Below are 57,246 nucleotides of genomic sequence, written 5' to 3'. Positions count from 1 at the left end.
CACGAAGGGCGCCAGCACCCAAAGGCTGGCGCCCAGCAGGCTCAACAGCAGAATCTGAATCAGCAGGCGGTCATTGCTCATCATCGGAGGTCAGCCGCTCCCGGCGGCACAAGGTGATCAGGGCTCGCGGGGCCCGGGTACGCAGGATCATCAGCGCAGCAGTTCGATACGCAGTCCGTCGCCACCATTCGCCGCCAGCTCCAGGCGACCGGCACGCACATTACGCGCCACCAGGGCGTCGCGCCAGGCCGCCGCCTGGGGGCCGGCCAGACTGACACGCAGGGTGCTGTCGAGGTTCAGGGCCCGCACCAGCACACTGACCCACTCCGGGTCCGGCTCCCCTGACAGGTCGCGCAACGCCAGCGAGCCGTGCTCGCGCAGCTGCCGCAGCAACGTGGCGGCGCTGGGCAGCACCCTGCCCAGTGGGGCGTCGGCGTCCAGGCGCTCGGCGTGCAGGTAGGCGCGGCGGTTGCCGCGGGTGATCATGTACAGCGCCAGCAGGCTGTCGGCACGGGGCTCATCCAGACGCAGCAGCATGTAGCCCTGCTGGTTGTCCGGGCCGTACAGGCGGGCGTTGCCGAAGATGCTGTTGGCCCACAGGCTGCTGGAGCCGCAGTCACGCCCTTCGCACCAGTAGAGCAGTTGCGCGCCCTGCTCGAGCAGCGCCAGACGGGCCTGGGCGAATGCCTCGCCCAGATGACGCTCATCCGGCAGTTCCCAGGTGAGTGCAGTGAGCCGCCCCCGGGTTTCGATGGACTGGTCGATACGCAGACGTCCGCTGATGCGGCTGATCGATGCCTGCGGATAGACGCGCTGAACGCCCTCGCTTTCGCGTGCCTCACTCAACTGCGCTTGCTGCGGCACCGGCAACTCGGGCAACCGCACCTCCTCGGCGTAAGTAACCGGCAGGGCGATGAGATTCAGGAACAGGGAACCGATCAGGAACTGACGCATCCGCACCCCTCACCGGACCAGGATCGACTGGGCGGCTTTCACCTGTTCGGCCTCGGCCTTGGTGCTGGGCGGCACCTGCAGCCCGCGTTGCACTGCAGGCCGGGCCTCCAGCGCGGTCATCCAGCGCTGCAGATGCTCCAGACCGTCCACGCTCACCCCCGCCCAGTCATGGATACGCACCCACGGGAAGGTGGCGATGTCGGCGATGCTGTAGTCGCCGGCCAGGTACTCCACTTGGCCAAGGCGGCTATCGAGCACCTCGTACAGCCGACGGGTTTCGTTCTGGTAGCGCTCGATGGCGGCGGGAATCTTTTCCGGGAAGTAGCGATAGAAGACGTTGGCCTGACCCTGCATGGGGCCGACACCGCCCATCTGGAACATCAGCCACTGGATCACCGTGGAGCGGCCCTTGAAATCGCTTGGCATCAGGCGCCCGGTCTTCTCGGCCAGATAGATCAGAATGGCACCGGATTCGAACACGGCGAAATGGTCATTGTCGCGATCGACAATGGCGGGAATGCGTCCGTTGGGGTTGATCTTCAGATACTCGGGCGCCTTCTGCTCCCGGTTGGCGAAACTGAGCGCATGCACCTCGTAGGGCAGGCCCAGCTCCTCGAGGGCGATGGACACCTTGAAGCCGTTGGGGGTATCGGCCGTATACAGATCAATCATGGCTGCTCTCCACTCACAGTGGCTTGCAGCCTCGCCAGTTGGCCGGCGCAAGTCAAGGCACGGCAAAGGCTCGATTGAAACAGTCTGCGACGGCCTGTGCGCCCGCCTCGTCATCCAGATGCAGGTGATGGCCCCCGGGCAGGCGATGCACAGTGATCGGCAGCAGGGTGAGCCACGTCATCAGCAGCTGTTCACTCGCCAGCATGCCCTGCTCAGCCACCACCAGATCGACCGGACAGCGCAGCGCTTCGACAAAGGCCCGGGCATGCGCGCGGGTCAGGCGCAGCGGGCTGGGCAGGGTCAACCGCGCATCGGTGCGCCAGGTGTAACCGCCCGGCACCGGCATCAGCCCGCGGACGGCCAGCAGTTCCGCCGCCTCGCGGGAAACATCTCCCACCCCTTTCATACGCGCCTCGACGGCCTGCTCGAGGGTGGCATACACCGGCTTGCGCTTGGTGCGCAGGTCCAGCTGCGCCTGCAGGGCCTCGCCAAGCTTCTGCGGCGCCTGCTCGGCCTCGCCGACATAGGGCACCAGGCCGTCGATCAGCGCCAGCCGCTCGACCCGATCGGGCATCGACGAGGCCAGCATCATGGAAATGATGCCGCCCAGGGAATGGCCGAGCAGCGAGAAGCGCTGCCAGCCCAGCTCTTCGGCTACCAGCAGCACGTCCATGACGTAGTCCCACAACTGGTAGCCAGCGCCGGCGCCCCGGTGAGCAGAGTGGCCGTGACCGGCGAAGTCCAGCGCGACGATGCGCAGCCCCTCCAGCTTCGGCGCAAGCCGGGCGAACGTGGCGGCGTTGTCCAGCCAGCCGTGCAAGGCCAGTACCGGCCGGCCATCCTCGGGGCCATACAAGTGCGCAGCCAGTTCGACATGGGGCAGGTTGAGACGGATTTCTTCGACCCGGGCGGTCATGGGGCTTGCTCCTCCCAGCGATGCAACAGGCCGCGCAGCAATTCGGCGGTGTGTTGCGGGCGTTCCAGCGGAAACATGTGGCTACCCGGCACCGAAAGGCACTCGCCACGCGGCAGTCGCCGGGCCAGGCGTACATGATGGGGCAGCACGGTGCGGCTGTCGCGCCCGCGCACCATGGCCAGGGGGACGGCCAGGCGCTGCGGCCTGCCTGGAACCCGGTGCGGCACGCTGCGGTAGATGTCGATTTCGGTAGCCGGATCGAACCTCAGGCGCAGACCATCCTCGGCCGGCGCCAGGCCATGGCGGACATAATCGTCCAGACAGTCGGGGTCGAAACGGCGAAACAGCGCCTTGCCGGCGAAATACGCGCGGGCTTGCGCGTGGTCGGCGAAACGGTCGCGACGGCCCAGGCTACGGCCGGCCGGGGTGAGCCGGTCGATGAAACCGAAGCGTTTGGCGGCGCGAATGGCCAGCCGGTCGACCACCGTCAGCAGCGGCGAATCCAACATCACCACGCCCCGGTACAGTTCCGGTCGACGCAGGGCCGCATGGAAATGCAGGATGCCGCCCAACGAATGACCAACACCCCAGACCGGCCCGTCGAGGCGCTCCAGCGACTCGATCAGCTCGACGACCAGATTGCCCCAGTTGTCATCCACCGGAAAACGCGGGTCATGGCCGTGCTGTGCCAGGCGATGGATACGGTAGTCGGGCTCCAGCCCGGCAAAGAGCTTGCGGTAGGTTTCCGACGGAAATCCGTTGGCGTGGGCGAAGAACAGGACACGGGACATCGGCGGGTCTGGCGGCGTGAAAAACAGGCCGGGATTGTTGCTTTCCCGCAGGCCACCGGCAACGGCCGGAAGCGCCGCACAGGACGGCACTCCGGCCAAGCCAACATCAGGTCGGTGGCTGCGCGACGTGGGGGACCACCGCCACGGTCAGCCGCGCGATACAGCTGGGCTTGCCGTCCTCTCCGTGCAGGCGGATATCCCAGACGTGGGTGGTGCGTCCCAGGTGCACCGGCCGGGCCACGGCGGTGACCCGACCGCTGCGCAGCGCCCGCAGGTGGTTGGCGTTGACCTCCAGTCCCACGCAATAGTGGGTCTGTGGGTCGAGGCACAGGTAGCTGGCCATCGAGCCCAGGGTCTCGGCGAGCACCACCGAGGCGCCGCCGTGCAGCAGGCCATAGGGCTGATGGGTTCGTCGGTCGACTACCATGCTGGCGGTCAGCGTGTCGTCATCGAATGCCTCGAAGCGGATGTCGAGCAGCTCGCCAATGGTGTCAGCCAGCTGGGCTGTGAGCCGCTCGAGATCCGGAGTCTGTCGCCAGATCGCCATGCCCGTTCTCCTTGCCGTCATGCCAGAGCACCGCCTGTGCGTGCTCGCCCCATGCCTCGAAACAGTGGCCGTAATGGCGCTCCACCATGGCCCGGCGGATCTTCAGCGTCGGGGTGAGAAAGCCGTTCTCCACCGCCCACAGGTCGCCAATGATCACCAGTCCCTTGAGCTGTTCATGCTTGTCGAGCCCGGCGTTGACGTCACCCAGCAGCCGATGGAGATGCCCTTCCAGGTGCTCGCGCGCCTGCGCCTTGCCGGTTTCCGACAGCACGCAGAGGGCCATTGGCCTGGGCAGCCCGTCGCCGACGACACAGACCAGCTCGATCTGCTCGTGTTCCGCCAGGCGGTTCTCGATGGGCGCCGGCGCCACGTACTTGCCCTTGCTGGTCTTGAAGATTTCCTTGATGCGCCCGGTCAAGCGCAGGAATCCGCTGCCGTCCAGCTCGCCCTTGTCGCCCGTGCGCAGGAAGCCGTCCTCGGTCAGGGTATCGGCGGTCATCAATGGCTCCTTGTAGTAGCCCTGCATGACCGCCTGGCTGCGCACCTGCACTTCGCCCTCGGTGCTGATACGTACCTCCACGCCCGGATTGCTGCGCCCGATCCAGCCTGGCTTGCGTTCACCCGGGCGGCCGACGTGCGAGTAGCCGCAGTTCTCGGTCATCCCGTAGACCTCGTTGATCTCCAGGCCGAGCCGCCGGTACCAATCCAGCAGCGACTCGGGCACCGGCGCACCACCGGAAAAGGCATAGCGCACGGCATCCAGGCCCAGGCCGGCGAGCACCTTGCACCGCAGCAGGCCGCCGAGAACGGGCAGCTTCATGAGGACATCCAGCCGGCGCGGCGACATGCGCGCGAATACGCCGTGCTGGAACTTGGTCCAGATGCGTGGCACGGCGAAGAACAGGGTGGGCCGGGCACGGCGGATATCGTGAATGAAGGTATCCAGGCTCTCGGCGAAATACACCGTCTGCCCCCCGTAGAACGACACCACCTCGACGAAGATACGCTCGGCCACGTGGCACAGCGGCAGGTAGGAAAGGCCCCGGTCCCCCTCCTGCACACCGAACAGCGCGACCGCTTGCCTGCCGGTGAAACCGAAGTTGCCAAAGCTGTGCATCACGCCCTTGGGTACGCCGGTGGTGCCGGAGGTGTAGATGATGGTGGCCAGCCGACAGGCCTGGGGAGCCGGGTTGTCGGTGATCGGCGTGCAGGCCTGCAGGTCGCTCCACAAATGATCGAAGCGGCCCGTGGGCCGCAGCGGCAAGCCGACGGTGCGTACCCCCTCGGGGACGCCAGGGGCCATGGCCGGCCAGTCGTCCAGCTTGCCGATGAACGCTACAGCGCTTTCCGAGTGCTCGAGGATCTGGCGTACCGACTCGGCGGTGAGGTTGGGATAGAGCGGCACGGAAACGTGTCCGGCCATCCAGATTGCCAGGTCGGCGACAATCCAGTGCGCGCAGTTCTTGGAAATGATTGCGATGCGACTGCCCGGTGCCAGCTCCAGCTGCCGCAGCCAGGCTGCCGCGCGACGGGCCTGCTCGCCCACTTGCCCCCAGGTCAGCTCTTCCACCTGTCCGCCTGCCTGGGGCTGGATCAGGTAGCGCCGATCGGGGTGTCGTTTCTCGCGCCAATAGAATTGCTCTAGCGGCAGCAACGGTTGCGTGATGGCCACCGGCGTCCCTCCATTTTCTTGTTGTTGTTTTTTAGACTACCAAGCACTTGCTTGGTTAATGTTTCACGGGTTCGCCGATTGCGCAAGCGACGACTGCCGCTGCGGCTGCAACCATCACCAAAAAGCTTAGCGGGAAGGCTGGACGAGCAGGTCCATGGCGCCAGCGAGCAGGTAATCCCCCTCCAGGCCGACCAGTGCGGCGGTCCGCATGGGCAGCGGGGACTGGCGGTGGCCGTGCAGCAATAGCCCGGCCAGCGCGCCGACGAAGGGCTGGTGAGTGACCACCAGCAACTCGCCTTCGGGCCGCCGGAACAGCTGACTCAACGCATCCGCGGGGTCACTGTCCGGCGTCAGCCAGGACTGGACTTCCACCACGCCGGGGTAGCCCAGCGTCTCGGCAACCAGCTCGGCCGTCTGGCGGGCCCGCACGTACGGGCTGGCCAGGATGGCTTCAAGGGGTCGCCCGCGCAGCTGGGCTGTGCTTTCCAGCACCTCCCGACGCCCCTGTTCGGTCAGCGCCCGCAAGGCATCCTGCGGGGCGAAGCGTTGCGCTTCGCCGTGGCGCAGCAACCAGAGCCTCATGGGCGGGGCGCGGTATCGTCTGCGGGCTTGACCGGCGCCGGCGCAACCGGCTCGACATCCCGCTCCGGAGCGCGTGCAGCCGGCCAGTCGGCGAATGGCCAGGGCTTGCGATCGCTGTGGAAGGCCTCGAAACGGCCGATCTGGGCCAGATAGCGGCTCAGGCTGTCGCCGAAATCCATCAGCGCCCGGTTCGGTTCGCCCTGCACCAGGCGCACCAGCAGCTGCACCACCACCAGGCAGAGCAGCACCAGCTCGGCAAGATGCCAGACGATGACGAATACCAGCATCCACAGTACGCGTAGCAACAAGGCTTCGCGGCGCAGTTCGGCTTTCGGGTCCTGCATGGTCTTACTCCTCGGTTAGTGATACCCGACCCGATCAGAAACCACTGGCCGGGATGAAATCCACGTCGGTCTTGGGATCGCCACGCATCAGCGCCTCGCTGACCTGGTCCACCGTGCGCCCCTCGAAGAGGATCGCATGTAGACCGGCCACGAGCGGCATGTAGACCTGCAATTCCTCGGCCTTGCCCTTGAGCACCTTAAGGGTGTTGACCCCCTCGGCCACCTCTCCCAGGCGACCCACCGCCTCCTCCAACGACAGCCCCTGCCCCAGGGCGTAGCCCACCTGGTAGTTGCGGCTCTTGGAAGAGAAGCAGGTGACGATCAGGTCTCCGACACCGGCCAGGCCCAGGAAGGTCATCGGGTTGGCGCCCAGACGCACGGCGAAGCGGGTCATTTCCGCCAGGGCGCGGGTCACCAGCATGCTCTTGGTGTTTTCCCCGGTGCCCATGGCGGCGGCCATACCGGACATGATGGCGTAGACGTTCTTGAGCGCACCGCCCAGTTCGACACCGAAACGGTCGCTGCTGGCGTAGACCCGGAAGGTACGGCCATGCAGGGCGTCCTGCACGCGACGGCAGAGTTCCTCATCGGTACTGGCGATGACCGTGGCGGTCAGTGCGTGCTCCGCCACCTCACGCGCCAGGTTCGGACCGGACAACACACCGATGCGGGCCTGCGGCGCGATCTCCTCGAGAATCTGGCTCATCAGCTTGAAGCTCTGCGCCTCGATCCCCTTGGTCGTGCTGACCAGCAGCTTGCCGCGCAGCGCCTCGGCCACTGGCTGCAGGGCCTGGCGCAGCGCGCTGGAGGGCAGCGCCACGAACACCAGTTCGCAAGCGGCCAGCACTTCGGCCAGATCGCTGCACGGCTCCACGCCGGGATGGATACGGATGCCCTTGAGGTAGCGGGGATTTTCCCGCTCGCGGCGCATCGTTTCCGCCTGCTCGGCATCGCGCATCCACAGGCGCGCGATCTGGCCATTCTCTGCCAACAGGTTGGCGATGGCCGTCCCGAAGCTTCCCCCACCCAGAACCGCAATGGGTTGTCGTTCAGTCATTCTTTTATCTCCAGCCACCCCCGTGGCGACGGCGCATTATACGGAGCGCGGCCGTTGCGGACAGTACCGCCTTGCCCGTGGCACCACCGTCTCGGTTAACATGCCGGCCTTTCCTGGCCTGAAACGAGTTGTCCTGTGCCATTCCCCGGATTAGCGAAATCGCTGCCGCCCCTGCTTCTGGGGCTGACCCTGTGCTCTGTGGGTCGCGCACATGCCTTCGAGCTTTTTCTCGGTACCACTGAGCTTCCAGAAATCCTCACCGCCACACGTTTGCAACAAGCCCCCGCTGCCGTGCCCGGCAGCATCACAGTGCTCGACCGCGAGCTGATCCGTACCAGCGGCGCGCGGGAAATTACTGAACTGCTACGACTCGTGCCGGGCATGCTGGTGATTCCCGAGGGTAGCGCCACCACGGTCAACTACCACGGCGGATTGGGTGCCGCAGCGAGGCGCCTGCAAGTCATGGTCGACGGTCGCTCGGTATACCGCCCCGCGCTCGCCCAGGTCGACTGGGTAGACATCCCGGTGGCAATCGAAGATATCGAGCGCATCGAGGTGTTCCGCGGTCCGAACACTGTGAGCTATGGAGCCAATGCACTGTTGGGTGTGATTAACATCATCACCCGCCAACCCAGTGATAGCCTGGGCACCCAACTGAGCTACACAACTGGCAAGCGAGGCATTGAAGACTGGTACGCCAGGCACGGTTTCGGCTGGGACGGTGGCGCCATGCGCATATCCTTGTCCGCATTCGATCATGACCGCTTTGACATGGATCGCCGGGGCAACGACTTTCCGGACAGCCAGCGACTGTCGCGCCTCAATCTGCGCAGCACTCATGAATTGGACAGCCGTCACTCGCTCGACTGGCAACTGGCATTGAAGTCGGGCACCAATCAGGACAAGAACTACGAGTATTCCAATGATTACCCGGCCAACCTGCAGGACCCACGTGCCGATGTCGACGCCCGGGACTACGCTGCCAGCCTGCGCTGGAATATAGACCTCTCCCCTACCCACAGGGTTTACGTGCAGGGGGCGGTGCAGCACTGGGAGCGCATCCAGGAATGGCGCGCCTGCGCGCCACAGATTTATTTCAGTCCCGCTCTATCGCAGCTCTATGGACAATCGCCCTCATACGTCAACGCCCTGATCGCCTATGCCTCCGGGCAAGGCGCGCAACCCGTACCTGCCACACCGCAACAGATGACGTTGACACAGCAGTTGATGCAGGACCTTAGCCTTCTGGGATTCGACGCCTATACCTGCGGCCTGCTCAATGCCAACAGCCGCGAAAACCGGTTCGATCTCGAGGTTCAAGACACGCTGAGTATCGGCGATCACCTGCGGCTAATCAGCGGTACGAGTTACAGGCACGATGCCGTCACCTCGGAAACCTACTTCGACGGCTCGCGCAGCAAGAACATCGCCCGAGTGTTTGGCCATCTCGAGTGGTACGCGACCTCCGAATGGCTCCTTCAAGGCGGCGCGATGTACGAGCATGACAGCATGATCGGCGAATCCCTGTCGCCCCGCGTAGCCGTCAACTATCTGTTTCACCCGGCCCATGGCATACGGGCAGTGTACGCCGAGGCGGTTCGCTCACCGGATATGTTCGAAGAGTCGGCCGACTGGCGAATGCGGGTGCGCAACCTGCAGCCTGCCGTGCTGGGCCAAGGGTCAGCCTATCTGTTCCTGAGCAGTCATGCGCAGGGCGGGCTGCGCCAGGAGCATATCGTTTCCCGTGAACTGGGCTACAACGGACACTTTGCCAACCTCGGCCTGCATTTGGATGTGCGCTTGTTTGACGAGGACATTACCGACCTGATTACCTTCTGGCCCTCGCTTGGCGATCCCAGCCCCACCAATGATGACCGTTTGAGCTTCCGTGGCTGGGAAAGCGATGCCAACTGGCAGCTCGGGCAGAGCGACCGACTGCGTCTGAGCTACGCCTATATCGAATTCCAGGCCACCCACCACTACGACAGTGAGTTGACGCCGCGCCACAGCGGCTCGTTGAGCTGGCTGCGCGAATGGGGCCGAGGCTGGAATAGCAACCTTACCTATCTCGGGGCCGACAGCCTCAACGAAAACCGCTTCGAACGGCTTGATCTGCATGTCACCAAACGGTTCCAGATGGGCAGCACCGGTATTGAACTGAGCGGCACCTGGCAACAGCGCCTGGACGACAACCCACTCGGCGGCCGGAACACCAATTACAAACAGCGCCACGTCTACTGGCTCTCCGCAGGAGTAGAACTCTGACTCCATGACCACTCTTTCAAGGATGAACGCACTGCGGGCGGCTGGCCTTGCGGCGCTATTGCTGGCCGGAGCGCCAGCCGTACAGGCACTGGAGATACTGGTCGGGGCTCAGGAGAGCAGTCCGGCCCTGCAGCGTTTCCTCGTGGGCCTACAGGCCAGCCGGCCGGATGATCGTGTGCAGTTTTCCCGTGCCGAGCAGCTGCCGGCGGTCGCGGACTTGCCACGGGATCTGCGCCTGATCCTCATCGGTCCAGAGCTGCTCGACTGGCGCCAGCGCTCGGTGGAAGGGCCGCCGACTCTGGTCATGCAGGTCAACCGGATCGAAGGACGACAGATCCTGGGGCGCCGACAGCCATTGGGCATCACCCTGCTGTGGGGTGACCCGCCGCTCGCGCGCCAGCTGAACCTGATCCGACTCCTGCTACCCCAGGCCCGCCATATTGGCGTGCTGTACAGCAACGACAGTGCCTTCCTCGTCCAGGAGCTGCGCCAGGTGACGCCCGCGGGCGAGCTGGAGATCAATGCGCACTTCTGGCCGAACACCCGCGACCCCCGGGTTCTCAGCCGCCTGCTCGACCAGAGCGACGTGCTGCTGGGTCTCGACGACCCGCACCTGTACAACCCGCACACCATCAAGACCCTGCTGTTGAGCAGTTATGGCCGGCGCCAGGCGCTGATCGGCCCAACTGCGGCCTTCGTGCATGCCGGCAGCCTGGTCAGCACCTACAGCGATCAGCAGGACTGGCTCGACACCCTCGGCACCCTGCTCGACCGAGATCCCGCCACCTGGCCCCACGAACTCTACCCAGCCCATTTCAAGGTAATGGGCAATACCCGGGTCGCCCTGTCGCTCGGCATCCCCATGACCGATCCGCACCAGCTGGAACAAGCGCTGCAACGCCTGGAGGCCTCCCCGTGAAACGCACCCCTTGGCATTTTTTCTCCTGGCACAGCCGCAACATCCACACCCGCACATTGATGGTGAGCCTGCTGCCGGCGCTTGCGCTCGGACTGCTGCTGATCGCCTACTTCACCCACACGCGCTTGCAGGACCTGCGTGCCGAGCGCGATCAGGTCGGCCAATTGATTGCCGACCAGCTTGCTCCAGCTACCGAGTTCGGCGTCATCACCGGTAACCCGCTGGTGCTGGAGAGTCTGCTGCAGGGCAGCCTGGATACCCCCTATCTGCGTGCCGTGGAGGTCTACGATCACAACGATCGCCTGCTTGCGGTGGGTGGCCAGCCGGCCGCGCCCAATGAGGCAAATGTGTCCCTTTATGTGGCGTCGATTCGCCGCCAGCCGATCCCCCTGAGCGATCCGTTCCTGCCCTTCGGCCGCGACGAGTCCTCGCTGACGGAGGAACGGCTCGGCTGGGTGCGCGTCAGCATGACCGACAACCCGTTCAGCGAGCGCCAGCGGCAGATACTGATCAGCGCAGGCCTGCTGCTGGCCTTCGCCTTGTCCTTCACACTGCTGCTCGCCCAGCGTCTGGCCCGCGGCCTGTCCCGCCCCATCGGCGACATGGACCGCGCGGTGCTGTCTATCGGGCGTGGCCAACAGGTTGCCCTGTTGCCCGAGCCGCGCATTCGTGAACTGGGTGATCTGGCCCGTCATATCAACCAGTTGGCCGTGGCGCTGGCCAACGCCAACCGCGAGCAGCAGATCAGCATTCGCCAGCTGACGCAGGCTCGCGAAGAAGCCGAGGCGGCCAACCGTGCCAAGTCGGATTTCCTGGCCATGATGAGCCATGAGCTGCGCACGCCCATGAACGGCGTGCTGGGCATGCTGCAGCTGCTGGAGACCACTCCCCTGGACCCTGAGCAGGCCGAGTATACGGCGCTGGCCAACGAATCTACCGAGCATCTGCTCAAGGTCATCAACGACATTCTCGACTTCTCGCGCATCGAGCGCGGATCACTGGACTTCGAGCACATCCCCTTCAACATCGCCGAGCTGTTGCAGAACACGCTGCAAGCCTTCCAGCCGGGCGCCCAGCAACGCGGCCTGAGCCTGGAGGCCGACACCCAGCCGGGCCTGGAGCGCTACACCGTGCGCGGCGACCCGACCCGCCTGCGACAGGTCCTGGTCAACCTGCTGGGCAATGCCCTGAAGTTCACCGAGCACGGCGGCGTCCGTTTGGAGGTCCGCTGGCAACCGCTGGATGAATCGCACCTGCGTGTCAGCTGCGCCGTGCACGATTCCGGCATCGGCATCGAGGCCGAGCGCCTGGCACGCATGTTCGACCCCTTCCAGCAGGCCGACAGCTCGATTTCCCGCCGCTATGGCGGCACCGGGCTGGGCCTGGCCATCGCCCGCACGCTGGCGGAGGGCATGGGTGGCCAGTTGTTCGCCCGCAGCCAGCCCGGCAACGGCTCCACCTTTACCCTGGAACTGACCTTCGACTGCACCCTGCAAGGTGCGGAGACGTCGGATCAGGATCTGCCGGACACGGCGCTCGGCGGCGGCCAGCACATCCTCATCGTCGAGGACAATGCGGTGAACCAGGCCGTCACCCAGGCCATGCTGCGCAGCCTCGGCTATCGCATCAGCCAGGCCTACACCGGTCGCGAAGCCTTGCAGCGCGCCGGCTCCGAGCAGTTCGATGCCATCCTCATGGACTGCCAGCTGCCCGAGCTCGACGGCCTCAGCGCGACCCGGGTACTGCGCACCCTGCCAGGCTACGCGCAGGTGCCGGTGATCGCGCTGACCGCCAACGCGCTGCCCGGGGACCGCGAAGCCTGCCTGGCGGCCGGCATGAACGACTACCTGGCAAAACCCTTCAAACGGGCCGATTTACAGCGCCTGCTGCTACGCTGGCTGACCGAACGCAAGGAGTCGCCTGACGGCGAGTGCTAAAGTTTCTGCACTTCGGATTCGCATTTGGCGAACACTTGTATCCCGTTGCCTGTGACTTTCTCGCCCAGGCGACTGTCTCTTAGGCTGATTTGCACCGTCACGCGCGTGCAGATGAACGATTTACCCAGAGCCATGACTGGGACTATTGAGGAACTCGCATGACACAACAGAACGCCTTCACCCGGGAAGACTTGCTGCGCTGCAGCCGCGGTGAGCTGTTTGGCCCGGGTAATGCGCAACTGCCCGCGCCGAACATGCTGATGGTCGACCGGATTACCCATATTTCCGACGTCGGCGGCAAGTACGGCAAGGGCGAGATCGTCGCCGAGCTCGATATCCACCCGGACCTGTGGTTCTTCGGCTGCCACTTCGAAGGCGATCCCGTCATGCCCGGCTGCCTGGGCCTGGACGCCATGTGGCAACTGGTCGGTTTCTTCCTGGCCTGGCAGGGCAACCCCGGCCGCGGTCGCGCCCTGGGATCGGGCGAGGTGAAGTTCTTCGGCCAGGTGCTGCCCACCGCCAAGAAGGTCACCTACAACCTGCACATCAAGCGCACCATCAACCGCTCGCTGATCCTGGCCATCGCCGATGGCAGCGTCAGCGTCGATGGCCGCGAAATCTACAGCGCCGAAGGCCTGCGTGTCGGCCTGTTCACTTCCACTGACAATTTCTAAGGGTCAATCCGTATGCGTCGCGTCGTGATTACCGGCCTGGGCATCGTGTCCTGCCTGGGCAATGACAAAGAAACCGTCTCCGCCAACCTGCGCGCCAGCCGCCCGGGCATCCGTTTCAATCCGTCCTATGCCGAAATGGGTCTGCGCAGCCAGGTCTCCGGCTCGATTGACCTGAATCTGGAAGAGCTGATCGATCGCAAGGTCTACCGGTTCATGGGCGACGCCGCAGCCTTTGCCTATCTGTCCATGCAGCAGGCCATTGCCGATGCCAACCTGAGCGAAGAGCAGATCTCCAACCCGCGCACCGGCCTGATCGCCGGCTCGGGCGGCGCCTCCACCTTCAACCAGATGGAAGCCCTGGACACCCTGCGCGAAAAAGGCGTCAAGCGCGTCGGCCCGTACCGCGTCCCGCGCACCATGGGCAGCACCGTGTCCGCGTGCCTGGCCACCCCGTTCAAGATCAAGGGCGTCAATTACTCGATCTCCTCGGCCTGCGCCACCAGCGCACATTGCATCGGCAACGCCGTCGAGCAGATCCAGATGGGCAAGCAGGACATCGTCTTCGCCGGCGGCGGTGAAGAGGAGCACTGGAGCCAGAGCTTCCTGTTCGATGCCATGGGCGCCCTGTCCACCCAGTACAACGACACCCCCGAGAAGGCCTCCCGCGCCTACGACGCCAAGCGTGACGGCTTCGTGATCGCCGGCGGCGGCGGCATGGTGGTGGTCGAGGAGCTGGAGCACGCCCTGGCCCGTGGCGCCAAGATCTACGCGGAGATCGTAGGTTACGGCGCCACCTCCGACGGCTACGACATGGTCGCCCCGAGCGGCGAAGGCGCAGTGCGCTGCATGCAGCAGGCACTGGCCACCGTCGACAGCCCGATCGACTACCTGAACACCCACGGCACTTCCACCCCGGTAGGTGACGTCGCGGAAGCCCGCGCCGTGCGCGAAGTGTTCGGCGACAAGGCCCCGGCCATCAGCTCCACCAAGAGCCTGTCCGGCCACTCCTTGGGCGCCGCCGGCGTGCAGGAAGCGATCTACTGCCTGCTGATGATGGAAGGCAACTTCATTGCCGGTTCGGCCAACATCGAAGAGCTGGACCCGGAAGTCGCCGACCTGCCGATCCAGCGCAGCACCGTCGAGAACGCCAAGATCGACACCGTGATGAGCAACAGCTTCGGCTTCGGCGGCACCAACGCCACCCTGATCCTGAAGCGCTGGCAGGGCAAGTAAGCCCGGTCGCGGAATTGCGAGAGGCGCCTTCGGGCGCCTTTTTCGTTTCAGTGCCCGTGGAGGGGCCGTAGCAGAACCGCAGGGTAGACAACGGCGCAGCCTTGTCTACCGCAGGGCACCCGCCTTCGGTGGGTAATCGCTGCGCGAGTTACCCACCCTACGGCAGACAATCGCGCCGCGAACGACGCCCTGCTCTCCGCTTGTCCAATCCACCGCAAATGGCCAAGCTTGAGCCTCCGCCCCTTCAGGAGACCCGCCCTTGGACTGGCATTCCCTGCTCAGCCGCGAACGCCTCGGCAAGCCCGTGCACGGCACCGAGGAGCTTGGCCGCTCGCCGTTCCACAAGGACCACGACCGGGTGATCTTCTCCGGCGCCTTCCGCCGCTTGGGGCGCAAGACCCAGGTGCACCCGGTGTCCAGCAACGACCACATCCACACGCGCCTGACCCACTCGCTGGAAGTCAGCTGCGTCGGCCGCTCATTGGCCATGCGCGTCGGCGAGATGCTGCGTGGCGAGCTGCCCGACTGGTGCGACCCCGGCGACCTGGGCATGATCGTGCAGTCCGCGTGTCTGGCCCATGACATCGGCAACCCGCCGTTCGGCCATTCCGGGGAGGATGCCATTCGCCACTGGTTCCAGCAGGCCGGGGAGCGCGGCTGGCTGGACGACCTGGAAGACGACCAGCGCAACGACTTCCTGCATTTCGAAGGCAACGCCCAGGGCCTGCGGGTGCTGACCCAGCTCGAGTACCACCAGTTCGACGGCGGCATGCGGCTGACCTACGCGACCCTCGGCACCTACCTGAAGTACCCCTGGACCTCGCGCCACGCCGACGCCCTGGGCTACAAGAAGCACAAGTTCAGCTGCTACCAGAGCGAATTGCCGGTGCTGGAGCAGATCGCCGGCAAGCTGGGCCTGCCGCAGTTGGAGGAACAGCGCTGGGCCCGGCATCCGCTGGTCTACCTGATGGAGGCGGCGGATGACATCTGCTATGGCCTGATCGATCTGGAAGACGGCCTGGAAATGGAGCTGCTCGACTACGGCGAGGTCGAAGCCCTGCTGCTCGGCCTGGTCGGCGACGACCTGCCGGAAACCTACCGCCAGCTCGGCCCCAAAGACTCGCGGCGGCGCAAGCTGGCAATCTTGCGCGGCAAGGCCATCGAGCACCTGACCAACGCCGCCGCCCGCGCCTTCGTGGACCAGCGCGATGCCCTGTTGGCCGGCACCCTTGAAGGCGACCTGGTGGAACACATGCAAGGACCGGCGCGCTACTGCGTACAGCAGGCCAAGGCCACCGCCCGGGAAAAGATCTTCCAGGACAAGCGCAAGACCCTGCACGAGATCGGCGCCTACACCACCCTGGAAATCCTGCTCAACGCCTTCTGCGGCGCGGCGCGCGAGCAGCATGGTGGCCGCACGCCATCCTTCAAGCATCGCCGAGTGCTCGACCTGCTGGGCAACAACGCGCCCGATCCGAACTGGCCGCTGTACCGGGGCTATCTGCGCATGCTGGATTTCATCGCCGGCATGACCGACAGCTACGCCAGCGAAATGGCCCTGGAGCTGACCGGGCGGGCCCGGCCGATGTGACTGAACGTTGCCGGCGCCTGTCAGTCTACTCAGCGCAGGCCTCCCGCTTCGCTACCCAATGCCGACAGGCCTTACACCAACCGTCACGACACCCGAACCATGCGTCTTCGTATTCCCCATGCCGTGCGCCACGGCTTCTCGGCACCGGTCTGGGGTGTCGCCACCGTCGCCACGCTCGGCTGCGCCCTGCCCCTTGTGCTCGGTCTGGTCAGCGGCCATAACGGCTTCCTCTGGGCGGCGCTGGGCGCGTTCCAGGCGGCCCTGGCCAATCCGCTGCACCGCTACGGCATGCTGCGCATGCTGCTCATCGGTACCCTAGGCGCCCTCGCCGCGGCGCTGGGCTACACCGCCGCCAGCCATCCGCTGTATAGCCTGCTGCTGTTCGCCGCCATGGGCCTACTGCTGGCCCGCCTGCAACGCTACGGCAACGAAGCCGGCAAGCTGGGGCTCGGCCTGGCGGTCTGCCTGTGTCTCGGCCAGGGCAGCCATGGCCAGAGCGACCTGAACAATGCCGGCGCGGTGGCGATGCTGTTCCTGCTCGGTGCCCTGTGGACCACACTGCTGGCGTTCATCCTGCGCGGCCTGCATGCCTTGCGCACCTGGCCTTACATGCCACGCCTGCTGGCGGTGCTGCGCGTGATGCGCCGCCAGGCCCGCAGCGTGCCGCGCCAGCCGTGGCTGCTGCATGCCCTGGCCTGCATCCTTGCCCTGGGGCTGGCCGGGCTGTTCATCGACCTGCTGGAGCTGGCCCACGGCTACTGGCTGAGCCTGACGGTGGTGATCATGCTGCAGCTCAACCTGGTGCGTGGCCTGCGGCCGCTGCTGTATATGGCGCTGGCCGTGCTGCTGGTCAGCGCGCTGATGACCGCCATCGGCCACAGCCTGCAGCGCCCGCTGCTGCTCAGCGCCCTGCTGCTGCCGGTGATCTTCTTCAACCGCGCCTTCCAGGCGAGCCACTACCTGCTGTTCGCCATCCAGACCACCCTGGGCTGCCTGCTGCTGCGCGAAGGCCTCGCCACGGACTGGCTACAGCCGCAGGGACGCCTGCTGAATGTGGTGTTGGGAATTGTGCTGGTGCTGATGATGGCCAGCCTGGTGCAAGCACTGCAGCGGGTGCTGGCGAGAGGGCGCTCGGCATAGCGCCGTCTAGGCGTGACCGCAGGGCCAATTGAAACCGAGCCCCGCCTGTTTTCCCCCGACACGGGTCAACTCGCACTGCCGGTCGGCGCGGCGCAGCAACATCCGGCGGGCACAAAAAACCCTGGAGCCGGTGTGAAGCCGGCCCCAGGGTTCAGTCAACAGCAGGCGCTTACTCAGCCGTAAAAGTGCGCGGCTTGAGCGCTTCGGGCTTGAGGAAGGGCTTGCTGCCGGTGTTGTCGTGGTCACCCAGCAGCTTGCCATTGACGGTCATGCCGTAGTTGGTGGCCTTGTGGAAGGTCGCGTCGTACTTGGCCCGGGTTTCCTTCACGTTACCGGTGTAGCGCGGGTCCTGCGGACGCTCCTGGGTGTCGATGTAGTAGGCCACGTCCCAGGCTTCCTGATCGCTCAGGGTGCCGCGCTGGCCCAGCGGCATGTTGTGCTTGACGAACGCTGCCAGGGTGAACGTGCGAGCGATACCGGCGCCCCAGTTGTAGGAGTTGTCGCCCCATACCGCCGGGAACACCACCTTGCCGTTCTGCACCAGACCACTGCCGTCGTTGCTGTGGCAGAGGCTGCACTTGGCCTCGTACACCTGCTTGCCACGCTTGTAGTCGGGCTTCTGCTGCGGGTCGTTCAGCTTCGGGTAGCCACGGCCATAGATTGGCGCGCTGGGATACATCTCGACACCCTTGGCCAGCCACTGGTGATAGGCGGACAGCGCCAGCATGTCGTCGCTGCCATAGGCCGGCGGCGTGCCGTTCATGGAATAGCTGAAGCAGCCAGCGATGCGCTCCTCCAGGTTGTTCACATGGTTGTTCTTCGGCCGGAAGTCCGGCAGGGTCACCGCCGCCGGCCATACCGGGCCGGCGAACGGCAGGCGGCCTTCGCCCATGTGGCAGCTGCTGCAGTTCATGTTGTTGAACACGTTCTTGCCACGCAGTTGCTGGGTGTTCATGAACAGGTCATGACCCCGGCGGATCACCCGCTTGAGCTCCGGATGGAGCTGGCTCTTCTCCAGGTCGTCCATGGTCGGCGGCACGTGCACCAGCTGGCCTTCCTTGGGTTTGGGCATGTCCACCGGGAAGCGCACGTCGGCGGCGGTCGCGTTCAGGCTCAGCAGGCCCACCGCAATGGCGGCGGACAGTTTCACGAAGGGGATATTCATCGACTCGCTCCTCACTTGGCCGGCTGCCGGGACAGCCACTGGGATACCGCGCGGATATCCTTCTCATCCATCCGCTCGGCAATCGCCAGCATCAGGTGCAGCGGGTCGTTGTCGCGGGTGCCGTTCTTCCAGGCGCGCAGCTGATCGGCGATGTAGCCGGCGTGCTGGCCGGCCAGCGCCGGGAACTGCCCGCCGACGCCCAGGTTGGCCGGGCCGTGGCAGCTCTGGCAGGGCACGATATAACGCTCCCAGTCGCCGACAGTGGCCAGCTTCTCGCCGTGGGCCAGGTCTTCGGCGCTGGCCTGCTCGCCCCCCTTGCCGGCGGTGGCAGGCAGCTGGCTGTAGTACACTGCCACGTCACGTATCTGCTGCTCGTTGAGCATGCTCACGAACGGCATCATGACCGGGCTCTGACGGCTACCGGCCTTGATATCGCGCAGCTGCTTGTACAGGTAGTCGGCATCGAGGCCGGCCAGGCGCGGCCAGGACTGGCCGCCGGCGATGTTCATGCCGCCGCCATCGGGCTGGTGGCAACTGGTGCAGACGGCGGCGGCCTGCTGGCCTGCCTTGGCGTCGCCTTCCAGCGCCTGGGCGGCGGATGCCGCACCCAGCGCCATGGCGAAGGCCAGCGGGGTCAGAAGCTTCTTCATTGTGCTCCCCTCATCGTTGGAGATGTACATCGGGCTGGTCCCGCCACCGCCTCCGAAGACACGGCGGGAAGACCTTATGGAATTACTGCGCCAAATTGCCGCACCTCGATTAAGCAGACATTAACTGGGGTGCCTGCGCTTACCCTCCGAAGGTAGCAAGCCGCGAGTGCTGATCCGGATCAGCACTCCAGGCGCACGCCAAGGCATAATGCCGGCAGGTTTCTGTTACCAGTGGTTGCCATGTTTGTGTTGCTCGTCGAAGACGACCCCCTGATCGCCAGCGGCATCGTCGCCGGACTCCTTGCCCAGGGCCTGACCATCGAGCATGCGGCAAGCGCCGTCGCTGCGGAATCCATGCTGCGCGCCGCCACCTTCGACGTGCTGATCCTGGACTTGGGCCTGCCCGACGAGGATGGGCTATCCCTGCTGCAACGCCTGCGCCGGCAGGGGTTGGCGATACCGGTGCTGGTGCTCAGCGCCCGCGACACCGTCAGCGACCGGGTCGCCGGCCTGCAGGCCGGCGCTGACGATTACCTGCTCAAGCCCTTCGACCTGCGCGAACTGAGCGCCCGCCTGCACAGCCTGCAGCGCCGCGCCGGTGGGCGCTGCGTGAATCCACTCGAACACGGCCCGCTGCGCTACGATCCCAGCACCCGCGAGGCCTTGCTCGACGGCCTGCCCGTGGAGCTGACTCGACGCGAACATGCCCTGCTGGAAACCCTGCTGCACAATCCCGGACGAATCCTCAGCGGCGAGCAGCTGAAGAACGCCCTCTACGGCTTCAGCGACGACGTGGAGAGCAACGCCCTCAACGTGCACATCCATCACCTGCGTCGCAAGCTGGGCAGCCGCATCATCGAAACCGTACGCGGACTCGGCTACCGGCTCGGCGAGCCAGAGCGCAGCGACCCATGAGCCTGCGCCTGCGCCTGACGCTGATCCTCGGCAGCGCCTTCCTGCTGCTCTGGACGCTGGCCGCCACCTGGCTGCTCTACGACCTGCGCAACCAGACCATGCTGGCGCTCGACCAGCGCCTGGCGGCGTCGGCACGCATGGTTGCCGGCCTGGTCGCGCAGTTGCCCCCGGAACTGCTCAACGGCCTGCACGAGCAGCGCCTGAGCGCCGAGCAGCTGGGCATCCCCAATGGCTTGCGCTGCCAGGTCAGTTCGCTGCGCGGCACCGTGCTGGCCCGCAGCCATGCCCTGCCGGGCGCCCCCCTGGAGGTGGACAAGGGCTTTCGCTCCCAGACCATCGACGGCCACCCCTGGCGCAGCTTCACGCTGGTCAGCGACCACGGCCTGCGCATCACCACCGCCGACCGCCTGGAGGAACGCTCGCAACTGGAACGCTCCATCTGGCTGAGCGCCACGGTACCCGCAGTGGTAGCGCTGTTCGGCAGCCTGGCGATTCTCTGGCTGGGCATCGGCCAGGGCCTGGCGCCGCTGACGCGCGTACGCGAAGCCCTGACCCGGCGCAGCGCCGACGATCTGAGCCCGTTGCCCGAGCAGGGTCTGCCCAGCGAGCTGCGCCCCTTGGTGACCTCCCAGAACCTGCTGCTCGAGCGCATCAGCCAGGCCATGGAACGCGAGCGCTGCCTGACCAACAACATGGCCCACGAGCTACGCAGCCCGTTGACGGTAATCAAGACCTGCCTGCAAGTGGCACGAATGACCGAGGGCGCCACCGCCGAACGGGCGCTGGCCAATGCCGAACAGGGCGCCAACCGCCTGCAGCGCACCCTCGAGCAGTTGCTGTTACTGGCGCGTCTGGAGGGCCAGCTGCCACTGGAAGACGACGAACCCCTGCTGGCGCGCGATGTGGCCGAACTGGCCATCCACGATGTCAGTCCCGCGCCTGTCGCGCTGCATCTGCTGGAGCCCCTGCCCGACGCCCCGCTGGCCATGCCCTCGGTGCTGGCCATTACCGCGCTGCGCAACCTGCTGGAGAATGCCGTGCGTCATACGCCAGCCGGCACGGGTGTGGAGCTGTGGGTGGAGCAGGAAGGCGGCCAGGTGCGCTTCACGGTGCGCGATCACGGCCCCGGCGTGCCCGAAACGCACCTGCCGCGGCTCACCCAGCGGTTCTGGAGCCAGGGCAAGGGCAACGGCCTGGGCCTGGCCATCGTCCAGGCCATTGTCGAGCGCTGCGCCGCTCGTCTCGCGTTCGACAACCGGTCCGATGGCCTGCGCGTCAGCCTGAGCGTGCCGCTGCGCGGCTGACACCACCGCGCCGGCTAGCCCCCCGACTAAGCTTGCAGGTACCCGTCGCGGGCCAGGGATGGTGGCTCGCCCTGGAGTACCACGATGCCCAAGGCTTTTCGCCGCTTGCCGCTGCATGTCCTGATCACCCTGCTGTTCGGCAGCCTGCTGCTGCTCAGCGGCTTCGTGCTGGGCGTGTTCCATTACCGCCAGGCCAGCCAGATCATCTATGACAGCAGCGCCCAGCTGTCAGTGCAGATTCAGGAGGCCGTCGAGCAGGACCTGCAGAACACCTTCACGCCGATCCGGCGGCTGCTGCACCTGCTGGCCCAGGCGCCGGCGACCCAGGGCCGCGATCTGGATCAGCGCCTGCCGCTGCTGCGCCCCTTCAGCCAGGCGCTGCGTGACAATCCCCAGCTGGACTCACTGTACGTCGGCTATCCGGACGGCGATTTCTTCATGGTCAGGCCGCTGCGCGATGAACGCTTGAGGTCGCTGTTCGATGCCCCGCCGAACGCGCGCTTCCAGGTCTGGTCGATCGAACGTAATGGCCGGCGCATCGTCTCCCAGCACCGTTTCTACGACGACACGCTGAGCGTCGTCAGCCGCGCACCCCAAACCGAGGAAGCCTACGACCCACGTACCCGCAACTGGTTTGTCGAAGCCCGCGACAGTGCGCGGCTTATCACCACCGAGCCCTACGTCTTCTATTCCAGCCGCCAGGTGGGCACCACCCTGGCCCTGGCCGTGCATGGCGAGGTCGTGCTGGCTGCCGACCTGACCCTGGCCGACCTGTCCGCCACCCTCGCCCGCCACAATGTCACCCCGGATACCCAACTGGTGCTCTACGACAGCCAGGGGCGTGCCGTGGCCTACCCCAGCAGCGCCCTGGTGATCGACGAAAGCGCCCAGGAGCTGATTCCCGCCCGGCGACTCAGTCCCGGCCTGGCCGCGCTGTTCGACATGCCCACCCTGCTGCAGGGCCGCCTGCGCCTGGCCGGACGCGACTGGCTGGTGACCCGTAGCCGCATCGCCGAGGGCGGACCACAGGGCCTCAACCTGGCGATCCTGGTGCCGGAGGACCAGTTGCTCGGCGACGCCTACCGCATCCGCTGGCAGAGCGCGTTGATCACCATCGGCGTCACCGCCCTCGGCATGCTGCTGGCCTGGCTGGCCTCGCGCCTGGTGGTGTTGCCGCTGCGCAGTCTGGCGCGCAACGCCGAGGCCATCGGCCGCTTCGACTTCAGTCAGACGGTGGACAACCGCTCGCCGGTGCTGGAAATCGACCAGTTGGCCGGCGTCATGCGGCACATGCGAAACAACCTGGCCAGCTTCCTGGAAATCAACGCCTCGCTCGCCGCCGAAACCCGCTATGAAGCCCTGCTCGAACGCGTGCTGCGCGAAACCCTGGGGATTGGCGGCGCCGACGCCGGCCTGTTGTACCTGCGCGATGCCGACAGCGGCCGTCTGGAGCCCCACGGCTGGCTGTTGCGCAACTCCCACGACGCGCCAGTGCGCGGCGGCCTGCTCGCCTACCGTAACAGCGCCAGCGCTCCCGTCTGGCTGCGCCAGCCGGCCGAGGGCGGCGAGAGCCTGCTGATCGCCCTCGGCTACGAGCAGGCCGGCGACCTGCGCGAGCTGATGGAGCGCCTGGACTGTCGCCAGCTGCAGCTGCTGTGCATCGGCCTGCACAACCGCCAGGGCGACACCCTGGGCGTGCTGTTGCTGCTCAACCGCATCACCGGTGCCCAGGGCGATCCCAGCCTGCTGCAGCCGGCACGCATCGCTTTCGTGGAGGCCATCTCCGGCGCCGCCGCGCTGAGCATCGAGAGCCAGCGCCTGCTGGATCGCCAGAAGCGCCTGCTGGAGGCCTTCATCCAGGTGATTGCCGGCGCCATCGATGCCAAGAGCCCCTACACCGGCGGCCATTGCCAGCGCGTGCCGGAACTCACCCTGATGCTGGCGCGCACCGCCGCGGCCAGTAGCGAACCGCCCTTCAGCGATTACCGCCCCAGCGCCGAGGACTGGGAAGCCCTGCATATCGCCGCCTGGTTGCATGACTGCGGCAAAGTCACCACGCCGGAATACGTGGTGGACAAATCCACCAAGCTGGAAACGCTCTACAACCGCATCCACGAGATCCGCACCCGCTTCGAGGTGCTCAAGCGCGACGCCTGGGTCGATTATTGGCGCGCCCTGGCCGAAGGGGGAGACGCGGCGCAGTTGGCGGAGCGCCGTGAGCGCCAACTGGCCGAACTGGACGACGATTTCGCCTTCGTCGCCCGCTGCAACCTGGGCAGCGAGAACATGGCCGAGGCGGACCTGCAGCGATTGCAGCGCATTGCCCGGCGCCGCTGGCTGCGCACCCTCGACGATCGCCTGGGCCTGTCCTGGGAAGAAGCCCAGCGCAAGGCCGGCCAGCCGCCTGCGGCGCTACCGGTGGAAGAACCCTTGCTGGCTGATCGCCCCGACCATCTGATCGAGCGACCGGAGCAAGAACGCATCGCACCGGACAATCCCTGGGGCTTCCGTATGCGCGTGCCCGAGTACAAGTTCAACCTGGGCGAGCTGTACAGCCTGTCGGTGCGTCACGGCACCCTCACCGAGGAAGAACGCTACCTGATCAAGCACCACATCGTGCAGACCCTGATCATGCTCGGCCATCTGCCCTTCCCGCCGCACCTCAAGGAGGTCCCCGACATGGCCGGCAGTCATCACGAGCGGATGGACGGCAACGGCTACCCGCGCCGGCTCAGCGCCGAACAGTTGAGCCTGCCGGCGCGCATGATGGCCATTGCCGACATCTTCGAGGCACTCACCGCCGTCGATCGCCCCTACAAGCGCGGCAAGACCCTAAGCGAATCCCTCATGCTGATGGCCAACATGTGCCGCAACGGCCACATCGATCCCGACCTGTTCCGCCTGTTCATTCGCCACGACCTGCCGCGCCAGTACGGCGAGCGTTTCCTGGCGCCGGAGCAGATCGACGCGGTGGATGAAGGCGCCATACTGGCGCACGCAGGCATCGCCTGACTAGCGTCCAGCGGAGCCGGCGAACCGCGCAGTCGCCTCCAGCGCCGCGCCGATATCCGGCCAGGGCACACCGTGACGCGCCGCGAAGGCGCGGGTCGCCGTGGTATCGAAACGGTGCGTCTGGATGAAATGCAGCGACTCCGGCTCGGTACGCAACAGCTGCGCCGTTCCCGGCACCCGCAGGAGGGCACGCAGCAGACCGAGCGGCAGGTGCCGATGTGGCGGCTCGAGGGCAAGCGCCTGCGCGAGCCGACGAACCAGCCCGGCCAGGCTCGGCGTGGCATCGTCCAGCACCAGCAACTCGCTACCTTCCATGGCCGGATCGAACCCCGCCAGGCGCGTCAGCTCGGTAAGAAAATCCACGCACACCAGCGGCAGCCAGTGCGCCGGGGTGCCGGGGATGGCCCGCAGTCGGCCACGGGCCAGGTTGTCGATCAACCCGGCCAGCGGCTGCGTTGGCAGTATATGGCCGGTGCGGCTGTGGCCGCAGAGCGTCGCCGGATGGATGCAGGTCAGCGCCCCGGACAGCTCGCGCATCCGCCGGGTCACCATGAAATGCGCTTCCAGCTTGCTGCCCTCGTAGCCCCCGCTGCGCCGGTAGACGGCCGGCCAATCGGTGCGCGACGGCCGCTCCAGGTCAATGCCCAGGCGTCGCAGGTGCATGGGGTTGCGCAGCATGAAGCCACCCACCATCAGCAACCGGCTCCCGGAGGCGGCGGCCAGCTCGGCGACCTGCCGGGTGCCCTCGACATTCACCGTGCGCGCCCGGCTCACTGGCAGCCGCCAGGCGAACTGGGCCCCCAGATGGAAAGCCACTGCCGCTTGTGCGGCCTGCCGGCGATCGGCCCCGTTCAGTCCCAGGCCGGGACTGGCGAGATCACCGGCCAGCGCATGCAGCCGGTCGCCACACCCGCCCAGGGCGTCGACCTCCGCCCGCAATGCCGGCAGCCTGTCAGGACTGCGCAGCAGGGCCAGCACCGTGTGATCGTGGGCTGTGAGAGACGCCAGCAGATGGCGGCCCATGAAGCCGCTGGCGCCGGTTACCAGGCAGGTCGTGGTCATCGTGTCGCTTCCTTGGTGAAGAGGCGACGCAGGCTAAACTGTCGAGCCCAGTCGAAGGTCAAGAGGGCACGGAATGCGTATCGGCGAACTGGAAATCCGCAGCGGCGCCAGCCGGCACACGCTGCGCTACTACGAGCGCATCGGCCTGTTGCAGGCCCGCCGGCGCGCCAACAACTACCGGGAGTACGACGAGCAGGCCGTGGCCGAACTTGCCTTCATCCGCCACGCCCAGGCCATGGGGTTTGCCCTGGAGGAATGCCGCGAACTGCTTGCCGCGCGGCGCAACCGACAACTGGACTGCGCCCGAGGCGCCGCGCTGATCGCGGACAAGCTCGTCGTCCTGGAGGCCCGCATGGACGAACTGAGCCGGCTGCGCGAGCTGCTGGAAACCGAGCGCGAGCGCCTGTTGGCCAGCGCCGCGCAGCAGGCCGGCAACTGCCCGAAGCCGTCCGGATAGGCAGCGCCAGGCGCGCCGCGTAGACTGCCCGAGCACCGTATTCCAGGAGGCTCCATGGCACGTTATCCCTTGTTGGTCATGCTGGCGTTGCTCGGCCTGGCCTGGCTGTTCGACCGCCTGCTGCCCGCGCCCCTGGGCCTGCCCGGACTGCCCTGGCTCGGCATAGCCCTGTTGCTGGTCGGGGGGCTGCTGCTGATCCTTGCCGCCGGGCTGTTCCGCGCTCGCGGGACCACGGTGGACCCGACCCGCAGCCCCGATACCCTGGTCACTGACGGCCTCTACCGACTGTCACGCAACCCCATGTACCTGGGCATGCTGCTCGTACTGATCGGCTTCGCCTTGTGGCGTGATTCCTGGCCGGCGCTGCTCGGCCCGCTGGCCTTCTTCCTTTACATGAACCAGGTGGTGATTCCCCGCGAGGAGCGCATGGTCGAAGGCCGCTTCGCCGAGCAGTTTCAGGCCTATCGGCAACGCACGCGGCGCTGGATCTGATCCCCGTCAAGGCCATGTGGGTGAACACGCGGAATGCTCTAGCACCGCCAGCTGACAGGAGCCACCCATGTACGAACTCGCCCTCCTCGCCCATGTGCTGGGCGCCACCGTCTGGACCGGCGGGCATCTGGTGCTGGCGCTGGCCATCCTGCCGAAGGTGCTGCACAGCCGGGACCTGGAGTTCCTCCGCCGTTTCGAGTCCGCCTACGAACGCGTCGGCATCCCGGCGCTGATCGTACAGATCGCCAGTGGCCTGTACCTGGCGGCCCACTACCTGCCGGACCTGGCCGCGCTGGGCAACCGCGCCAACCCGGCCGCCAACCTGCTGCTGATCAAGCTCGGCCTGCTGCTGGCCACCGCGGCGCTGGCGGCCGATGCCCGGCTGCGCATCATTCCCCGGCTCGGCAACCACAACCTGACGGCGCTGGCCTGGCATGTATACCCCGTCACGCTGATCGCAGTGCTCTTCGTGCTGACCGGTGTAGGCTTCCGCCTCGGCTGGCTGGCCTGAGAACGGCTTCTGTGCGAGCATCCGGCCATCCGATCCTCGAAGAACAACAACATGATCCGATCCTTCGCCCCTACCGACATGGACGCCGTGCTCGGCGTCTGGCTGAACGCTTCCATCCAGGCCCACGACTTCATCGCCCCGGACTACTGGGTGGCGCGGGTCGGCGACATGCAGGAGGTCTACCTGCCGGCCGCCGAGTCCTATGTGTACGAGGAAAATGGCCAGGTGCTGGGTTTCCTGTCCCTCGTCGGCCCAACCCTGTCGGCGCTGTTCGTGGCGCCCGACCGCCAGGGTGAGGGCATCGGTGCACGCCTGCTCCAGCACGCCCAGCACCTGCGCCCGGAGCTCACGCTGCGCGTATACGCCGCCAACGCGCGCAGCATCGCCTTCTACGAGAAGCATGGCTTCCGCCGCCAGGTCCGCCAGCCGGACGAGCATACCGGCCACGAGGAATGGACCATGACCTGTGCCGACCCGGAAGCCGCCTGAATCTGCGCACCCTTGCCGGCTGCCGGCCGGCGCATCGTTCAGAATCGACCCCTGCTCGCACAGTCTCCCCGCCACCTGGAGTTCAACGGATGAATGCCGCACTGATTTTCTGGCCGGTTCTCGCCCAGATCGCCCTGACCCTTGCCATTTACATCTTCCTCGCCCGACGCAAGGCCGGAGCAGTCAAGTCCCGCGCCGTCAACATGAGGGAAGCCGCGCTGGACAACCGGGCCTGGCCGGAGTCGGTGGTCAAGGTGTCCAATAATCTGGCCAACCAGTTCGAATCCCCGGTGCTGTTCTACGCGCTGTGCCTGATGCTGCATGCCATCGACGGGGTCAGCCTGCCGGCGCTGTTGCTCGCCTGGCTGTACGTGGCGCTGCGCGTGGTGCATGCCGGTATTCACATCGGCTCGAACCAGCTTTCGCGCCGTATGCCGGTGTTCGTGCTCGGTACCGGCGTATTGCTGGCGCTCCTGGGGCTCAGCGCCTGGCAATTGGCGGCTAGCTGAACGGCGCCGGGTATCGGTTTTTCGACGCCATTTACCGGCGTTGCAATCTGTTCGTCACCTTGAGTTGAGACAACCCGAAACGAGATAGTCAGCTCGCGGCCTTCCAGTCCGCGACGGTTATCGGCACAATGCGCCCCCTCTTTGAAAAGGGGGGGCCTTGGCCGCCTCCGCCAGCCGACTCGCACGGGTTTACAGATGCTCAAGACGCCTTATTACCTGATCGACAAGCAGAAACTGCTGCCCAACCTGGAGAAGATCGCCTACGTGCGCGAGCACTCCGGGGCCAAGGCGCTGCTGGCGCTGAAGTGCTTCGCCACCTGGTCGGTGTTCGATCTGATGCACCAGTACATGGACGGCACCACTTCGTCCTCCCTGTACGAAGTGAAACTGGGCCGCGAGAAGTTTCCCGGCGAGACCCACGCCTACAGCGTGGCCTGGGCCGACGACGAGATCGAGGAAGTGCTGGCTGCCTCGGACAAGATCATCTTCAACTCCATCGGCCAGCTGCAGCGCTTCGAACAGGCTTCGGCCAATCATGTGCGCGGCCTGCGGGTGAATCCGGGCGTCAGCAGCTCCGATTTCATCCTCGCCGACCCGGCCCGTCCGCACAGCCGCCTGGGCGAGCACGACCCGGCGAAGATCGAGGCGGTGATCGGCAAGATCTCCGGCTTCATGTTCCACAACAACTGCGAGAACAGCAGTTTCGAGCTGTTCGACCAGATGCTGACCCATATCGAGGAGCGCTTCGGCCATCTGCTCAAGCAGGTGCAGTGGGTAAGCCTGGGTGGCGGTATTCACTTCACGGGCGAAGGCTACCCGCTGGATGCCTTCTGCGCGCGCCTGAAAGCCTTCGCCGAACGCCACGGCGTGCAGGTCTACCTGGAGCCGGGCGAGGCCGCGATCACCCTGAGCGCGTCGCTGGAAGTGACCGTGCTCGACACCCTCTACAACGGCAAGCACCTGGCGGTGGTGGACAGCTCTATCGAGGCGCACATGCTCGACCTGCTGATCTACCGCCTGAATGCCAAGATGGCACCCAGCGAGGGTGAGCACACCTACATGGTGTGCGGCAAATCCTGTCTGGCCGGAGACATCTTCGGCGAGTACCGGTTCGATCGTCCGCTGGCCATCGGCGATCGCCTGTCGTTCATCGACGCGGCAGGGTACACCATGGTCAAGAAAAACTGGTTCAACGGCCTGAAAATGCCGTCCATCGCCGTGCGGCAGCTCGATGGCAGCATCGAGCTGGTCCGTGAATTTGGTTACGACGACTACCTGTCCAGCCTTTCCTGAAGGCCGGCAGCGAGGGAGAAATAATTGAAGAAGAACGTACTGATCATTGGTGCAGGGGGTGTTGCCAAGGTAGTGGCTCACAAGTGCGCGCAGCACAACGACGAACTGGGTCGTATCGCCATTGCGTCGCGCAATCTCTCCAAATGTCAGGCCATCATCGACAGCGTTACGGCCAAGGGCAGCCTGAAACAGCCCGCCGAGATCAGGGCCTATGCCCTGGATGCGCTGGATATCGAGGCGACCAAGGCATTGATCCGCGAGACCGACTCGCAGATCGTCATCAATGTTGGCTCTGCCTTCCTCAATATGTCCGTGCTGCGCGCCTGCATGGAAACCGGCGCCGCCTACCTGGACACCGCCATCCACGAGGATCCGAGCAGGATCTGCGAGACCCCGCCGTGGTATGGCAACTACGAGTGGAAGCACCTGGACGAATGCCGAGAGAGAGGCATTACCGCCATTCTCGGCATCGGCTTTGACCCGGGCGTGGTCAACGCCTGGGCCGCGCTGGCCAACAAGCAGTACTTCGACCGGATCGACTCCATCGACATTCTCGACGTCAACGCCGGCTCGCACGGCAAGTACTTCGCAACCAACTTCGATCCGGAAATCAATTTCCGCGAATTCACCGGCACCGTATGGAGCTGGCAGAACCGCCAGTGGACGCCGAACAGCATGTTCGAGGTCAAGCGTACCGATGACCTGCCGGTGGTCGGCGCGCAGAACCTGTACCTGACCGGCCACGACGAGGTGCATTCGCTGTCCAAGAACCTGGACGTGCCGAACATCCGCTTCTGGATGAGCTTTGGCGACCACTACATCAATGTATTCAGCGTGCTGAAGAACCTGGGCCTGCTCTCCGAGCAGCCGGTGAAGACTGCCGAGGGCCAGGAAGTGGTGCCCCTCAAGGTGGTCAAGGCCGTGCTGCCCGACCCGGCTTCGCTGGCGCCCGGCTACACCGGCAAGACCTGCATCGCCGACCTGGTGAAGGGCAGCAAGAATGGCCAACCGCGCGAAGTGCTGATCTACAACGTGGCCGACCACGAGGAAGCCTTCGCCGAGACCGACAGCCAGGGCATCTCCTACACTGCCGGCGTGCCGCCGGTGGCCGCCGCCCGCCTGATCGCCCGTGGCGACTGGGATGCGCGGCAGATGGTCAACGTGGAGGAGCTGCCGCCCGAGCCGTTCCTGACCCTGCTCGACCAGATGGGCCTGCCGACCCGCGTCAAGGACGAGCACGGCGACCGTCCCTGGAACGCCTGACCGTCACGTGCAATACGCATCGCCCGCCTATCGGCGGGCGATGTCGTTTCTGAGCGCGGTGGCCAAGACTGCGCCTCGACCTCTACGGGCCTGGCCATCCTGTGGAGCGGCCTCAGCCGCGATGCTGTCAGTCCCCGCCGGCCAGCGCCCGCACATATGCCAGGTCGGCCGGGAGCGGCTGGTCTTGCCCCGCCGACACCCGCTCCAGGTAGTCGTCAACTTCCCGCCGCAGCGCCTGCTTGCGTTCGGGATTGCGCTCGACCGCCAGCGCCTGTTCGAGCGCACGAATCTTCAGCAGCGCCTGCGGCTCGGACCAAGCGCCACCGAATTTCTCCAGCGCGGCCAGATCGTCCAGCGCCGCCGTGTAGCGGCGCGCCTCCAGATTGGCGCGCACCACCTCCAGCGCCTCGCGGGGATAGCTCTTGAGCGTTGCGCAGATGCGCGAGATGTCCGGAGAGATCGCATCCGCCGGGTGGTTCACGCCGAACTCGTGCATGTAGATCGCGCAGTTGCCGCGCTGCTCACGCAGGTCGAGGTAGCGGTAGTTGCCCGCCTCCAGCGGCATCTGCTGGGCGGTGATGCGCAGATGCAGAATCACCGGATTGGCAAACCCCAGCGTACTCTCCGCATCGAGCAGACTCCCCAGCGCACCCTGATAGTCGCCTGCTGACAAGGCGGTGCGGGCTTCGGTGATGAGGGTGTCGACGCGATCGGAACGCGTGGCCTGCAGCGGCCCGGCCATTACCAGACCCAACAGGACAATGGCAGCGATGCGCTTCATGGCAATGCTCTCCGGACAAGGTTCCAGAAGGTAGCGCGCTGCCCTGGCCCGCCACAATTGGCGCAAAGGTCGCAGTCCTGGCGTTTGACTGGTGCCCACCGGCCACAAAAAAGCCCTCGCGAGGAGGGCTTGATCGGTTCCGCTGGCCGTTACTGCGGCTGGTGGATCGGCGCGTCCGGGTACCAGACGTCGATCAGCTCGCCAGCCACGCTGCGGGACAGGTCGCGATGGCCCTTGAGCCAGGCTTCGACCTGGGCGCGCTGTTCGGCGGTTACCGAACCACGACGGCCCAGGCAGACATAACCGTACTCATCCGCGCCAATGAAGCCCAGGCCGTTGGCCTCGATGGCCTGGTCCAGGAAATCGTCCATGGCGGCGTTACGCTCGGCGTCGCTGATGCCGTCGCGGTAGTTCAGTTGCACTTCGAAGCCCAGTTCCTGGAATTCGTCGACGCAGAGTTTCTTGCGCAGGCGGCGGGATCTAGCCATGGGGTGTCTCCTCAATAAAGTGGCGGGCACTCTACCGGCTTTAGCGTCGCCCATGCAAATTCTTCACCCGGGCCGAAACCCAGCAACCACGCGGACTCACACGCAGGCGTCCAGAAAACCGGACAGACGAGTCCAGGTTTCTGGACGAACAGACACCGATACCCGTCGCGCATGTCCAGATTTCCGGATGTGCTTGTCGCTCCATATTCTTACTTATTGATTTAAAAAGGATTTTCAGAACAGGTATGAAACCTGCTTGGCTCCCTTCGCCACCTGCCGGTGCCCTTGCAGCGTTCCATCGCAGCAGCGAACCGGACGTGATCTGCGCTACTGTCCGACCGGTAGCACATACAAAAACAACAAGAAGGAACTCAGCATGTCCATGAAGCAACAGCTTTCCCGCCTGACCTTCAGTGTTACCGCCGCTACGCTGCTCACCAGCACCCTGCTGGCCAGCCCGGTGATGGCCAGCGAGAAGATCCGCTGGCAGGTACCGCTGGCCTTCCCGTCCCACCTTGTCGGCCTGACCACCCCGGTCAAGCATCTCTCCGAATCGCTCAAGACCATCTCGGGCGGCAACATCCAGCTGCGCTACTACGAGCCCGGCGAACTGGTGCCGCCGTTCGAGATCATGAATGCGGTGAGCACCGGCAAGTATCCGGCCGGCTATACCTGGGTCGGCTACGACCAGGGCACCATCCCGGCCCTGCCGCTGTATTCCGGCGCACCGTTCAACATGGAACCGCCGGCGCACCTGGCGTGGTACTACCAGGGCGACGGCAAGAAGCTGCTCGAGGAAATCTATGCCCAGCGCAACATCCATCCGATGCTGTGCAGCATCATCGGCCCGGAAGGCGCCGGCTGGTTCGCCAAGCCCATCGAGAAGCTGGGCGACATCGACGGCCTGCGCATCCGCTTCGCCGGCATCGGCGGCAAGGTGCTGGAAAAGCTCGGCGCCTCGGTGACCATGGTGCCCGGCGGGGAGATCTACCAGGCGCTGGAACGCAAGACCATCGACGCCACCGAATTCTCGCAGCCGGCGGTGGACAAGATGCTGGGCCTGGACCAGATCATCAAGAACTACATCATGCCCGGCTGGCACCAGACGCTGACCACCTCGCACCTGCTGGTCAACAAGGATGTCTGGGACAAGCTCAAGCCGGAAAGTCGCGCGCTCATCGAGATGGGCTGCGAGGCGGCCACCCTCAAGGGTTTCGCCGAGAGCGAGTGGGCCCAGCCGACTGCCCTGCGTGACTATCAGCAGCAGGGCGTGAAGGCCCAGGTGCTGCCCGAGCCGGTGCTGCGCGAGCTGCAGAGGGTGACCGACGAGGTGCTCGACGAAATGGCCGCCAAGGACGAGATGTTCAAGCGCGTGCTGACCAGCCAGCGCGAGTTCATGAAGCATCACTCGATCTGGCACGGCATGGGTTACCTGCCGCGCGACTACTACCAGTACGACTGACGGCTGCGCGCCCGTGAGCGGGCACGGCAACGTGCCCGCTTCTCAATCCCCGTGTCGAGATTCCGAGGTCGCCGTGTCCTTCAAGCCCGTCTCTCCCGATACGGCAGCGCCCGAGGCGCTGCCGTACAACCGCATCTCGCGGCCACTGGATCGCCTGCTGACCGCCATCGGCCAGGCCAGCGCCTGGCTCTGGCTGGTGGTTCTGCTGGTGGTACTGGCCAACGTGTTCAGTCGCTTCATTCTCTCGCGCGGCTCCATTGCGCTGGAGGAACTGTCCTGGCACCTGTTCGGCGCCGCCGTGATGCTGTCCCTCGCCTATGCGGTGGTGCGCGACGACCACGTGCGCGTCGACGTGCTGCGTGAACGCTTCAGCCTGCGCAGCCAGGCCTGGATCGAGCTGCTCGCCATTGTGTTGCTGGCGCTGCCGGTGATCCTGCTGATGATCGATGCGCTGGTCCCCTACGCCTACCAGGCCTACCTGTACAACGAGCGTTCCCAGGCACCCAGCGGGCTGCCCTATCGCTTCATCTTCAAGAGCGTGCTGCCGCTGGGCCTGCTGCTGGTGGCGCTGGCGCTGCTCTCCCGCGCACTGCGCTGCAGCACGCTGCTGTTCCATTTCCCGCGGGCCCTGGCGGCCCCCTCGGACGACCGCGACCGCGCTCGTTCGCAGCCCTGATGGAGAAGTCGCAATCATGGGTCTGGAAGAAATTCTCGTCATCGCCATGTTCGCCAGCTTCATGGGCCTGCTGCTGCTCGGCTTCCCGGTCGCCTGGTCGCTGGCCGGCATCGGCCTGCTGTTCGCGGTGCTCGGCTATGTACTGGTCGATCACTTCGACGCCGATCTCTGGTTCACCTGGGACGGCACCATCGGCGTCCTGGATGCGCGCATCTACGGCATCGTCGCCAACGAGCTGATGGTCGCCCTGCCGCTGTTCATCTTCATGGGCATCATGCTCGACCGCTCGGGCATCGCCGAACGGCTGATGCACAGCCTGGTACGGGTCCTCGGCCCGCTGCGCGGCGGCTACGCGGTGACCGTGGTGGTGGTCGGCATCCTGCTCGCCGCGTCTACCGGCATCGTCGGCGCCTCGGTGGCGCTACTCGGCATGCTGTCGCTCGGACCGATGCTGCAGGCCAACTACAACAAGAGCCTGGCGGTAGGCACCGCCTGTTCGGTGGGCACGCTGGGCATCCTGATTCCGCCAAGCATCATGCTGGTGCTGATGGCCGATCGCCTTGGCACTTCCGAGGCCTCGGTGGGCAAGCTGTTCATGGGCGCGCTGATCCCGGGGATGCTGCTGGCGCTGATGTACGTGCTGTACATCGTGATCGTCGCCTGGCTGAAGAAAGACTTCGCCCCGGCACCCGCCAACCGGCAGAAGCTCGACGGCCGCGCCCTGCTCGACGTGTTCCGGGCCGTGGTGCCGCCGCTGGCGCTGATCTTCGCCGTGCTCGGCTCGATCTTCTTCGGCATCGCCACCACCACCGAGGCCTCGGCAGTCGGCGCGGCCGGCGCGCTGTTGATGGCGGCCGGCGGCCGTCGCCTGAGCCTTTCGGTGCTCAAGGACGCCCTCTACCAGACCAGCCGCACCGCCGCCTTCATCTTCGGCATCTTCATCGGCGCCACGGTGTTCGCCGCCGTGCTGCGTGGCCTGGGCGGTGATGACGTGATCCGTGCCGCGCTGACCGGCCTGCCGTTCGGCCAGACCGGCGTGCTGCTCACGGTGCTGGCGATCACCTTCCTGCTGGGGTTCTTCCTCGACTGGGTGGAGATCACCCTGATCATCCTGCCGCTGGTGGCGCCGGTGCTGTTCTCCATGGGCGTCGATCCCCTGTGGTTCGCAATCCTCTTCGCGCTGTGCCTGCAGACCTCGTTCCTCACCCCACCCGTGGGCTTCGCACTGTTCTATATCAAGGGCGTCTGCCCGCCGGGCATCAGCACCCGCCACATCTATCTGGGTGTGGCGCCCTTCATCGCCCTGCAACTGCTCGGCATGGCCCTGGTGTTCTACTTCGAGCCCCTGGCCACCTGGCTGCCCAACGAGGTGTATGGCGGCCCCTGATCCCCGGCTGTACCGCCTTGCCCGCGCGGCGAGGCGGCTCCCATAATCCCCCGTCACCCTCGGAAGCCCAGCTGCCATGGCCATCTCCAGCAACGACCTCGACCAGCACGGCCTGATCGTCGGGGTATCTCCCGAGCGCTTTCGCGCGGTGGCGATGCCCCTGCTGTTCGATCACCTTGATGCGCAGTGCGAAGGCACCATCGCCGTGAACCGCCAGGCGCGAATCGTCTGGATCAACGACAAATACGCAGAGAAGCTCGGCATCAGTCCGCCGCACTGCGTGCTCGGCAAGGAGATCGAAGAGGTGTTGCCGGCCAGCCGCCTGCGCGAGGTGGTCGAGAGCGGCCAACCGAGCATGCTCGATCTGATGGCCTTCGGCAGCGAGCACTTCGTGGTCACGCGCATCCCGCTGCGCGACAAGGACGGCACCCTGGTGGGTGCGCTGGGCTTCGTGCTGCTGGATCGCGCGCACCAGCTCAAACCGCTGATGGCCAAGTACAACAGCCTGCAGAATCAACTGCTGGCTACCCAGAGTGAGCTGGCCAAGGCACGCCGCGCCCGCTACACCATCGCCGGCTTCATCGGCGGCAGCGCCGCCGCCAGCGAGGTCAAGCGCCAGGCCCGGCGCGCCGCACAGCTGGACGCCACGGTGTTGCTGCGCGGCGAGACGGGCACCGGCAAGGAGCTGCTGGCGCAGGGCATCCACAACCTGTCGCCGCGCGCCAACGGCCCGTTCGTGGCGGTCAACGTCGCCGCCATTCCCGAAACCCTGGTCGAGGCCGAGCTGTTCGGCACCGCGCCGGGCGCCTTCACCGGTGCCGATCGCAAGGCGCGCATCGGCAAGTTCGAGGTGGCCAACGGTGGCACGCTGTTCCTCGACGAGATCGGCGACCTGCCGCTGGCATTGCAGGCCAAGCTGCTGCGTGTGCTGCAGGAGCAGGAAGTCGAGCCGCTCGGCTCCAACCAGGTCAAGCCGCTCAACGTAAGGGTGATCGCCGCGACCCATATCGACCTGGAGGCCAAGGTCGCCGCCGGGCAGTTCCGCGCCGACCTCTACTACCGCCTGAATGTGCTGGCGCTCCACGTGCCGCCGCTACGCGACCGCCGCGAGGATATCCCGGCGCTGGCCGAACACCTGCTCGACGACATCGCCAACCGCTCCGGCCAGGCGCCCCGGGAGCTGAGCCGCGAAGCCCTGATGTTGCTGGTCCGGCAGCCGTGGAACGGCAACGTGCGGGAGCTGCGCAACCTGCTGGAGCGGGTACAGTTGGATGCCGACGGCCCAGTGCTGGAGGCGGCGCAACTGCTGCCACTGCTGGCTACGCGCGGCGCACCGTTGCCCGTCACGGCGGCCGCCAACCCAACGCCGCAGGCTGCTCCACCCGCTGACGAACCCCAGCAGCCGCTGCAGCCCTTGGCGCACAGCATCGCGGCAGCCGAGCGCCGCGCGCTGCAGCACGCCCTGGCGACCTGCAACGGCAATCGCCGGCGCGCCGCCAGCGAACTGGGCATCTCCCGCGCCAGCCTGTACAGCAAGCTGCAGCAGCACGGCCTGGGCACGCGCCGCTAGGCACCTACTGGGCCACCCAGCCGCCATCCATGTTCCAGGCCGCACCACGCACCTGGGCGGCGGCCTCGCTGCACAGGAATACCGCCAGCTCACCGAGCTGTTCGGGGGTGACGAACTCCCGGGACGGCTGCTTCTCCGCCAGCAGGTCATGGCGCGCCTCGTCGGGGCTGGCACCGGCCTCGATGCGCGCCTGAATCTGCTGCTGCACCAGGGGCGTCAGCACCCAGCCGGGACAGATCGCGTTGCAGGTGATCGGCGTGGTCGCGGTTTCCAGGGCGATGCTCTTGGTCAGGCCGATCACCCCGTGCTTGGCGGCCACATAGGCGCTCTTGCCGGCGGAAGCCACCAGCCCATGGGTGGAGGCGATATTGAGGATGCGCCCCCAGCCGCGCTGGCGCATGCCCGGCAGCACCAGGCGCGAGGTATGGAATACCGAGGACAGGTTGATGGCGATGATGGCGTCCCAGCGCTCCACCGGAAACGCCTCCACCGCGGCGACATGCTGGATGCCGGCGTTGTTGACCAGGATGTCGGGGCCACCAAAGGTCCGTTCGACGTAGGCGATCATCTCGGCGATCTGCTGCGCATCGGCCATGTCTGCCGGGTAGTGGCCGACTCGCGTGCCATGGCGGCCAAGCTCGGCAAGCACGCCTTCGACGTCGCCGAAGCCATTGATCACCACTGCGGCACCGGCCGCGGCCAGACGGTGGGCGATGCCCAGGCCGATGCCGCTGGTGGCGCCGGTGACCAGTGCGATCTTGCCTTTGAGATTCATGTGGGGTTCTCCTGCCGATGACGACCCGCCGGGGGCGCCTGCCCGTGGACGGCGCCTTGTCTGAACTACCTACAGCGAAAGACGTGCCAGACCGTCCGCAACTCCCCGCCGACACCCAAAGGCCAGGCGCCACGCGGCTTTGCCGCTGCTCTGGCACTGCCGCAGCGACGCAGAGGGCCTGAAAAGACGTCCGGTTCTCTGGACATGTTCAGCAGCAGCAAGCGACTGTCCAGGGATCTGGACAACCGCACGCGACCTCCGCCAAGCGGTTGTGCACGACACCCGTCGGATACCGGTCGGCGCGGACAAACTTCGCCCTTGCAGGCGATGACTAAGCTGCATACCGGACGCGTGCCGATTCTCCCGGAAGCCCGCATGAAACCATGGCTGCATCCCCTACTGCTGGGGGGCCTGCTGACGACCACGACGCTGCTCGCTGCCCCTCCCGTGTGGGCGGCGGAGCGACAGGTGCTCCCTGTAAAAGTCCAGCAGGCCTTGCGCCAGCACAAGCTGGACGGCCAGGCACTGTCGCTGGTGGCCATCCCGCTCAACGGTCCCGGCCAGATCACCGCCTACAACGCCGACGTGCCAGTCAATCCCGCGTCCACCATCAAGCTGGTCACCACCTACGCCGCGCTGGAGCTGCTCGGTCCCGCCCACACCTGGACGACCGAGCTGTATGCCGATGGGCCGCTGCGCGACGGTGTTCTGCACGGCAATCTCTACCTCAAGGGTGGTGGCGATCCCAAGCTGAACATGGAACGCCTCTGGCTGCTGTTGCGCGACCTGCGCAGCCATGGGGTTAACACCATCAGCGGCGACCTGGTGCTGGACCGCAGCCATTTCCTGCAGCCCGCCCTGCCGGAATTCGACGATGACAGCGGTGACGCCAACCGCCCGTATCTGGTGGCGCCAGATTCCCTGCTGATCAATCTCAACGCCCAGCGTTTCAGCGTGCGCAGCGAAGGTGGCCAGGTGCATGTGAGCGCCGAACCGCCACTGGACGCGGTGCGCATCGACAATCGCGTGCGCCCGCTGCCGGCCCGCGCCACCTGCCCGGCCTGGCCGCAGGTGAGTTACCGGCCGGTTCACCAGGGCGACAGCGTGACCCTGGTGATCACTGGCGAGCTGGCCCAGGGCTGCAAGGCACACACCTATCTGGCGCTGCTCGATCATCCGCAATATGCGGCGGGTACCGTGCGGGCCATCTGGCGCGAGCTGGGCGGCACCCTGCTGGGCGCCAACCGTATCGACCGCGTGCCGGAGGATGCGCGCCTGCTGGTGCGCGCCGAATCGCCGGACCTGGTGGAGGTCATCCGCGACATCAACAAATACAGCAACAACACCATGGCCCGGCAGCTGTTCCTCAGCCTGGGCGCCGCCTTCCGTACAGGACAGGACAGTGACGATGCGGCCGCCGCGCAACGGGTGATTCGCCAGTGGCTCGAACGCAAGGGGCTGCCGGTGGCACGGCTGGTGCTGGAAAACGGCTCGGGCCTCTCGCGCAGCGAGCGGGTCACTGCCCGGGGCCTGGCCAGCCTGTTGCAGTCGGCCTGGCAGAGCCCGTTCGCCGCCGAGTTCATTTCCTCCATGCCGCTGGCGGCGCTGGACGGCACCATGCGCAAACGCCTGCAGGACACCGCCGTGGCCGGCAAGGCGCACATCAAGACCGGCACCCTGAACAACGTGCGCGCCATCGCCGGCTACAGCCGCGACGTGAACGGTAGCAGCTGGGCGGTGGTGGCCATCCTCAACCACCCGCGCCCCTGGGGCGCCTCGGCAGTGCTGGACCAGGTGCTGCTGTCGATATACGAGCAGCCGCGCGAGCGGCGCAGCACCGCGCGACGCTGAGGTCAGGTCGCCAGGCGCACCTGATCGCGACCTGCGCGCTTGGCTGCGTAGAGCGCGGCGTCGGCACGATTGAGCAAATCATCGGCGGTTTCGCCGGTATGCCATTGCGCTACACCAAAACTGGCGGTGACGCGCCCCACTTCTTCGATCGATTCGCCAGCCAGCAGCGCCCGCAGCGCCTCGGCCAGGGTCGCCGCCTGGGACAGGCTGGTCTGGGCGCACAGCACGGCGAATTCCTCACCACCCAACCGGCACAGCAGGTCGCTACGCCGCAGGCGCGCTCCCAGCCGCTGGCAGCACGCCCGCAGGACCCGGTCACCGGCGGCGTGGCCAAACTGGTCGTTGATCTGCTTGAAATGGTCGATATCGAACATCAGCAGGGACAGGCCGGCTTCACGCCGCCCGGCCAGTGAGATGGCCTGCGCCAGGCGCTCCTGGAAGTAGCGGCGGTTGAACACCCCGGTCAGGCCATCGGTTTCCGAGAGCTGGCGCAACTCCTGTTCGGTGTCCTTGAGCGGCGTGATATCCGACAGGAAGCCGTGCCAGAGAACGCCACCATCGGCACCGCGCTCCGGCATGGCCTCGCAGCGGAACCAGCGCTGTCCCTGGCTGGGCAGCAGGCAACGCAGCTCCGTCTGCCACAGGGTCAGGTGTTGCGCGGAATCCTGCAGGCCGTCGCGCAGTCGCGGGTAGTCTTCCGGGTGCACAAGGCGGAACATACGCTGGGCATCGGAACGCACATCGGTGGGGTCCAGCTCGTAGAGGCCGGACAGCGCGGCACTGGCGTACGGCACGCTGAAGTGGCCGTTGGGCGCGCGGTGCAGCTGGAAGATGATGCCCGGCACGCGCTGGGTCAGCTTCTGCAACAGGTGGTCGCGCTCCTCCAGCGCCGCACGGCTGCGCCGGCGCTCGGTGGCGTCGGTGGCGATGCCCAGGTAGCCGACCGCCTGGTCGTATTCGTCGCGGATACTGGTGGTGATGAGGTCGACGACCAGATGGCCACCATCACTGCGCAGGTACGTCCATTCCTGGCTGGTGCGGCAGTCCGCAGTCAGTTCCTGCAGGCTACGCCGCGACCCGGACGGCGCGGCGTGATCGTCCAGATCCTCGGCGCGGCACAGGCGTTCGATCGGCTGCCCGATCATCTGCTCCGCGCGGTAGCCCAGCATGCGTTCGGCACCGACGTTGAAACGCTGGATGAGTCCCTGCAGGTCGGTGGCGATGATCAACACATGGGTCGTGGCCCTGAGCAGGGCATCGAGCTCGCCCAGGGTGCGGTTCAACTGCAGCTCGGTGTGCTTGCGGCCATCGATATCCGTATGCACGCCGATCATGCGCAACGGCTGGTCCTGAGCATCGCGCAGCACCACTTGCCCGCGACTGAGGATCCACTTCCAACTGCCGTCCTTGCAGTACAGACGGTACTCGTAGGCGACCGACTCCGTGGCGCCGGACATGTGGCGCTCCAGAGCCCGCAGCGCCTGGTGCCGGTCCAGCGGGTGGATCAGTTCGAGCCATTCCTGGTAGGTGCCCTCGATCTCCCCGTCGGCGTAGCCGAGCATGTGCTTCCAGGTCGGCGAGAAGTAGGCGCGGCCCGTCTGACATTCCCAGTCCCAGACGCCATCACCCGCTCCCTCCAGGGCGAAGTGCCAGCGCCGCTCGCTGAGGCGCAGCTCTTCCTGACTGGTCTGCAACTCCCGCTGGCTGGCCTGCAGTTCAGCCGTGCGCACCGCCACCAGGCGGCGGGTGCGTTGCCGCTCACTGAGCAACGAGCCCAGAAATCCGGCCGCCAGCAGGCTGACCAGACCACCCAGCAGGAAGACCCACACACCCACCGATCCTCCATGCTGGTGCATGAAGGCGAACTGCGGGCGCAGGCTGACGGCGAACAGTCGGTCGGCCATGGGCAGCATCCGGTGGTACTCCAGCGCGCTGCTCTCGGCTGGCTCGCCTGCCGAGTGGAGCAAGCGGGGCTGCTCGGCGTCGCTCAGGTCCCAGAGTTCGGTGTACAGCCCTTCGGTACTGCCGTGCTCGGCCAGCACCTCGTCCAGCAGCAGGGCAGAGGAAACGAAACCCAGCAGTTCACCCGCACGCAGTACCGGGGCCATCACCACCAGGGCCTGGCCATAGGGGGTGACAGGCGACAGCGTCAGCACGGTGGAGACCAGCCCCTCACGCTCGCGCGCCCGTTGCAGGATCTCCCGCCTGCCTGGATGGGACGCCAGGTCCAGGCCTGGCAGGCGTTCACCCAGATGGCGCGAACCTACGTAGCGCACCGGAAAATACTCGTCACGCACCCCGGCCGGGCGAAGCGCACCTCGCTCATCCACTTCGCGCAGACCGTTCGCGCCACCCTGCTCGCGCAACCGGGCCTCGAAGGCCGGCCGCTGCTCGTGGGTCACGCGGGGCATCCAGATAAAGCCCAGGCTGTCGGCCAACAGGTGCTCGGTCGCCAGGGCGAAGGCTCCGGGGCCCAGGTCGCCGGCCAGGCTCAGGTGGCGGCTGAGGGATTCGACCTGCTGCTGACTGGTCTTGAACTGGTTGGCGATCCGCGACACACGCTCGCCGGCCAGACGCTGGAATTGATCCTGCATCTGAGCACGGCGATTCTGCTCCAGGGCATACGCGGCGGCTGCCGATAACGACAGGCCGACAAGAAATACCAGAAGGAACACAGTGCCGGCTTCGCAGCCCCGACTTACGGGCCGGGGCCTGGAAGAATCATCTTGCTGTACTGCCTGCATACCGACTTCCCTGCCAGCGCAAACCAGGGTTCAGCCGTGGCTGATGTGCCAGGCCCTGTGGATGCGGGGATTGCGGGCGAAATCCGGATCCAGTGTTTCGCCCGTCACTTCGGCGATTTTGTAGCGTTTTGCCAGCATCTCGTCCAGCTGGAATTTACGGAAGTTGTTCGAGAAGTACAGGACGCCCCCCGCCGCCAGCCGGGCCATGGCCAGGTCGATCAACCGGGCATGATCGCGCTGAACGTCGAACACTCCTTCCATGCGCTTGGAGTTGGAGAAGGTCGGCGGGTCGATGAAGATCAGGTCGTACTCGCCGCGATCCGCTTCCAGCCAGGCCATCACGTCGCCCTGTTCCAGGCGCTGCTTGTCCGAGAAGCCGTTCAGCGACAGGTTGCGGCGTGCCCAGTCCAGGTAGGTCTTCGACAGGTCGACACTGGTGGTGCTGCGTGCGCCGCCCTTGGCCGCGTGCACGGTAGCGGTCGCGGTGTAGCAGAACAGGTTGAGGAAGCGCTTGCCGGCCGCCTCGCGCTGGATGCGCAGGCGCATCGGCCGGTGGTCGAGGAACAGGCCGGTGTCCAGGTAATCGGTGAGGTTGACCAGCAGCTTGACGCCGCCCTCGCTGACCTCCATGAAGCGGCCCTGCTCGCCCTGGCGCTCGTACTGGCGGGTACCGGTCTGCCGTTCGCGACGCTTGATCACCACGCGCTCGGCGGGCACGCCAAGGGCCACCGGGATCGCCGCCAGGGCGTCGAGCAGGCGGGTCTGGGCCTTTTCCGGGTCGATCGAGCGCGGCGGCGCGTATTCCTGCACATGCACCCAATCGCGGTACAAATCGATGGCCAGGGCGTACTCGGGCATGTCCGCGTCGTACAGCCGGTAGCATTCCACACCGGCCTGCTTCGCCCATTTGCCCAGGGTCTTGAGGTTCTTCTGCAGGCGGTTGGCGAACATCTGCCCACCTTCGGACAGGCGTGCCGGCTCACTGGCCTGGGGCACAAGGCGGTCTTCGGCGCCCTGGCGGTTGCCGGTGACGAACTGGTCGGGCCGCACCTGCAACAGCAGCAGCTTGCACGGCAGCGCGCCGTTGAACAGCGCGTACTGCTTGTGACTGCGAATGCCCATGCGCTTGCCCAGCTCAGGCGCGCCGGTGAAGATCGCGGCCTCCCAGCCCATGCAGGCCTGGCGCAGGCGCTCGCCCAGGTTCTGGTAGAGGTACAGCAGGCTGGCTTCGTCGCCCAGGCGCTCGCCATACGGCGGGTTGCACACCACCAGGCCGGCCTGGCCCTTGTCGGTGCGCGGCTCGAAGGTGGCCAGTTCGCCCTGGTAGATGCGTACCCACTCGCCGAGTCCGGCGCGCTCGATGTTGTTGCGCGCCGGCTGGATCAGGCGCGGGTCGGCTTCGTAGCCGCGAATCCACAGCGGCGGCTTGCTTAGGCCGATGCGCGCGCGCTCCTCGGCCTCGACGTGCAGGCGGTTCCACACGGCCGGCACATGGCCGAGCCAGCGGGAAAAGCCCCACTGCTGGCGCTTGAGGTTGGGGGCGACGTCGGCCGCCATCAGGCCGGCCTCGACCAGGAAGGTGCCCACCCCGCACATCGGGTCGGCCAGCGCGCCGCCCTCGGCGGCAATGCGCGGCCAGCCGGCGCGGATCAGGATCGCGGCAGCCAGGTTTTCCTTGAGCGGCGCGGCACCCTGCTGCAGGCGGTAGCCGCGCTGGTGCAGGCTGTGCCCGGACAGGTCGATGGAAAGTACCGCCTCGCCCTTGTCCAGGCGCAGGTGCACGCGCAGGTCGGGATTGTCCTTGTCCACCGACGGGCGCTGGCCGAACTGCGCGCGCAGACGGTCGACAATGGCGTCCTTGACCTTCAGCGCGCCGAAGTGTGTGTTGTCGATGCCGGCGCCGCGCCCGCTGAACTCCACCGCCAGGCTGCCGCCGGCATCCAGGTGCTCGCTCCAGTCGACGGCCTTGACGCCTTCGTAGAGGGTCTCGGCATTGCTCACCGGGAAGCGCGCCAGCACCAGCAGCACCCGGTTGGCCAACCGCGACCACAGGCACAGCCGATAGGCGGTTTCAATACCGGCGAAGCCGCGCACCATGGCCACATGTTCGCGGGCCTCTTCCAGCCCCAGTTGCCCGGCCTCGTCCAGCAGCAGGCTTTCCAGGCTCTTGGGGCAGGTCAGTACCAGTTCGTAACGCTCAGACATTCGAAAATCCAGGCCCGCAGGCGATAAAGGCTTCCGCCAGAGAAGCCGAAACAAATTGAAACGACGAGCTGCACAACAGTTGCTGACAAAATCACGGTGCGCAACTAGCGCCCAAACCCACCTGGGATACCGCTTTGCCCCGACAAGTGGCGCTGCTTATGGTTCCGTCAGGCGAAATGTTGCCTCGTTATGACAAATCGATCATTCACAGCGCTCGCCCCTTTGGATAGAAACAACCTCAGGGAGACAACGCAAGGTTGCCCTTCCTATGGGGTCGTCACGCCGGCAACGACCCCTTTCGCGGCCTCGCAACGCGGCCGCCAGTGGGAAATACAGTCAACGATTGAGGGCAATACCCGATGAGAAGACTAAAGCGTGACCCGATGGAACGCGCCTACTTACGCGGTTACCAACATGGTGTTCATGGCAAATCCCAGGAGCTCTGTCCCTTCACCCATCCGACGACTCGCCAGGCCTGGCTCAATGGCTGGCGCGAAGGTCGCGCCGACCACTGGGACGGTCTGACCGGCACCGCCGGCATACATCGACTGAATGAAATGAGAGCGGTCGGCTGAGACCCGGTCCGACGCTCTTCCGCCGCGCCAGGCCCCACACGGACCTGGCACGGTGATCGCCAAAGGGCTCCCAAGGGAGCCCTTTCCATTTGTGCGCTTCAGGTCCGCGGCAGCGCGGCGATGGCATCCACCGCTTCGCGAATCAGCTTCGGGCCCTTGTAGATGAACCCCGAATAGATCTGCACCAGGCTCGCCCCGGCGGCGATCTTCTCGGCCGCGTCGCGCCCTTCGGTGATACCGCCCACGGCGATGATCGGCAGACGCCCACCCAGCTCGGCGGCCAGCACCTTCACGGTGTGGGTGCTCTTGTCGCGTACCGGCGCGCCGGACAGACCGCCGGCCTCGTCACCGTGCAGCAGGCCTTCGACGCCTTCGCGACTCAGGGTGGTGTTGGTTGCGATCACCGCATCCATCCCGGCTTCCACCAGCGCGCGTGCCACCTCGACGGTTTCCTCGTCGCTCATGTCCGGGGCGATCTTGATCGCCAGCGGCACACGGCGGCCGTGCTCGACGGCCAGGTCTTCCTGCCGACGGCGCAGGGCTTCGAGCAGTTGGCGCAGCGAATCACCGAACTGCAGGCTGCGCAGCCCGGGGGTATTCGGCGAGCTGACATTGACCGTCACGTAGCTGGCGTGGGGATAGACCTTCTCCAGGCCGATCAGGTAGTCGTCCACCGCGCGCTCGACCGGGGTGTCGAAGTTCTTGCCGATGTTGATGCCCAGCACGCCGCGATAGCGGGCGGCGCGCACGCGCTCCAGCAGGTAGTCGACACCATGGTTGTTGAAGCCCATGCGGTTGATGATGGCCTGGGCTTCCGGCAGGCGGAACAGGCGCGGCTTCGGGTTGCCCGGCTGAGGGCGCGGCGTCACGGTGCCGATCTCGAGGAAGCCGAAACCCAGCTGGCCGAGACCGTCGATGGCGTCGCCGTTCTTGTCCAGACCAGCGGCCAGTCCGACCGGATTGGCGAATTCCAGACCCATGATCTTCACTGGCAGGGCCGCCGGCTTCTTGCACAGCAGACCGTTCAGCCCCAGACGCCCGCCCGCGCCGAGCAGGTCGAGGGACAGTTCGTGAGAGGTTTCCGGAGACAGTCGAAAGAGCAGATCGCGGGCCAGGGAGTACATGGTCGGGCTCGTTGGGTGTTTGGGGCCGCCGAGTATACCCGCTCGGCGCGCGCTTTTGACCCGTCGGACTCAGGCCAGACGCTTCACGTCCAGCAGCTTGCCGTCGGCCCCTACCTCCAGCCGGAAGGTGCCCTGGATGCCGGCATGGGTCAGGAACGGCCGCAGATGATGGGCCGGCAGGCTCACGCTGCGCCCGTCGCGACTGTAGGCCAGCACCCGGTTGGCACGGCCCTGGTAGTAGGCCAGGAACTGATCGGCCGTCAGATGGATATCCAGCACCAGGCTGGGCATGGAGCGCCCCCTTTGTCAGACACGCGAGTCAGTTTGCCACATCTGCGACCCAAGTCGCCCTCGCCAGCGAGCGGGCCGCTCTGCCACACTAGCGAGCGCCAGCAAGGCCAGGCGGGCAACGCACCTTTCCATGCGCCCTGCTCACCCGGTTCGAATGGCACGCCACCCCGACGCAGTACTGTTGGAGCCCGTAGCATTGCCATGACCTCGCCCACGCCACCCCCGCGCCTCACCAGCCGTTTGTCGTCCCTGGCCGGACAGCTGGGCCTGGGCGGCAAGGCTGCCAGACGCATGCTGGATCGCGCACGCCAGCTCAGCCTGCCGTTTCAGCCGATCCCCCTGCCCACCCTGAGCATCTGGTGGCAACTCGGTCCACAACTGGAGCGCCTGGTGGATCTACCGCGCGGCGCCCTGTCCGGACCGGTGCAGGAGGACAAGGCGGCCGCCCACGCGGTGCTGGCGCGCCTGCTCGAGGTGAATCATCGCTTCGTGCCGGCCTTCGATCTGCGCGACATCGGTGGGCTGTGCTGTCCACCGGGTGACCAACCACCCCATTCGCGCCTGGAAGACCTGGCCGCCACGCCGGCCTGCCGCAGCCTGCGCATGATCAGCTACAAGGATTTCCTCAAGGCCGCCGAACAGACGCTGCCCGGCAAGGGTCAGCCCCTGCGCCTGCGCCAGGCGGAATGGTTTGGCGAACGGCTGTTCTACGACGGAGACCAGGGCACCACGCTGGCCGTTCTGGTTGCCTATGCCCGCTTGCGCGGCCTGAAGCACGAGCTGCCGGCGGAGGTCGCCCAGTATCGGCTCAATCCGGTGGTGCTGGCCGAGCTGCACAGCCACTACCACATGCTCGGCATGCCGGCCGAGGCCTGGAGCGACCCAGGTTTCATGGGGCTGCTGCTGGACAGCGGGCTGCCGTATTCGCGCCTGTTGCTGCAGCGCACGCCCACGGTGCTCGAAGCCCTGCTGCTGCCGCGCGCCGACGAACAGGCGAACGCCCTCGGCGAAGGCCTGCGCCTGGCTGGCGCGCCGGACCTGGTGGAATTCCTCTACCACCTGCCGACCACCCTGCACATCGATCCGTAAGCGCCGCCGGGCGTCGTGCCCAACGGCGGCCGAAAAGCGCCGACCGCCTACCTGGATCACGGGTCTGCAGGGCGGCCGCCCGGCGCTGCCGTTCAGCCCGAACGCGCCAGGTCCGCCAGCTCCCGGCTGGCCACGGCATGCAGCGCATAGTCGTTTTCACCCGCGCCGCGCAGTTCGGCGAGGATCGTTTCCCAGCGCTGCACCAGTGGCTGGCGTTGTTCCAGCCAGCTCTCCAGGCGATGGCGCGGATCGCCTTCGCCGGGGGCCGACAGCAACGACAGGGTGATCTCCCGCTGCTGGCTGTCCAGTTCATCGCGGAAGGCTTCGCGGGCCTGCGCCTGCCAGTGGCTGTTCACTGCAAGATGGGTGATGCGCCGCAGGTAGCCGTCCAGGTCCAGAGCGCTGCCCACGGCGAAGAAGGCCCGCGCCACCAGCAGCGGTTCGTGACCGGTCCGCTCGGCCACCTCCAGGATCGGCAACAGCATGTAGAGCTGGTCGCTGGCCGCCACCATGCGTGCCAGCAACTCCGGCACCCCGGCCTCGGCGTAGGCCTGGTGGCGCTCCTGCCACTGCTCGCGGGCCGCCCCCTGCAGCAGCTCGTCCAGTTTCACGCCAAGGGTGGCCACCGGCGGGCCGAAGTGCGCCACATCGCGGGCAGCGTCCAGGGTCTGGCGGCGGCTGCGCAGGAACCAGCGCGTGGCCCGGCGTCCCAGGCGCATCAGTTCATCCATCAGCGCCAGCTGCGTATCCGCGCTCACGCCATAGTCCAGCGACTCGATCTGCCGGTACCAGTGCGGCAGGTGGAAGACGTCGCGCACGATCACATAGGCCTCGGCCACCTGGGCGGCGCCCATGCCGGTGGATGAGCACAGCCGTTGCGCGAAGGTGATACCCATGCGGTCGACCAGATCGTTGGCGATCTGGGTGGCGACGATCTCGCGCCGCAGCCGGTGATTGCGCATCGCCTCGCCGAAGCGCTCCACCAGCTGCGGCGGGAAAGCGCGCTGCATGTCGCGTACCAGGTAATCGTCGTCCGGCACGCTGGAATCCAGCAGCGCCTGCTTGAGGTCGATCTTGCTGTAGGACAGCAGGACCGCCAGCTCGGGCCGGGTCAGCGCACGGTCGCCGAGCTGCTCGTCGCTGGGCAGGAATTCCAGCGCCCGGTCCAGGCGCCCGCGGCTTTCCAGGTCGCTCATCAGCCGGCGGTATTCGCCCATCCGCTCGCGGGCGCGGCGTTCGGCCAGCGACAGCGCCTGGGTCTGCGTGTAGTTGCTGCCCAGCACCAGCTGCGCCACGTCGTCGGTCATCTGCGCCAGCAACTGGTTGCGCTGCTTGCCGGTCATGTCGCCGGCGACCAGCACGCCGTTGAGGAGAATCTTGATGTTCACCTCATGGTCGGAGCAGTTCACCCCGCCGGCGTTGTCGATGAAGTCCGTGTTACAGGCGCCACCGTTTAGGCAGTACTCGATGCGCCCCAGCTGGCTCATGCCCAGGTTGCCCCCCTCGCCCACCACCCGGGCGCGCAGTTCCCGACCGTCGATCCGTAGCGGATCGTTGGCCTTGTCGCCGATGTCGGCATGGCTTTCCGTGCTGGCCTTGACGTAGGTGCCGATGCCGCCGTTCCACAGCAGGTCCACCGGCGCCCGCAACAGCGCGCTGACCAGCTCGTTGGGCGACAGCTTCTCGGCCTGGATGTCGAAGCGCTCGCGCATCTGCGGGCTGACGGCGATGCTCTTGGCGCTGCGCGGGAACACCCCGCCACCGGCGGAAATCAGCCCCGCGTCGTAGTCCGCCCAGCTGGAGCGCGGCAGCTCGAAAAGCCGCTTGCGCTCGGCATAACTGGCGGCCAGGTCAGGATCGGGGTCGACGAAAATGTGCAGATGGTTGAAGGCGGCCAGCAGCTGCACCCGCTCGGACATCAGCAGCCCATTGCCGAACACATCGCCGCTCATGTCGCCGATGCCGATCACCGTGATGCTGTCGCGCTGCACGTCGATGCCACGCTCGCGGAAGTGCCGCTGCACCGAGACCCAGGCACCGCGCGCGGTGATGCCCATCTTCTTGTGGTCGTAACCGGCCGAACCGCCCGAGGCGAAGGCGTCGCCCAGCCAGAACCCGTACTGGGCGGCGATGCCATTGGCGATATCGGAAAAACTCGCCGTGCCCTTGTCGGCGGCCACCACCAGATAGGGATCGTCGCCGTCGTGGCGCACCACCTGTTCCGGCGGGACCACGCGGCCTTCCAGGTAGTTGTCGGTGATGTCCAGCAGGCCACTGATGAACAGCCGGTAGCAGGCAATGGCCTCGGCCTGAATCTCGTCGCGGCTACCGCCCACCGGCAGGCGGCGGGGCACGAAGCCGCCCTTGGCGCCCATCGGCACGATGACCGCGTTCTTCACCTGCTGGGCCTTGACCAGACCGAGTACCTCGGTGCGGAAATCCTCCTCGCGATCCGACCAGCGCAGCCCGCCACGCGCCACGGGACCGAAGCGCAGGTGCACGCCCTCGACACGCGGCGAATAGACGAAGATTTCGTACAGCGGGACCGGCCGGGGCATCTCGCTGATCGCGCCGGGGCTGATCTTGAAGCTGAAGTAGGGCTTGTGCCGACCCTCGGCGTCGGTCTGGTAGAAGTTGCTGCGCAGCGTGGCGCCGATCAGCTCCAGGTAGCGACGCAGGATGCGGTCCTCGTTGAGCACCGCCACCTGGTCAAGCGCGGCGCGAATGGCCTCCTCGAGCTTGCCCTGCTTCTCCTCCAGCGCCTCCGCGGTGAGCTTGCGGGCCAGGTAGAAGCGGGTCTTGAACAGACGCACCAGCTCCAGCGCGATGTCGGTGTGGTTGTTCAGCGTGGCGGCGATGTAGCCCAGGTCGAAGCCGATGCGGATCTGCTTCAGGTAACGGCCGTAGGCGCGCAGCAGCGCCACCTCCCGCCAGGTCAGCCCGGCGCCGAGCACCAGGCGGTTGAAGGCGTCGTTCTCGGCATTGCCGGCGATGATATGGGTGAACGCCTCCTGGCAAAGGCCGTTGAGCGTCTTCAGATCGACCACCAGCCCGGCCGGCGGCGCGAAGGTGAAGTCGTGAATCCAGTAGGCCCGGCCATCGCGCTGGCGCAGCCGGTGCGAATACTCGCCGAGCACCCGCAGCCCGAGGTTCTCCAGGATCGGCAGCACATCGGACAACGGCAGCGGCAGATCGGCGTGGTAGATCTTGCAGTGCAGCTCGCCCTCGCCCTGTCCCAGCGGCTGGTAGAAGCTCATCACCAGCCGCTGTTCGTCGGACAGGCTGCGAATGTGCTGCATGTCCGCCACCGCCGAGTGCGGCTCGAAGCGCTCCCGGTAGCCGGCCGGGAAGCCGGGCGCGAAGCGTGCCAGCAGGTCGGTGCCGCGCGCCTCGCCGAAGCGCTCGACCATCAGGCTGGCGAACTCGTCCTGCCAGGAACGGCAGGCCTGTATCACCTCCTGCTCCAGCTGGCGCGCGTCGAACGCCGGCACGGTGCGCGGGTCGACACGCAGGATCAGCTGCACGCGGGCCAGCACCGATTCGGAAAAATAGGTCCAGAACTCGCAGTCGGAGGCGTTCAGGCGCTCCATCAGCAGGTTCTGGATCTTCACGCGGATCTCGGTGGAATAGTGGTCGCGCGGCACGTAGACCAGGCAGTAGACGAACCGACCGTAGGGGTCCTTGCGCAGGAACAGGCGCAGCTTGTTGCGCTCCTGGATCTGCACGATGGCGATGGCGGTCTCGTACAACTCGTCCACCGGCGTCTGGAACAGCTCGTCGCGGGGCAGCACTTCGAGCACCTGGGCCAGCTCCTTGCCCAGGTGCGCGTGTCGGGCGAAACCGGAACGGCCGAGGATCGCTTCGGCCTTGCGGCGCACATAGGGAATGCGCGTGACGCTTTCGGTATACAGCATGGAGGTATAGAGACCGAGGAAGCGGCACTCCCGGACCACCCGCCCCTGGTCGTCCAGCATGCGCAGCGACACCAGGTCGGGGTAGGCGGAGCGATGCACGCGACTGACCTGGGAGGCCTTGGCGAAACTCAGCAGGCAGGGCTCGCGCAGGTAGGCCAGCACCGAAGGCTCGATGCTGCGCTGCTCGTCGCTGAGGTTCTTGCGCAACACCCGCGACAACCCCAGCAGCGAACCCTCGTCGTACTCGATACGGGCGCCGCGCTCGTCCTCGAGCACCCGGAATTCCTCGTAGCCCAGGAAGGTGAAGTGATGATCCAGCAGCCATTCGTAGAAGGCCCGCACCTCACCGACACTCTCACCCTCGTCCGCATCGCCCCGCTGCGCCAGATGTTCGAGCAGGCGACGGACCTGTTCCTGCATCGCCGGGTAATCGCCCACCGCCAGGCGCACCTCGGCCAGCACGTCACTCAGCAGCTGCTGCAGCTCGCGCAGCTCGGCGGTACTGGCGCAACGGTCGATCTCCAGGAACATCAGGGCTTCGTCGCGTGCGCCCTCGGCGTGGCTGCCGAGCGGCAGGATGTCCAGCAATTCCCCCGCCGCGCCGCGCCGCACGCTGAGCACGCTGTTCTGCAGGGTGTGGATGCTGTGACCGCGCCGGTTGAGCGCCATGCGCACCGAATCCACCAGGAACGGCATGTCCGGGTGCAGCACCTGCACCACGCTGTGGGTGGACTGCCAGCCATGCTGCTCGTAATCGGGGTTGAAGACCCGCACCAGCGGCTCGCCGCGAAACGCCTCCAGTAGCCGCCAGGCGGACAGCGTGCTGCCCTCCAGGTCGGCCAGGCGGTGCTGCAGCAGCTCCTCCAGGGGAGCAATGGCGAAGAACTGTTCGGCGAATCGCGCCAGCCGGGGAAGCACCTCGGGCTCCACATGCCGGGCGAGCGCTTCTCGCAGTTGCTGGTGAAAATCGGTCTTGCCGGACGCGCTGAAAAAGACCATGACAACTCCATCGAAGCAGGCAGGGTGGCAGAGTGACAGTAACGAACCCGTGTTTCCGTTCAACGTTAGTCCACGGGTGGCCACTCCGGGTTGCGACGCCTCGTGCCAGCGCGGCCGAGTTGGATTAAAGTGCCGGTCTTGCCGACGAGCCGACCGGACTCGCCCACCGGAGATGACCCCGACGATGGAACATCGCGAAGCGCTGCTTGCCCTGCGCCAGTTCATGGCCAGCCGTATCCTTGGCCAGGACCGCCTGATCGACCGCCTGCTGATCGCCCTGCTCGCCGACGGCCACCTGCTGGTGGAAGGCGCGCCGGGCCTGGCCAAGACCCGCGCCATCAAGGAGCTGGGCGAAGGGATCGAGGCGGAGTTCCATCGCATCCAGTTCACCCCCGACCTGCTGCCGGCGGACATCACCGGCACCGAGATCTACCGCCCGGAGACCGGCAGCTTCGTGTTCCAGCAGGGGCCGATCTTCCACAACCTGGTGCTGGCCGACGAGATCAACCGAGCGCCGGCCAAGGTGCAGTCGGCGCTGCTCGAAGCCATGGCCGAGCGCCAGGTGAGCATCGGCCGCAGCACCTACGCGCTGTCGCCGCTGTTCATGGTGATGGCCACCCAGAATCCGATCGAGCAGGAAGGCACCTACCCGCTGCCTGAAGCCCAGCTCGACCGTTTCCTCATGTACGTGAAGATCGGCTATCCGGACGCCTCGGTGGAGCGCCGCATCCTCCAGCAGGCGCGCGGCGAGGCGCTGCACGGCGCCGACGCCGGCGCGCACCGACGCATCAGCCAGCAGGCAATCTTCGCCGCCCGCCAGGAAGTCCTCGCCCTGCACATGGCCGATGCCGTGGAGGAGTACCTGGTGCAACTGGTCATGGCCACCCGCTTCCCGGCCAAGTTCGACGCCGACCTGGCCGCCTGGCTCAGTTACGGCGCCAGCCCGCGCGGCAGCATCTCGCTGGACCGCTGCGCCCGCGCCAACGCCTGGCTGGCCGGCCGCGACTTCGTCAGCCCGGAGGATATCCAGGCGGTGTTCTTCGATGTGCTGCGCCACCGCATCATCCTGTCCTTCGAGGCCGAGGCCTCCGGCATCGACCAGGACCAGGTGCTGCAGCGGGTGCTTGACGTGGTGGCGGTGGGCTGATGGACCGCCCGGCTCCCGGCCCCGCCGGCGCCTACACCACCCTCGCCGAGCTGGTGGACATCCGCCACCAGCTGCGCGGCCTGCAGCTGTTTTCCACGCCCTACCGGCGCAGTGCGCTGGTAGGCCTGCATCGCTCGCGGCTGCGCGGGCGCGGCATCGACTTCGACCAGGTGCGTGTCTACCAGGCCGGGGACGACGTGCGCACCATCGACTGGCGCGTCACCGCGCGTACCCAGCAACCGCACACCAAGCTGTTCCACGAGGAGCGCGAACGCCCCGTCTACCTGCTGGTGGAGCAGAGTCGCCCGCTGTTCCTGGGCAGCGGCGCGCGCTTCAAGTCGGTGCTCGCCGCCCAGGCGGCGGCGTTGTTCGGCTGGGCCGCGCTGGACCACAACGACCGCATCGGCGGCCTGGTGTTCGGCAGCGGCGATGCCCCGGAAGTGCGCCCCCGGCGCAGCAAGCAGAGCCTGCTGCAGCTGCTCAGCCGGCTGATCGATGCCAATCATGCCCTGCACGCCGACATGCCCGGCCCCCAGGGCACCTTTGGCCCGGCGCTGCGTCGCGCCCGCGAGGTGCTGCGCCCCGGCAGCCTGCTGGTGGTGATCTGCGACGAACGCGCGCTGGACGACGCGTCCGAACAGCAACTGGCGCTGCTCGGCCGGCACGTGGAACTGATCCTCGTGCCGCTCTCCGATCCGCTGGATCACGCCCTGCCCGCCGCCGGTCTGCTGCGTTTCGCCCAAGGCGGCGCCGCGCTGGAGCTGGACACCTACGACCCGCTACTGCGCAAGGCCTACCGTGCCCGCGGCGAGGCCCGCCAGCAGCGCTGGCAGCAACTGGCGGACAAGGTGCGCGCGGTGCTGCTGCCGCTGAGCACCCGCCACGAACTGCTCGATCAGTTGCGCGACTTCCAGACCGCGCCGGTGGAGGCCCAGCCATGAATCCCCTCGATTCCCTGCTGCCGCCCATCGCGCCGCCACCAGTGCCCTGGTGGCCGCCTGCACCCGGCTGGTGGCTGCTGGCCCTGGCGCTGCTGCTGACGGTCGGGGGGCTGTATCTGTTGCGTCGCCGCCTGCGCCGCCGCCCGCTGCGCCCCACCCAGCTCGATCCGCTGCGCCTGGCCGCCCTGCACGAACTCGACAGCCTGGAGAAGCCCTACGGCCGCGAGGCCGGCCCCTGGCTGCAGCAAATCAACGCGCTGCTCAAGCGCCTATGCGTGCAGCGCTACCCGCAGAGCCAGTGCCAGACCCTGAGCGGCCGCGCTTGGCTGGCCTTCCTGGACAGCCGCTGCCCCTCCGCCGGACTCACCCGCTGGATGGTGCTGGTGGAAGGCGCCTACCGGCCGCGCTGCCAGCTCGACGACAAGGCGCTGCAGGCCCTGCACCAGGCCATCGACCTGTGGATCCGCAAGCATGTTTGAGTTCGCCTGGCCGTGGATCTTCCTGCTCGCCCCGCTGCCCTGGTTGCTGCGCGCCCTGCTGCCGCCGGCCGACAGCGGCGAGGCGGCGCTCAAGGTGAGCTTCCTCGATGAGCTGCAGGACCTCAGCGGCCAGCGTGCCCGTGGCAGCAGCCTGCCCGCCTGGCGCCAGCAGCTGCCCTTCATGCTGGTGTGGCTGTGCCTGCTGCTGGCCGCCGCCCGCCCGCAATGGCTCGGTGAACGCTTGCCGATTCCCGCCAGTGGCCGCGACCTGCTGCTGGCGGTGGATGTCTCGGGCTCCATGGAATACCCGGACATGCTCTGGCGGGACCAGCCCATCAGCCGCCTGGGGCTGGTGCAGCGACTGTTCGGCGAATTCATCGAGCAGCGGCGCGGCGACCGGGTCGGCCTGATCCTGTTCGGCAGCCAGGCCTACCTGCAGGCGCCGCTGACTTTCGACCGGCGCACCGTGCGCACCTGGCTGGAGGAGGCCCGCGTCGGCATCGCCGGGCCGAACACCGCCATCGGCGACGCCATCGGCCTGGCGGTCAAGCGTCTGCGCGACCAGCCGGCGCACAGCCGCGTGCTGGTGCTGATCACCGACGGCGCCAACACCGGTGGCAGCCTGGCGCCGCTGACCGCCGCGCAACTGGCGGCGGACAATCGCGTGACCCTCTACACCATCGGCATTGGCGCCCTGCCGGGACAGGGCCGTGGCCCGGGAATCTTTGCCTTCGCGCCGGGGCTGGATCTGGACGAGCCGGGGCTGCAGGCGATGGCCGAACTGACCGGTGGCCAGTACTTCCGCGCCCACTCCAGCGACGCGCTGCGCGAGATCGGCCAGACCCTCGACCGCCTGCAGCCGGTGGCCCAGCAGAGCCTGCCGGTGCGCCTCACCCGCGAGCTGTACGTATGGCCGCTGGCGGCGGCGCTGCTGTTCAGCCTGTTGCTGGTGGTGCGGGTGATCCGGCCGCAGGGCATGGCCCCCTACTGGCTGCGGAGGTCGCGCCCATGACCGAGCTCTGGCCGACCCTGTTGCGTCCTGCCTGGCTGTTGCTGCTGGTGCCCTGCGCCTGGCTGCTCTGGCGCCTGTGGCGCCGCGAACGGCGCAGCGCGCGCTGGCAGCTGCTGCTGCCGCGTCCCTTCCATGCCCTGCTGCTGGCCGGCAACCAAGGCCGTAGCAGCCGCCTGCCCTGGCTGGCCCTCGGCCTGGCCTGGCTGCTGGCGCTGCTGGCGTTGCTCGGCCCGAGCTGGCAGCGCATGGAACAGGCGACGGCGACGCGCGGCGATGTGCTGGTGGCGATCCTCGACTTGACTCCGCGCATGCTGGCCACCGACCTGCCGCCCACTCGCCTGGAGCAGGCAAGACGCACCCTCGTCGACCTGCTGGAGGCACGGCGCGGCGCGCAGACCGGCATCGTTGTCTATGCCGGCAGCGCCCACGTACTGGTGCCGCTCTCCGACGACCTGGCCACCGCCCTCAACCTGCTCGGCGCGCTCACACCGTCGATCATGCCGGAACCCGGCCAGCGTGCCGACCTGGCCGTGGCCCGCGCGTTGGCCCTGCTGGAGCAGGCCGGCCAGGGCAGCGGTCGCCTGCTGCTGTTGACCAGCGGCCTGAGCGACGCGGAACAGACCGCCATCGCCGCCCTCCCTCTCGACGGCAATCGCCTCGACGTCCTCGGCGTGGGCACCTCGCGGGGCGCCCCGATCGTGCTGGACGACGGCAGCTTCCTGAAGGACGCGCAGGGCGCCATCGTGCTCCCGCGCCTGGACGCCGCCAGCCACCAGCGCTTCGCTCGCCAGTTGGGCGGCGCCTACCAGCCGCTGCGCCCGGACGCCGCCGACCTGCGGGCCCTCGGCCTGCTGGAGGCCACGGCCAGCGAACAGGAAAGCGGTCAGCGGCTGCCGCTGGAACACTGGGTGGACCAGGGCTACTGGCTGTTATTGCCACTGTTGCTGCTCGCCGCCTGCGCCGGTCGACGCGGCTGGCTGTTCTGCCTGCCCCTGCTGTTCACACCATTACCCAGCCATGCCGCCTTCGATACCCTGTGGCTGCGCGCCGACCAGCAGGGCCAGCGCCTGCTCGCCGAAGGCCGGCCGGAGGACGCCGCCCAGGCCTTCACCGACCCCCAGCGCCAGGGCTACGCCCTGTACCTGGCCGGTGACTATGCCGAAGCCGCCGAGCGTTTCGCCCAGGGCGACCAGGCCGCCGATCACTACAATCGCGGCAACGCCCTGGCCCTCGGTGGCCAGCTGGAAGAGGCCCTGCTGGCCTATGACCAGGCCCTGGAACGCGACCCACAACTCGAGCAGGCCCGCCACAATCGCCAGC

General features: G+C 66.7%; 50 protein-coding genes (1 of these 50 only partly in view). 29 read left to right on the top strand and 21 right to left on the bottom strand.

The features are described from left to right. From AS93_RS0105835 to AS93_RS0105790, 10 genes are all read right to left on the bottom strand, one after another. Positions 1 to 84, bottom strand: the start of a protein-coding gene (locus AS93_RS0105835; RefSeq protein ID WP_027589731.1) for an AI-2E family transporter. 987 nt of this gene lie to the left of the window's left edge; 84 of the gene's 1,071 nt are visible here — the first part of the coding sequence; the start codon lies at positions 82 to 84; its stop codon lies beyond the left edge, outside the window. Positions 85 to 150: 66 nt separating this feature from the next. Next, positions 151 to 954, bottom strand: coding sequence for a DUF4892 domain-containing protein (locus AS93_RS0105830; RefSeq protein WP_039606317.1), 804 nt, complete (start codon positions 952 to 954; stop codon positions 151 to 153). A gap of 9 nt (positions 955 to 963) precedes the next feature. Continuing rightward, positions 964 to 1,626 (bottom strand): glutathione S-transferase family protein, encoded by a 663-nt coding sequence (locus AS93_RS0105825; RefSeq protein WP_027589729.1) that lies wholly within the window; start codon positions 1,624 to 1,626, stop codon positions 964 to 966. 52 nt (positions 1,627 to 1,678) lie between these two features. Continuing rightward, positions 1,679 to 2,542 (bottom strand): alpha/beta fold hydrolase, encoded by an 864-nt coding sequence (locus tag AS93_RS0105820; RefSeq protein ID WP_027589728.1) that lies wholly within the window; start codon positions 2,540 to 2,542, stop codon positions 1,679 to 1,681. Next, a complete protein-coding gene (locus AS93_RS0105815; RefSeq protein WP_027589727.1) occupies positions 2,539 to 3,333 on the bottom strand; it encodes an alpha/beta hydrolase in 795 nt (264 codons plus the stop codon). Before AS93_RS0105815 ends, AS93_RS0105820 begins: the two co-directional genes overlap by 4 nt. A gap of 106 nt (positions 3,334 to 3,439) precedes the next feature. Next, entirely contained in the window at positions 3,440 to 3,880 is a 441-nt protein-coding gene (locus tag AS93_RS0105810) for a hotdog fold thioesterase (protein ID WP_027589726.1), read from the bottom strand. After that, entirely contained in the window at positions 3,825 to 5,546 is a 1,722-nt protein-coding gene (locus AS93_RS18825; protein ID WP_081798231.1) for an AMP-binding protein, read from the bottom strand. The genes AS93_RS0105810 and AS93_RS18825 overlap by 56 nt, the downstream gene beginning before the upstream one ends. Before the next feature lie 132 nt (positions 5,547 to 5,678). After that, positions 5,679 to 6,134 carry a phosphohistidine phosphatase SixA gene (gene sixA, locus AS93_RS0105800; RefSeq protein WP_027589725.1) on the bottom strand — a complete coding sequence of 152 codons (456 nt, stop codon included), beginning with the start codon at positions 6,132 to 6,134 and terminating at the stop codon, positions 5,679 to 5,681. After that, complete coding sequence (locus AS93_RS0105795) at positions 6,131 to 6,478, bottom strand: DUF4389 domain-containing protein (RefSeq protein ID WP_027589724.1); 348 nt, start codon at positions 6,476 to 6,478, stop codon at positions 6,131 to 6,133. Before AS93_RS0105795 ends, sixA begins: the two co-directional genes overlap by 4 nt. Before the next feature lie 34 nt (positions 6,479 to 6,512). After that, on the bottom strand, positions 6,513 to 7,535 hold the full coding sequence (locus AS93_RS0105790; RefSeq protein ID WP_027589723.1) for an NAD(P)H-dependent glycerol-3-phosphate dehydrogenase: 1,023 nt from the start codon (positions 7,533 to 7,535) through the stop codon (positions 6,513 to 6,515). Positions 7,536 to 7,670: 135 nt separating this feature from the next. Here AS93_RS0105790 and AS93_RS0105785 point away from each other — a divergent pair, with 135 nt between their 5' ends. From AS93_RS0105785 to AS93_RS0105755, 7 genes are all read left to right on the top strand, one after another. Continuing rightward, positions 7,671 to 9,800 (top strand): TonB-dependent receptor, encoded by a 2,130-nt coding sequence (locus AS93_RS0105785; protein WP_081798228.1) that lies wholly within the window; start codon positions 7,671 to 7,673, stop codon positions 9,798 to 9,800. Between the two features lie 4 nt (positions 9,801 to 9,804). Beyond that, entirely contained in the window at positions 9,805 to 10,719 is a 915-nt protein-coding gene (locus tag AS93_RS18820) for a hypothetical protein (protein WP_051587352.1), read from the top strand. Positions 10,720 to 10,778: 59 nt separating this feature from the next. Further along, entirely contained in the window at positions 10,779 to 12,656 is a 1,878-nt protein-coding gene (locus AS93_RS0105775; protein WP_051587357.1) for an ATP-binding protein, read from the top strand. 158 nt (positions 12,657 to 12,814) lie between these two features. Continuing rightward, positions 12,815 to 13,330, top strand: coding sequence for a 3-hydroxyacyl-[acyl-carrier-protein] dehydratase FabA (fabA, locus tag AS93_RS0105770; RefSeq protein WP_027589720.1), 516 nt, complete (start codon positions 12,815 to 12,817; stop codon positions 13,328 to 13,330). Positions 13,331 to 13,342: 12 nt separating this feature from the next. Beyond that, positions 13,343 to 14,563 (top strand): beta-ketoacyl-ACP synthase I, encoded by a 1,221-nt coding sequence (fabB, locus tag AS93_RS0105765; protein WP_027589719.1) that lies wholly within the window; start codon positions 13,343 to 13,345, stop codon positions 14,561 to 14,563. 259 nt (positions 14,564 to 14,822) lie between these two features. Beyond that, on the top strand, positions 14,823 to 16,154 hold the full coding sequence (locus tag AS93_RS0105760) for a deoxyguanosinetriphosphate triphosphohydrolase (RefSeq protein ID WP_027589718.1): 1,332 nt from the start codon (positions 14,823 to 14,825) through the stop codon (positions 16,152 to 16,154). 99 nt (positions 16,155 to 16,253) lie between these two features. Beyond that, complete coding sequence (locus AS93_RS0105755) at positions 16,254 to 17,294, top strand: FUSC family protein (protein ID WP_051587351.1); 1,041 nt, start codon at positions 16,254 to 16,256, stop codon at positions 17,292 to 17,294. A gap of 169 nt (positions 17,295 to 17,463) precedes the next feature. Here AS93_RS0105755 and AS93_RS0105750 read toward each other — a convergent pair whose 3' ends face one another. Further along, on the bottom strand, positions 17,464 to 18,459 hold the full coding sequence (locus AS93_RS0105750) for a c-type cytochrome (protein WP_027589716.1): 996 nt from the start codon (positions 18,457 to 18,459) through the stop codon (positions 17,464 to 17,466). Positions 18,460 to 18,470: 11 nt separating this feature from the next. Continuing rightward, positions 18,471 to 19,109: a c-type cytochrome gene (locus AS93_RS0105745; protein ID WP_037008604.1), complete on the bottom strand. Its 639-nt coding sequence runs from the start codon at positions 19,107 to 19,109 to the stop codon at positions 18,471 to 18,473. A 240-nt stretch (positions 19,110 to 19,349) separates the two neighbouring features. Here AS93_RS0105745 and AS93_RS0105740 point away from each other — a divergent pair, with 240 nt between their 5' ends. The 3 genes from AS93_RS0105740 (at position 19,350) to AS93_RS0105730 (ending at position 24,340) form a co-directional block, all read left to right on the top strand. Beyond that, positions 19,350 to 20,024 (top strand): response regulator, encoded by a 675-nt coding sequence (locus AS93_RS0105740; protein ID WP_027589714.1) that lies wholly within the window; start codon positions 19,350 to 19,352, stop codon positions 20,022 to 20,024. Then, positions 20,021 to 21,328, top strand: coding sequence for a sensor histidine kinase (locus AS93_RS0105735; RefSeq protein ID WP_027589713.1), 1,308 nt, complete (start codon positions 20,021 to 20,023; stop codon positions 21,326 to 21,328). Before AS93_RS0105740 ends, AS93_RS0105735 begins: the two co-directional genes overlap by 4 nt. Positions 21,329 to 21,412: 84 nt before the next feature. Further along, positions 21,413 to 24,340: an HD domain-containing phosphohydrolase gene (locus AS93_RS0105730; protein WP_027589712.1), complete on the top strand. Its 2,928-nt coding sequence runs from the start codon at positions 21,413 to 21,415 to the stop codon at positions 24,338 to 24,340. Here AS93_RS0105730 and AS93_RS0105725 read toward each other — a convergent pair whose 3' ends face one another. Then, positions 24,341 to 25,402 carry an SDR family oxidoreductase gene (locus AS93_RS0105725; RefSeq protein ID WP_027589711.1) on the bottom strand — a complete coding sequence of 354 codons (1,062 nt, stop codon included), beginning with the start codon at positions 25,400 to 25,402 and terminating at the stop codon, positions 24,341 to 24,343. Positions 25,403 to 25,475: 73 nt separating this feature from the next. On the opposite strand from AS93_RS0105725, the gene AS93_RS0105720 reads away from it, so the two are divergent. From AS93_RS0105720 to AS93_RS0105690, 7 genes are all read left to right on the top strand, one after another. Further along, on the top strand, positions 25,476 to 25,859 hold the full coding sequence (locus AS93_RS0105720; RefSeq protein WP_027589710.1) for a MerR family transcriptional regulator: 384 nt from the start codon (positions 25,476 to 25,478) through the stop codon (positions 25,857 to 25,859). 54 nt (positions 25,860 to 25,913) lie between these two features. After that, the gene (locus tag AS93_RS0105715) at positions 25,914 to 26,351 is read left to right on the top strand and encodes an isoprenylcysteine carboxylmethyltransferase family protein (RefSeq protein WP_037008602.1); all 438 of its coding nucleotides are present in this window, start codon (positions 25,914 to 25,916) and stop codon (positions 26,349 to 26,351) included. A 67-nt stretch (positions 26,352 to 26,418) separates the two neighbouring features. Continuing rightward, positions 26,419 to 26,862: a CopD family protein gene (locus AS93_RS0105710; RefSeq protein WP_027589708.1), complete on the top strand. Its 444-nt coding sequence runs from the start codon at positions 26,419 to 26,421 to the stop codon at positions 26,860 to 26,862. 51 nt (positions 26,863 to 26,913) lie between these two features. Next, positions 26,914 to 27,351: an N-acetyltransferase gene (locus AS93_RS0105705; RefSeq protein ID WP_027589707.1), complete on the top strand. Its 438-nt coding sequence runs from the start codon at positions 26,914 to 26,916 to the stop codon at positions 27,349 to 27,351. An 89-nt stretch (positions 27,352 to 27,440) separates the two neighbouring features. Beyond that, positions 27,441 to 27,860: an MAPEG family protein gene (locus AS93_RS0105700; RefSeq protein WP_027589706.1), complete on the top strand. Its 420-nt coding sequence runs from the start codon at positions 27,441 to 27,443 to the stop codon at positions 27,858 to 27,860. Between the two features lie 195 nt (positions 27,861 to 28,055). Further along, positions 28,056 to 29,153, top strand: a complete 1,098-nt coding sequence (locus tag AS93_RS0105695) for a carboxynorspermidine decarboxylase (RefSeq protein ID WP_027589705.1) — start codon at positions 28,056 to 28,058, stop codon at positions 29,151 to 29,153. Between the two features lie 24 nt (positions 29,154 to 29,177). After that, positions 29,178 to 30,416, top strand: coding sequence for a saccharopine dehydrogenase family protein (locus AS93_RS0105690; RefSeq protein WP_027589704.1), 1,239 nt, complete (start codon positions 29,178 to 29,180; stop codon positions 30,414 to 30,416). 127 nt (positions 30,417 to 30,543) lie between these two features. On the opposite strand, the gene AS93_RS0105685 is transcribed toward AS93_RS0105690, so the two are convergent. Beyond that, the gene (locus AS93_RS0105685) at positions 30,544 to 31,197 is read right to left on the bottom strand and encodes a hypothetical protein (RefSeq protein ID WP_027589703.1); all 654 of its coding nucleotides are present in this window, start codon (positions 31,195 to 31,197) and stop codon (positions 30,544 to 30,546) included. A 149-nt stretch (positions 31,198 to 31,346) separates the two neighbouring features. After that, the gene (locus AS93_RS0105680) at positions 31,347 to 31,685 is read right to left on the bottom strand and encodes a 50S ribosome-binding protein YggL (RefSeq protein WP_027589702.1); all 339 of its coding nucleotides are present in this window, start codon (positions 31,683 to 31,685) and stop codon (positions 31,347 to 31,349) included. Between the two features lie 376 nt (positions 31,686 to 32,061). Here AS93_RS0105680 and AS93_RS0105675 point away from each other — a divergent pair, with 376 nt between their 5' ends. The 4 genes from AS93_RS0105675 (at position 32,062) to AS93_RS0105660 (ending at position 36,780) form a co-directional block, all read left to right on the top strand. Further along, positions 32,062 to 33,147, top strand: a complete 1,086-nt coding sequence (locus tag AS93_RS0105675; protein ID WP_027589701.1) for a TRAP transporter substrate-binding protein — start codon at positions 32,062 to 32,064, stop codon at positions 33,145 to 33,147. Positions 33,148 to 33,220: 73 nt separating this feature from the next. Beyond that, positions 33,221 to 33,823: a TRAP transporter small permease subunit gene (locus AS93_RS0105670; protein ID WP_027589700.1), complete on the top strand. Its 603-nt coding sequence runs from the start codon at positions 33,221 to 33,223 to the stop codon at positions 33,821 to 33,823. Positions 33,824 to 33,839: 16 nt separating this feature from the next. Further along, positions 33,840 to 35,210: a TRAP transporter large permease subunit gene (locus AS93_RS0105665; RefSeq protein WP_027589699.1), complete on the top strand. Its 1,371-nt coding sequence runs from the start codon at positions 33,840 to 33,842 to the stop codon at positions 35,208 to 35,210. A 76-nt stretch (positions 35,211 to 35,286) separates the two neighbouring features. After that, positions 35,287 to 36,780: a sigma-54-dependent Fis family transcriptional regulator gene (locus AS93_RS0105660; RefSeq protein WP_027589698.1), complete on the top strand. Its 1,494-nt coding sequence runs from the start codon at positions 35,287 to 35,289 to the stop codon at positions 36,778 to 36,780. 4 nt (positions 36,781 to 36,784) lie between these two features. Here the strand turns inward: AS93_RS0105660 and AS93_RS0105655 are convergent, their stop codons facing one another. Then, positions 36,785 to 37,555, bottom strand: coding sequence for a 3-hydroxybutyrate dehydrogenase (locus tag AS93_RS0105655; RefSeq protein ID WP_027589697.1), 771 nt, complete (start codon positions 37,553 to 37,555; stop codon positions 36,785 to 36,787). Between the two features lie 375 nt (positions 37,556 to 37,930). Between AS93_RS0105655 and dacB the strand changes: the two genes are divergently transcribed. Then, positions 37,931 to 39,406, top strand: coding sequence for a D-alanyl-D-alanine carboxypeptidase/D-alanyl-D-alanine-endopeptidase (gene dacB, locus AS93_RS0105650; protein WP_081798227.1), 1,476 nt, complete (start codon positions 37,931 to 37,933; stop codon positions 39,404 to 39,406). A 2-nt stretch (positions 39,407 to 39,408) separates the two neighbouring features. Here the strand turns inward: dacB and AS93_RS0105645 are convergent, their stop codons facing one another. Together AS93_RS0105645 and rlmKL are read right to left on the bottom strand one after the other, a co-directional pair. After that, the gene (locus AS93_RS0105645) at positions 39,409 to 42,000 is read right to left on the bottom strand and encodes a diguanylate cyclase (RefSeq protein ID WP_051587350.1); all 2,592 of its coding nucleotides are present in this window, start codon (positions 41,998 to 42,000) and stop codon (positions 39,409 to 39,411) included. Between the two features lie 180 nt (positions 42,001 to 42,180). Then, positions 42,181 to 44,355 carry a bifunctional 23S rRNA (guanine(2069)-N(7))-methyltransferase RlmK/23S rRNA (guanine(2445)-N(2))-methyltransferase RlmL gene (rlmKL, locus tag AS93_RS0105640; protein WP_027589694.1) on the bottom strand — a complete coding sequence of 725 codons (2,175 nt, stop codon included), beginning with the start codon at positions 44,353 to 44,355 and terminating at the stop codon, positions 42,181 to 42,183. A 359-nt stretch (positions 44,356 to 44,714) separates the two neighbouring features. On the opposite strand from rlmKL, the gene rmf reads away from it, so the two are divergent. Then, entirely contained in the window at positions 44,715 to 44,930 is a 216-nt protein-coding gene (rmf, locus tag AS93_RS18815; RefSeq protein ID WP_037008600.1) for a ribosome modulation factor, read from the top strand. 98 nt (positions 44,931 to 45,028) lie between these two features. On the opposite strand, the gene AS93_RS0105635 is transcribed toward rmf, so the two are convergent. Both AS93_RS0105635 and AS93_RS0105630 read right to left on the bottom strand, forming a co-directional pair. Next, complete coding sequence (locus AS93_RS0105635) at positions 45,029 to 46,054, bottom strand: quinone-dependent dihydroorotate dehydrogenase (protein WP_027589693.1); 1,026 nt, start codon at positions 46,052 to 46,054, stop codon at positions 45,029 to 45,031. 69 nt (positions 46,055 to 46,123) lie between these two features. Continuing rightward, positions 46,124 to 46,345, bottom strand: a complete 222-nt coding sequence (locus AS93_RS0105630; protein ID WP_027589692.1) for a DUF2835 domain-containing protein — start codon at positions 46,343 to 46,345, stop codon at positions 46,124 to 46,126. A gap of 201 nt (positions 46,346 to 46,546) precedes the next feature. Here AS93_RS0105630 and AS93_RS0105625 point away from each other — a divergent pair, with 201 nt between their 5' ends. Continuing rightward, on the top strand, positions 46,547 to 47,434 hold the full coding sequence (locus AS93_RS0105625) for a hypothetical protein (protein ID WP_027589691.1): 888 nt from the start codon (positions 46,547 to 46,549) through the stop codon (positions 47,432 to 47,434). A 92-nt stretch (positions 47,435 to 47,526) separates the two neighbouring features. Here AS93_RS0105625 and AS93_RS0105620 read toward each other — a convergent pair whose 3' ends face one another. After that, positions 47,527 to 52,347, bottom strand: a complete 4,821-nt coding sequence (locus AS93_RS0105620; RefSeq protein ID WP_027589690.1) for an NAD-glutamate dehydrogenase — start codon at positions 52,345 to 52,347, stop codon at positions 47,527 to 47,529. A gap of 184 nt (positions 52,348 to 52,531) precedes the next feature. On the opposite strand from AS93_RS0105620, the gene AS93_RS0105615 reads away from it, so the two are divergent. The 5 genes from AS93_RS0105615 to AS93_RS0105595 form a co-directional block, all read left to right on the top strand. After that, on the top strand, positions 52,532 to 53,494 hold the full coding sequence (locus tag AS93_RS0105615; RefSeq protein WP_027589689.1) for a MoxR family ATPase: 963 nt from the start codon (positions 52,532 to 52,534) through the stop codon (positions 53,492 to 53,494). Further along, positions 53,494 to 54,435 (top strand): DUF58 domain-containing protein, encoded by a 942-nt coding sequence (locus AS93_RS0105610; protein ID WP_027589688.1) that lies wholly within the window; start codon positions 53,494 to 53,496, stop codon positions 54,433 to 54,435. The genes AS93_RS0105615 and AS93_RS0105610 overlap by 1 nt, the downstream gene beginning before the upstream one ends. Further along, complete coding sequence (locus AS93_RS0105605) at positions 54,432 to 54,914, top strand: DUF4381 domain-containing protein (RefSeq protein WP_027589687.1); 483 nt, start codon at positions 54,432 to 54,434, stop codon at positions 54,912 to 54,914. The genes AS93_RS0105610 and AS93_RS0105605 overlap by 4 nt, the downstream gene beginning before the upstream one ends. Continuing rightward, positions 54,907 to 55,926 (top strand): VWA domain-containing protein, encoded by a 1,020-nt coding sequence (locus tag AS93_RS0105600; protein ID WP_027589686.1) that lies wholly within the window; start codon positions 54,907 to 54,909, stop codon positions 55,924 to 55,926. Before AS93_RS0105605 ends, AS93_RS0105600 begins: the two co-directional genes overlap by 8 nt. Continuing rightward, positions 55,923 to 57,246, top strand: a 1,324-nt coding sequence (locus AS93_RS0105595; RefSeq protein WP_027589685.1) for a VWA domain-containing protein, incomplete at its 3' end; no start/stop codon positions are given. The genes AS93_RS0105600 and AS93_RS0105595, both read left to right, overlap by 4 nt.

The organism is Pseudomonas sp. RL (genome assembly GCF_000647775.1).
GTDB classification, from domain to species: Bacteria; Pseudomonadota; Gammaproteobacteria; order Pseudomonadales; family Pseudomonadaceae; genus Serpens; species Serpens flexibilis.
Note: the sequence above shows the minus strand (reverse complement) of the source record. Positions and strands in the feature narration are given on the sequence as shown.

Coding starts and splice junctions, on each gene's coding strand:
- AS93_RS0105830 (WP_039606317.1), bottom strand. CDS start 954: ATGCGTCAGTTCCTGATCGGTTCCCTGTTCCTGAATCTCATCGCCCTG.
- AS93_RS0105825 (WP_027589729.1), bottom strand. CDS start 1,626: ATGATTGATCTGTATACGGCCGATACCCCCAACGGCTTCAAGGTGTCC.
- AS93_RS0105820 (WP_027589728.1), bottom strand. CDS start 2,542: ATGACCGCCCGGGTCGAAGAAATCCGTCTCAACCTGCCCCATGTCGAA.
- AS93_RS0105815 (WP_027589727.1), bottom strand. CDS start 3,333: ATGTCCCGTGTCCTGTTCTTCGCCCACGCCAACGGATTTCCGTCGGAA.
- AS93_RS0105810 (WP_027589726.1), bottom strand. CDS start 3,880: ATGGCGATCTGGCGACAGACTCCGGATCTCGAGCGGCTCACAGCCCAG.
- sixA (WP_027589725.1), bottom strand. CDS start 6,134: ATGAGGCTCTGGTTGCTGCGCCACGGCGAAGCGCAACGCTTCGCCCCG.
- AS93_RS0105795 (WP_027589724.1), bottom strand. CDS start 6,478: ATGCAGGACCCGAAAGCCGAACTGCGCCGCGAAGCCTTGTTGCTACGC.
- AS93_RS0105790 (WP_027589723.1), bottom strand. CDS start 7,535: ATGACTGAACGACAACCCATTGCGGTTCTGGGTGGGGGAAGCTTCGGG.
- AS93_RS18820 (WP_051587352.1), top strand. CDS start 9,805: ATGACCACTCTTTCAAGGATGAACGCACTGCGGGCGGCTGGCCTTGCG.
- AS93_RS0105775 (WP_051587357.1), top strand. CDS start 10,779: ATGGTGAGCCTGCTGCCGGCGCTTGCGCTCGGACTGCTGCTGATCGCC.
- fabA (WP_027589720.1), top strand. CDS start 12,815: ATGACACAACAGAACGCCTTCACCCGGGAAGACTTGCTGCGCTGCAGC.
- fabB (WP_027589719.1), top strand. CDS start 13,343: ATGCGTCGCGTCGTGATTACCGGCCTGGGCATCGTGTCCTGCCTGGGC.
- AS93_RS0105755 (WP_051587351.1), top strand. CDS start 16,254: ATGCGTCTTCGTATTCCCCATGCCGTGCGCCACGGCTTCTCGGCACCG.
- AS93_RS0105750 (WP_027589716.1), bottom strand. CDS start 18,459: ATGAATATCCCCTTCGTGAAACTGTCCGCCGCCATTGCGGTGGGCCTG.
- AS93_RS0105745 (WP_037008604.1), bottom strand. CDS start 19,109: ATGAAGAAGCTTCTGACCCCGCTGGCCTTCGCCATGGCGCTGGGTGCG.
- AS93_RS0105740 (WP_027589714.1), top strand. CDS start 19,350: ATGTTTGTGTTGCTCGTCGAAGACGACCCCCTGATCGCCAGCGGCATC.
- AS93_RS0105735 (WP_027589713.1), top strand. CDS start 20,021: ATGAGCCTGCGCCTGCGCCTGACGCTGATCCTCGGCAGCGCCTTCCTG.
- AS93_RS0105730 (WP_027589712.1), top strand. CDS start 21,413: ATGCCCAAGGCTTTTCGCCGCTTGCCGCTGCATGTCCTGATCACCCTG.
- AS93_RS0105725 (WP_027589711.1), bottom strand. CDS start 25,402: ATGACCACGACCTGCCTGGTAACCGGCGCCAGCGGCTTCATGGGCCGC.
- AS93_RS0105720 (WP_027589710.1), top strand. CDS start 25,476: ATGCGTATCGGCGAACTGGAAATCCGCAGCGGCGCCAGCCGGCACACG.
- AS93_RS0105715 (WP_037008602.1), top strand. CDS start 25,914: ATGGCACGTTATCCCTTGTTGGTCATGCTGGCGTTGCTCGGCCTGGCC.
- AS93_RS0105710 (WP_027589708.1), top strand. CDS start 26,419: ATGTACGAACTCGCCCTCCTCGCCCATGTGCTGGGCGCCACCGTCTGG.
- AS93_RS0105705 (WP_027589707.1), top strand. CDS start 26,914: ATGATCCGATCCTTCGCCCCTACCGACATGGACGCCGTGCTCGGCGTC.
- AS93_RS0105700 (WP_027589706.1), top strand. CDS start 27,441: ATGAATGCCGCACTGATTTTCTGGCCGGTTCTCGCCCAGATCGCCCTG.
- AS93_RS0105695 (WP_027589705.1), top strand. CDS start 28,056: ATGCTCAAGACGCCTTATTACCTGATCGACAAGCAGAAACTGCTGCCC.
- AS93_RS0105685 (WP_027589703.1), bottom strand. CDS start 31,197: ATGAAGCGCATCGCTGCCATTGTCCTGTTGGGTCTGGTAATGGCCGGG.
- AS93_RS0105680 (WP_027589702.1), bottom strand. CDS start 31,685: ATGGCTAGATCCCGCCGCCTGCGCAAGAAACTCTGCGTCGACGAATTC.
- AS93_RS0105675 (WP_027589701.1), top strand. CDS start 32,062: ATGTCCATGAAGCAACAGCTTTCCCGCCTGACCTTCAGTGTTACCGCC.
- AS93_RS0105665 (WP_027589699.1), top strand. CDS start 33,840: ATGGGTCTGGAAGAAATTCTCGTCATCGCCATGTTCGCCAGCTTCATG.
- AS93_RS0105660 (WP_027589698.1), top strand. CDS start 35,287: ATGGCCATCTCCAGCAACGACCTCGACCAGCACGGCCTGATCGTCGGG.
- AS93_RS0105655 (WP_027589697.1), bottom strand. CDS start 37,555: ATGAATCTCAAAGGCAAGATCGCACTGGTCACCGGCGCCACCAGCGGC.
- dacB (WP_081798227.1), top strand. CDS start 37,931: ATGAAACCATGGCTGCATCCCCTACTGCTGGGGGGCCTGCTGACGACC.
- AS93_RS0105645 (WP_051587350.1), bottom strand. CDS start 42,000: ATGCAGGATCAATTCCAGCGTCTGGCCGGCGAGCGTGTGTCGCGGATC.
- rlmKL (WP_027589694.1), bottom strand. CDS start 44,355: ATGTCTGAGCGTTACGAACTGGTACTGACCTGCCCCAAGAGCCTGGAA.
- rmf (WP_037008600.1), top strand. CDS start 44,715: ATGAGAAGACTAAAGCGTGACCCGATGGAACGCGCCTACTTACGCGGT.
- AS93_RS0105635 (WP_027589693.1), bottom strand. CDS start 46,054: ATGTACTCCCTGGCCCGCGATCTGCTCTTTCGACTGTCTCCGGAAACC.
- AS93_RS0105630 (WP_027589692.1), bottom strand. CDS start 46,345: ATGCCCAGCCTGGTGCTGGATATCCATCTGACGGCCGATCAGTTCCTG.
- AS93_RS0105625 (WP_027589691.1), top strand. CDS start 46,547: ATGACCTCGCCCACGCCACCCCCGCGCCTCACCAGCCGTTTGTCGTCC.
- AS93_RS0105620 (WP_027589690.1), bottom strand. CDS start 52,347: ATGGTCTTTTTCAGCGCGTCCGGCAAGACCGATTTTCACCAGCAACTG.
- AS93_RS0105615 (WP_027589689.1), top strand. CDS start 52,532: ATGGAACATCGCGAAGCGCTGCTTGCCCTGCGCCAGTTCATGGCCAGC.
- AS93_RS0105610 (WP_027589688.1), top strand. CDS start 53,494: ATGGACCGCCCGGCTCCCGGCCCCGCCGGCGCCTACACCACCCTCGCC.
- AS93_RS0105605 (WP_027589687.1), top strand. CDS start 54,432: ATGAATCCCCTCGATTCCCTGCTGCCGCCCATCGCGCCGCCACCAGTG.
- AS93_RS0105600 (WP_027589686.1), top strand. CDS start 54,907: ATGTTTGAGTTCGCCTGGCCGTGGATCTTCCTGCTCGCCCCGCTGCCC.